Source organism: Pseudomonas sp. IT-P74 (assembly GCF_949768175.1).
In the GTDB taxonomy this organism is placed as follows: domain Bacteria; phylum Pseudomonadota; class Gammaproteobacteria; order Pseudomonadales; family Pseudomonadaceae; genus Aquipseudomonas.
Map to the genome: position 1 here is coordinate 171,823 of NZ_CATKQD010000005.1, position 46,473 is coordinate 218,295.

39 protein-coding genes and 1 pseudogene (1 of these 40 only partly in view) are annotated in these 46,473 nt (G+C 60.9%); 27 read left to right on the top strand and 13 right to left on the bottom strand.

Annotated features, from left to right (window positions below; all coding sequences use genetic code 11):
- The 7 genes in view from ACM6J5_RS05360 to ACM6J5_RS05390 are tightly spaced (at most 40 nt apart) and all read left to right on the top strand, a layout consistent with a single transcriptional unit that may run on beyond the window.
- Positions 1–1,281 carry the 3' portion of a polysaccharide biosynthesis tyrosine autokinase gene (locus tag ACM6J5_RS05360; RefSeq protein ID WP_414927965.1) on the top strand. 939 nt of this gene lie to the left of the window's left edge, so only the last 1,281 of its 2,220 coding nucleotides appear in the window; its start codon lies off the left edge, out of view; it ends in the stop codon at positions 1,279–1,281.
- Between the two features lie 40 nt (positions 1,282–1,321).
- Entirely contained in the window at positions 1,322–2,404 is a 1,083-nt protein-coding gene (locus ACM6J5_RS05365) for a glycosyltransferase family 4 protein (RefSeq protein ID WP_414927966.1), read from the top strand.
- Positions 2,405–2,419: 15 nt separating this feature from the next.
- Complete coding sequence (locus tag ACM6J5_RS05370; protein ID WP_095943326.1) at positions 2,420–3,532, top strand: polysaccharide pyruvyl transferase family protein; 1,113 nt, start codon at positions 2,420–2,422, stop codon at positions 3,530–3,532.
- Complete coding sequence (locus tag ACM6J5_RS05375; protein ID WP_095943327.1) at positions 3,529–4,758, top strand: polysaccharide biosynthesis C-terminal domain-containing protein; 1,230 nt, start codon at positions 3,529–3,531, stop codon at positions 4,756–4,758. Before ACM6J5_RS05370 ends, ACM6J5_RS05375 begins: the two co-directional genes overlap by 4 nt.
- Positions 4,749–5,852, top strand: coding sequence for a hypothetical protein (locus ACM6J5_RS05380; RefSeq protein WP_095943328.1), 1,104 nt, complete (start codon positions 4,749–4,751; stop codon positions 5,850–5,852). Before ACM6J5_RS05375 ends, ACM6J5_RS05380 begins: the two co-directional genes overlap by 10 nt.
- 12 nt (positions 5,853–5,864) lie before the next feature.
- A complete protein-coding gene (locus ACM6J5_RS05385) occupies positions 5,865–6,905 on the top strand; it encodes an acyltransferase family protein (protein ID WP_095943329.1) in 1,041 nt (346 codons plus the stop codon).
- A gap of 24 nt (positions 6,906–6,929) precedes the next feature.
- On the top strand, positions 6,930–8,096 hold the full coding sequence (locus ACM6J5_RS05390) for an SGNH/GDSL hydrolase family protein (RefSeq protein ID WP_414927967.1): 1,167 nt from the start codon (positions 6,930–6,932) through the stop codon (positions 8,094–8,096).
- Between the two features lie 69 nt (positions 8,097–8,165).
- Here the strand turns inward: ACM6J5_RS05390 and ACM6J5_RS05395 are convergent, their stop codons facing one another.
- Positions 8,166–8,582 (bottom strand): mannose-1-phosphate guanylyltransferase, encoded by a 417-nt coding sequence (locus ACM6J5_RS05395; RefSeq protein WP_414927968.1) that lies wholly within the window; start codon positions 8,580–8,582, stop codon positions 8,166–8,168.
- 47 nt (positions 8,583–8,629) lie between these two features.
- Entirely contained in the window at positions 8,630–9,463 is an 834-nt protein-coding gene (gene galU / locus ACM6J5_RS05400) for a UTP--glucose-1-phosphate uridylyltransferase GalU (protein WP_046038087.1), read from the bottom strand.
- A 390-nt stretch (positions 9,464–9,853) separates the two neighbouring features.
- Here galU and galE point away from each other — a divergent pair, with 390 nt between their 5' ends.
- From galE to ACM6J5_RS05430, 6 genes are all read left to right on the top strand, one after another.
- A complete protein-coding gene (gene galE, locus ACM6J5_RS05405) occupies positions 9,854–10,870 on the top strand; it encodes a UDP-glucose 4-epimerase GalE (protein ID WP_095943332.1) in 1,017 nt (338 codons plus the stop codon).
- A gap of 232 nt (positions 10,871–11,102) precedes the next feature.
- Entirely contained in the window at positions 11,103–11,339 is a 237-nt protein-coding gene (locus tag ACM6J5_RS05410; protein WP_046038091.1) for a hypothetical protein, read from the top strand.
- A 144-nt stretch (positions 11,340–11,483) separates the two neighbouring features.
- On the top strand, positions 11,484–12,545 hold the full coding sequence (locus ACM6J5_RS05415) for a polysaccharide biosynthesis/export family protein (RefSeq protein WP_150671797.1): 1,062 nt from the start codon (positions 11,484–11,486) through the stop codon (positions 12,543–12,545).
- Between the two features lie 14 nt (positions 12,546–12,559).
- Entirely contained in the window at positions 12,560–13,225 is a 666-nt protein-coding gene (locus tag ACM6J5_RS05420; RefSeq protein ID WP_095943334.1) for a YjbF family lipoprotein, read from the top strand.
- Positions 13,222–13,983, top strand: coding sequence for a capsule biosynthesis GfcC family protein (locus ACM6J5_RS05425; protein ID WP_095943335.1), 762 nt, complete (start codon positions 13,222–13,224; stop codon positions 13,981–13,983). Before ACM6J5_RS05420 ends, ACM6J5_RS05425 begins: the two co-directional genes overlap by 4 nt.
- Entirely contained in the window at positions 13,980–16,058 is a 2,079-nt protein-coding gene (locus ACM6J5_RS05430) for a YjbH domain-containing protein (protein ID WP_095943336.1), read from the top strand. Before ACM6J5_RS05425 ends, ACM6J5_RS05430 begins: the two co-directional genes overlap by 4 nt.
- Positions 16,059–16,115: 57 nt before the next feature.
- Here the strand turns inward: ACM6J5_RS05430 and phnX are convergent, their stop codons facing one another.
- Positions 16,116–16,943 carry a phosphonoacetaldehyde hydrolase gene (phnX, locus tag ACM6J5_RS05435; RefSeq protein WP_414927969.1) on the bottom strand — a complete coding sequence of 276 codons (828 nt, stop codon included), beginning with the start codon at positions 16,941–16,943 and terminating at the stop codon, positions 16,116–16,118.
- A gap of 151 nt (positions 16,944–17,094) precedes the next feature.
- The gene (locus ACM6J5_RS05440; protein WP_150671793.1) at positions 17,095–18,204 is read right to left on the bottom strand and encodes a 2-aminoethylphosphonate--pyruvate transaminase; all 1,110 of its coding nucleotides are present in this window, start codon (positions 18,202–18,204) and stop codon (positions 17,095–17,097) included.
- Positions 18,205–18,313: 109 nt separating this feature from the next.
- On the opposite strand from ACM6J5_RS05440, the gene ACM6J5_RS05445 reads away from it, so the two are divergent.
- Positions 18,314–19,177 (top strand): LysR substrate-binding domain-containing protein, encoded by an 864-nt coding sequence (locus tag ACM6J5_RS05445; protein ID WP_095943339.1) that lies wholly within the window; start codon positions 18,314–18,316, stop codon positions 19,175–19,177.
- A gap of 121 nt (positions 19,178–19,298) precedes the next feature.
- On the opposite strand, the gene ACM6J5_RS05450 is transcribed toward ACM6J5_RS05445, so the two are convergent.
- Positions 19,299–20,171 (bottom strand): LysR family transcriptional regulator, encoded by an 873-nt coding sequence (locus ACM6J5_RS05450; RefSeq protein ID WP_095943340.1) that lies wholly within the window; start codon positions 20,169–20,171, stop codon positions 19,299–19,301.
- A gap of 268 nt (positions 20,172–20,439) precedes the next feature.
- Between ACM6J5_RS05450 and ACM6J5_RS05455 the strand changes: the two genes are divergently transcribed.
- A complete protein-coding gene (locus ACM6J5_RS05455; protein ID WP_150671792.1) occupies positions 20,440–21,765 on the top strand; it encodes an MFS transporter in 1,326 nt (441 codons plus the stop codon).
- Positions 21,766–21,835: 70 nt separating this feature from the next.
- Entirely contained in the window at positions 21,836–23,227 is a 1,392-nt protein-coding gene (locus ACM6J5_RS05460; protein WP_414927970.1) for an FAD-dependent oxidoreductase, read from the top strand.
- 3 nt (positions 23,228–23,230) lie between these two features.
- Here the strand turns inward: ACM6J5_RS05460 and ACM6J5_RS05465 are convergent, their stop codons facing one another.
- Positions 23,231–24,643, bottom strand: a complete 1,413-nt coding sequence (locus ACM6J5_RS05465) for a type VI secretion system Vgr family protein (protein WP_414927971.1) — start codon at positions 24,641–24,643, stop codon at positions 23,231–23,233.
- A 225-nt stretch (positions 24,644–24,868) separates the two neighbouring features.
- On the opposite strand from ACM6J5_RS05465, the gene ACM6J5_RS05470 reads away from it, so the two are divergent.
- Positions 24,869–25,573 (top strand): YebC/PmpR family DNA-binding transcriptional regulator, encoded by a 705-nt coding sequence (locus ACM6J5_RS05470; protein ID WP_008051121.1) that lies wholly within the window; start codon positions 24,869–24,871, stop codon positions 25,571–25,573.
- A gap of 136 nt (positions 25,574–25,709) precedes the next feature.
- Here ACM6J5_RS05470 and ACM6J5_RS05475 read toward each other — a convergent pair whose 3' ends face one another.
- The 3 genes from ACM6J5_RS05475 to ACM6J5_RS05485 form a co-directional block, all read right to left on the bottom strand.
- Entirely contained in the window at positions 25,710–27,023 is a 1,314-nt protein-coding gene (locus ACM6J5_RS05475) for a leucine-rich repeat-containing protein kinase family protein (protein ID WP_414927972.1), read from the bottom strand.
- Positions 27,024–27,280: 257 nt separating this feature from the next.
- The gene (locus ACM6J5_RS05480; RefSeq protein ID WP_414927973.1) at positions 27,281–28,033 is read right to left on the bottom strand and encodes an anti-sigma factor family protein; all 753 of its coding nucleotides are present in this window, start codon (positions 28,031–28,033) and stop codon (positions 27,281–27,283) included.
- Positions 28,030–28,536 (bottom strand): sigma-70 family RNA polymerase sigma factor, encoded by a 507-nt coding sequence (locus ACM6J5_RS05485; RefSeq protein WP_414927974.1) that lies wholly within the window; start codon positions 28,534–28,536, stop codon positions 28,030–28,032. The genes ACM6J5_RS05480 and ACM6J5_RS05485 overlap by 4 nt, the downstream gene beginning before the upstream one ends.
- Before the next feature lie 163 nt (positions 28,537–28,699).
- Between ACM6J5_RS05485 and ACM6J5_RS05490 the strand changes: the two genes are divergently transcribed.
- Positions 28,700–29,785 carry a catalase family peroxidase gene (locus ACM6J5_RS05490; protein WP_150671787.1) on the top strand — a complete coding sequence of 362 codons (1,086 nt, stop codon included), beginning with the start codon at positions 28,700–28,702 and terminating at the stop codon, positions 29,783–29,785.
- Complete coding sequence (locus ACM6J5_RS05495; protein ID WP_095943348.1) at positions 29,782–30,327, top strand: cytochrome b; 546 nt, start codon at positions 29,782–29,784, stop codon at positions 30,325–30,327. The genes ACM6J5_RS05490 and ACM6J5_RS05495 overlap by 4 nt, the downstream gene beginning before the upstream one ends.
- Positions 30,328–30,389: 62 nt before the next feature.
- On the opposite strand, the gene ACM6J5_RS05500 is transcribed toward ACM6J5_RS05495, so the two are convergent.
- On the bottom strand, positions 30,390–31,535 hold the full coding sequence (locus ACM6J5_RS05500) for a M14-type cytosolic carboxypeptidase (RefSeq protein WP_414927975.1): 1,146 nt from the start codon (positions 31,533–31,535) through the stop codon (positions 30,390–30,392).
- Between the two features lie 366 nt (positions 31,536–31,901).
- Here ACM6J5_RS05500 and ACM6J5_RS05505 point away from each other — a divergent pair, with 366 nt between their 5' ends.
- From ACM6J5_RS05505 to ACM6J5_RS05525, 5 genes are all read left to right on the top strand, one after another.
- Positions 31,902–32,570: a GntR family transcriptional regulator gene (locus ACM6J5_RS05505; RefSeq protein WP_414927976.1), complete on the top strand. Its 669-nt coding sequence runs from the start codon at positions 31,902–31,904 to the stop codon at positions 32,568–32,570.
- 79 nt (positions 32,571–32,649) lie between these two features.
- Positions 32,650–33,456 (top strand): ABC transporter substrate-binding protein, encoded by an 807-nt coding sequence (locus tag ACM6J5_RS05510; RefSeq protein WP_150671785.1) that lies wholly within the window; start codon positions 32,650–32,652, stop codon positions 33,454–33,456.
- An 11-nt stretch (positions 33,457–33,467) separates the two neighbouring features.
- A complete protein-coding gene (locus ACM6J5_RS05515; protein WP_414927977.1) occupies positions 33,468–34,235 on the top strand; it encodes an amino acid ABC transporter permease in 768 nt (255 codons plus the stop codon).
- Between the two features lies 1 nt (position 34,236).
- Positions 34,237–35,016 carry an amino acid ABC transporter ATP-binding protein gene (locus ACM6J5_RS05520; RefSeq protein ID WP_150671783.1) on the top strand — a complete coding sequence of 260 codons (780 nt, stop codon included), beginning with the start codon at positions 34,237–34,239 and terminating at the stop codon, positions 35,014–35,016.
- A gap of 131 nt (positions 35,017–35,147) precedes the next feature.
- On the top strand, positions 35,148–36,758 hold the full coding sequence (locus ACM6J5_RS05525; protein ID WP_150671782.1) for a gamma-glutamyltransferase family protein: 1,611 nt from the start codon (positions 35,148–35,150) through the stop codon (positions 36,756–36,758).
- Between the two features lie 75 nt (positions 36,759–36,833).
- On the opposite strand, the gene ACM6J5_RS05530 is transcribed toward ACM6J5_RS05525, so the two are convergent.
- Positions 36,834–37,109 carry a hypothetical protein gene (locus ACM6J5_RS05530; RefSeq protein WP_414927978.1) on the bottom strand — a complete coding sequence of 92 codons (276 nt, stop codon included), beginning with the start codon at positions 37,107–37,109 and terminating at the stop codon, positions 36,834–36,836.
- A gap of 307 nt (positions 37,110–37,416) precedes the next feature.
- Between ACM6J5_RS05530 and ACM6J5_RS05535 the strand changes: the two genes are divergently transcribed.
- Genes ACM6J5_RS05535 through ACM6J5_RS05545 form a run of 3 tightly spaced genes read left to right on the top strand, consistent with a single transcriptional unit; the run spans position 37,417 to position 41,805 of the window.
- Complete coding sequence (locus ACM6J5_RS05535) at positions 37,417–39,138, top strand: type I secretion system permease/ATPase (RefSeq protein ID WP_150671781.1); 1,722 nt, start codon at positions 37,417–37,419, stop codon at positions 39,136–39,138.
- Between the two features lie 7 nt (positions 39,139–39,145).
- Positions 39,146–40,480 carry an HlyD family type I secretion periplasmic adaptor subunit gene (locus ACM6J5_RS05540; protein WP_414927979.1) on the top strand — a complete coding sequence of 445 codons (1,335 nt, stop codon included), beginning with the start codon at positions 39,146–39,148 and terminating at the stop codon, positions 40,478–40,480.
- Positions 40,477–41,805: a TolC family outer membrane protein gene (locus ACM6J5_RS05545; RefSeq protein WP_150671779.1), complete on the top strand. Its 1,329-nt coding sequence runs from the start codon at positions 40,477–40,479 to the stop codon at positions 41,803–41,805. Before ACM6J5_RS05540 ends, ACM6J5_RS05545 begins: the two co-directional genes overlap by 4 nt.
- Positions 41,806–41,968: 163 nt before the next feature.
- Here ACM6J5_RS05545 and ACM6J5_RS05550 read toward each other — a convergent pair whose 3' ends face one another.
- Together ACM6J5_RS05550 and ACM6J5_RS05555 are read right to left on the bottom strand one after the other, a co-directional pair.
- A complete protein-coding gene (locus tag ACM6J5_RS05550) occupies positions 41,969–43,804 on the bottom strand; it encodes a tetratricopeptide repeat protein (protein ID WP_150671778.1) in 1,836 nt (611 codons plus the stop codon).
- 82 nt (positions 43,805–43,886) lie between these two features.
- Positions 43,887–46,473, bottom strand: a pseudogene (locus ACM6J5_RS05555) (hypothetical protein); the annotation flags it as partial.

Consider the following 46,473-nt stretch of genomic DNA (forward strand, 5'->3'; position numbering starts at 1 on the left):
CGTGGCAAGACGGTCAACATTTCCCTCGAAACCCAATCGGTGCTCGAACAGGTCGTCAGTCTGGACACCCGTATCTCCGAACTGAAAATGCAACAGGCGGAGATGGATCGCAAGTTCACCAGGCAGCATCCGGCGTATCGCGCGCTGATGACCCAGATCGGCGAATTGACCCAGCAGCAGAAGGCGCTGGAGAGCAAGGCCCAGGACCTGCCTGCGACGCAACAGGAACTGCTGAACCTGACCCGCGACGTGGAAGTGGCATCGCAGATCTACACGCAACTGCTGAACAAATCCCAGGAACTGGACATCGTCCGGGCAGGGGCGGTTGGCAATGTGCGCTTGATCGACACCGCGGATGTCGACCTGACCAACCCGGTCAAGCCACGCAAGCCGCTGATCGTGCTGATCGCCACCTTCCTCGGTGCTTTTTTCGGGGTGGCGCTGGTGTTGCTGCGCAAGTCCCTGAGCCGGGGCCTGGAAGGTCCGGAGGCCATCGAGCAACTCGGTTTGCCGGTGTACGCGTCGATTCCATACAGCGCGCTGCAACAGGAAGAGGACAGTAAAAAAGTTCGTGCCAAGGACGGGACGGACAAGCCGGCGTATCTGTTGGCCTTGCGTAACCCGACGGACCTGTCCATCGAGTCGATCCGCAGTTTGCGCACGTGCCTGCACTTTGCGGGGCTGGATTCGACCAATAACCGGATCATGATTTCCGGCCCTAGCCCGCAGGTCGGCAAGACCTTTGTCTCTTCCAACCTCGCGGCAGTCATGGCGCTAAGCGGGCAGCGGGTCGTACTGATCGATGCCGACATGCGCAAAGGCCATCTGCACAAGACGCTGGACACACCGATCACCAATGGCTTGTCGGACCTCTTGGTCAAGCGCTGCAGCATCGAGCAGGCGATCAATAAAGTCGAAATCGACAACTTGCATTTCATCAGTCGCGGGCAGGTCCCGCCCAATCCTTCCGAGCTGCTGATGCACGCCAACTTTCGTGAGCTGCTGGCGCAACTCAGCGAGCGGTATGACGTGGTGATCATCGACACGCCACCGCTGCTGGCGGTGACGGATGCGGCGATTGTCGGTCGCGATGCGGGGATCAGCCTGATTGTCACGCGCTTCGGGGTCAACCCGGCCAAAGAGATCGAGCTGACGATTCGTCGATTCGCCCAGAACGGCATCGAGTTGAAGGGCGCGGTGTTCAACGGCGTCGAGAAGCGCGCGGCCAGTTACGGTACTGGCGGCTATTACAACTACGAATACGCGTCCGACAAATCCTGAGTGTCAGTGATTGTCCTTTCATGTTTGAAGTGGGTGAGTTGTGAAAAAAATACTGCACGTGGCAGAGACGATCAAAGGTGGCGTCGCGACGGTGATCCGCACGATTTCGGCATCGCCCGAAGGCGACGCGGCAAACTATGAGCTGGTCTATCTGGTCCCGCAGGATCAGGAAAAGGAATTGCACGGGATTGCCGGGCATCAGATCCGCACCTTCGCCCGGACCGGGCGCAATGTGCCGTCGTTGCTGCGCTTCGCCTGGCGACTGACCCAGGTGATGCTCAAGGAAAAACCCGATATCGTGCATTTGCACAGCACCTTTTCCGGCGTGATCGGACGTTGCGTGTGCGTAATGTTGCGACCCTGGCGCAAGCCGAAGATCGTCTACTGCCCCCATGCCTTTTCGTTCCTGATGGAAAGCTCGCCGATCAAGCAAAAAGCCTACGCGTGGATCGAGCGGGTATTGCAGAAGGTCACCGACGTGATCATCTGCGTCAGCCAGTACGAGCTCGACAAAGCCGCGCGGTTCGGCATTGAGCGCAAGCGCATGAAGCTGATCTACAACGGCATTCATCACAAGGATGACGCGCCGAAAGCCAGCAGTCCCGAGCCGATTCATCTGCTCTTCGTCGGCCGTCTCGATTATCAGAAAGGCTTCGACGTGTTGCTCAAGGCTTTCGCCAAAGTCCAGCGCAGTGACCTGAAACTGACGGTGGTGGGCAGTGCCGTGAACGAGGGTTCGGTCGAGTGCCCGCCGATGGAAGGGGTTGAATACCTGCCGTGGGTGACGCCGGACGAAGTCCAGGCGCTGTACCGCAAAGCCGATGCGCTAATCGTCCCGAGTCGCTGGGAAGGCTTTGCCATGGTGCCGCTCGAAGGCATGGCCATGGGCTTGCCGGTGATTGCCAGCAACTGCACGTCGCTGCCCGAACTGGTTTCCAACGAGGTGTCCGGCTACGTCTTCCCCAGCGGGGATCACCAGGCGCTGGCCGATGTGCTGACAAAAATCCAGAAGCCGCGGTTGCTCGACCTTGGCAGCGAAGGGCGCAGCATCGTCCGCGAGCGCTTCAGCGCCGCGTTGATGATCCGCCAGACCTATGACCTGTATCGCGCCCCCACTTTTTAAGTAGAACTCAAGCATATGAACGTAACGATTTTGCATGGCTACAGTGCGTCCAACTCCGGTGACGGTCTGCTCGTGGATCTGGCCATTGCCCTGGTGCAGCGAAACTTTGGTGACGACACCTCGATCAGTGTCGTGGCCTCCGATCCAGAGTCCTTCAGTTACTTGCCGCACCCGCGTTTTGACGCGCCGGTCATGGCGGCCAAGGGGCTGGGGCGGGTCAAGCAGGCGGTGTTCCTCAACCAGTCCTACGCCGGTCTCGCTGATCTGTTGAAGAAAACCGATTTGATCGTCGGCGTCGGTGGCGGCTACATGCGCTCCAAAAGCGCGTTTGAACACATCAAGTTGAAACTGGGGCACGCCAAGCAACTGGAAACGGCGATCCTCAGCAAAGTGCCGTCGGTGTACCTGCCGCAAAGCATCGGGCCGTTCCACGGTGAGAGCAGCAAGATCGTCGAGCATTACGCCAGCGCCGATGCGGTGTTCGTGCGTGACAATCGCTCATCGGCGATTTTCGATGCTTGTGAAAATGTTTACCGCGCGCCGGATCTGGCGGTGCAGTCATTGGCCAGCAAAATCCTCATGCAGCCCAAGTTCACCCGTTGCGCGTCATCGCCGGCAACGGTGTGCGTGGTGCTGCGCAAGCCGCCGGAGTGGAGCAAGGAAAAGAAGGTCGCCTACGTGGCCAACTTGAAGTTGCTGCTGCAGCGCTTGAAGAATAAAAGCAAAGTGGTTTGCGCGGTCCAGAGCGCCGTTCGCGGCAACGATGACGGTGCGTTCTATCGCGAATTGGGCATTACCGAAGACCTGCTGCCATTGAAAGCGACGTTGGCCAAGTATCAGCCGGACCTGGTGATTTCCGTGCGCCTGCACGGCGCCATCGAATCGCTGCTGTCCGGCGTTCCGGCGTATCACATCAGCTATGAGCGCAAAGGCTTCGGCGCCTATCAGGACATGGGCGTGGAAGACTGGGTGATCAACGGCGGCGATATCGATGTCGACACCATCATCAATACGGTCTACGCACCGAACGCCTTGTCCAGTTTCGGCAAACGCCTGACTGACACGTGCCGCGAGATCGAGGCAAAAACCGTGGCCATGGACGACATCATCAAAGGTATCGTTCGATGATATTTCGGCTACTGCTTCGCGGCGGGGCATTGGGCGCGAAGTTTTTGCTGGTGCTGGCGATCACCCATTTCCTCGGGTATGAGGCGCTGGGCTTTTACGGCGTGGTGGTCGCCGCCTCGTTGATTGCGTCGAAGTTCTACAGCGTTGGCTTCAGTTCCGAAATCAATCGGTTGATCAGCGTCGGTGGCAGTTCGCGACGGGTCGTCGACAAGGTCCTGCTGCTGTACCTGGCCGTGGGGCTGTTGTTGTCGGTGGCGACGGTGTTGGTTTATTCGCTGTTCCAGGCAGTCGAGGCAACGACCACGCTGATCCTCTGCGTGACCCTGGTTTTGCTCACCGAACACCTGTCGTTCGAAATCAACTCCTTCGTGTTTTCCGCGCAGAAAGCCACGGCCGGCGCGCTGTTGTTTTTCATCAAGACCGGCCTCTGGGCGCTGTTGGCGGTGGGCGGGATGATGCTCGGCTGGGTGTCCGGGATCGCCAGTGTGCTGTGGTTGTGGGTTGTGGCCAACGTGCTGGTGATCGTCGCCGGTTACCTGATTGTGGTGAACGTGCACAAGGGCCGGGTGAGCGGGACGCTGGCCACGGCAACCGTGTGGAAGGCCGGGTTGCCGTTCTATCTCGGCACAGGCTTGATCGCGTTGAGTCAGTACGTCGAGCGCTTTCTGATCATCGACATCGAACCCTACGCCAGCCTTGGTAAATACGTGTACGCCTGGTCGGCGGCCAATACCTTGCAGGCACTGTCCTATGCGGTGGTGGCGGTGGTCGGCATTCCAGTGCTCGCCAAGCGTTTTCAGGCTGATCAACAGCCGTTCACCGTCCGGCAATTGTTCGTGAACAAATGGGTCATGCGCTCGCTGGTGGTGTCCGCTGCGGTGGCGGTGCTGATTTATCTGTTCTTCAATGTCGTGCTCGATTACGTCGCCACGAGCGTTCCTCGCCCGGACAACGCGATCCTCGGCGTGCTGATTTTTTCCTTTGCCCTGCGTGCCATTGGCGACATCGTATGGGGCGGTCTGATTGCCTCGAAGAACAGCCGGGTGTCACTGGCCAGCGCGGCGATCTGCTTGCTGGTTTCGGTGCCCGTCAGCTACGTGCTGATCAAGCACTATTCGATTTATGGCGCTGCCTGGGGCAACGTCTTTGCGATCATCGTGCAGCTCGGCGTGATTGCCGTGTTGACCCGTGTGACCCGGCCGAAAGGGGCTTTGGCATGGGGTTGAAGCTGCCGTGCATCGAGTTTCGCGGCAAGAAACTCGATTCCTCGATTTCGTTCCTGATCCTGTTTACCGGGTTGTTCCTGTCGGTGGCCATGCCGCTGTTGATCCCCCGCGATCCAGGTCCGGATGCCATGACCTTGTGGTCGTCCTACGCCCGTGCCGACAACTGTAATTTCTGGAACCCGTTCTCGCCGGATCGCTCTTCCTATGAGTGTTCGGCGTTCCTGCTGCGGCCCACCGGGATCAATCTGACCAATGCCTGGGCCTACGGCATGTTCTGCAATTTTTTCCTCACGGCAATTCCGGTGGTGGTCTTCCGGCGCATGCCGCTGGCGATTTTCGGCACGCTGTGTCTGTGGGGCATCGTTCGCTCGTTTTTCCTTGAAAACCTGACCAAGGAAATCATTGTGTCGGTGGCGGTGTTGAGTATTTTGCTCAGCTCGTTGACGCGTAAATATCGCGGCGGATTTTTCTTCTCGGCGGTGATCTACGGCGTGCTGATCCGCCCCTACTGGATTCTGTTTTCGCTGTCCTGGGTCGGCGTCTGCGTGATGAAGAAGTATGTCTCGCGCTTCACCTTCTTCCTGATGCTGTTCCTGTTCTACCTGGCGGTCGCCATGGCGATCCAGGTGGCGCTCGGGTTTCCGGTGTCGTCGATTCGCGCGAGTAACAACGAACTGCGCACGGCGGGTGAGGAGGGTTCCAAGTCGCTGATCGTCTCGTGGCTCAGCGGCAGCGACTTTGTCTCGCAGGCGCTGGACTCGATGATCATTTTCTTTCGGCTGTCGTTCCCGGTGGAGCTGATTCTGCTGTCGGGGCCGGGCCAGGTGATCTTCGTGGCGTTGATGATCATGACCGCGTTGCTGCTGTTCAAGGTCATCACCTCGACCGATTACAAAGGCGCACCGATCCAGACCAAACCCAAGGAACTGATCGCGATTCCGCTGGCGTTCCTGCTGGTTCAAGGCCTGTTCGAGCCGGACTTCGGCTCCTTTGCCCGGCACTTTTCGATGGTGGTGCCGGTGTTGTTCGTCGGCCTGGGATTGATGTTGCGGGCCAACAAGCCGGCGCAGGTTGAATCAAGAATTCTGAATTGAGGCAGGTGCTTTATGTCGAGCAAGAAAAAGTCCCTGGAGATCGAAACCCTGCGTGGCCTGGCGTGCCTGCTGCTGGTGCTCTATCACGTGATCGGTCCGTTGGGCGGCGGCTTGAAAATAGACCTGGGCTCGCCGTTCCGGGTGATCGCCGACTCGATGGTGTATGTGCGCATGCCGCTGTTCACCTTTATCTCCGGCTACATCTACTCCATCTACAAAATCCGCGGCAATGACTTTTCGGCGTTCTTCTCTGGCAAGGTGCGACGGCTGATCGTGCCGCTGTTCTGCGTGGGTGTGCCGTTCTCGGTGTTGCAGGCGGTGGGGCCGGGTGTGAACAAGGACGTCGGCGTGATCGATGCGTTGTTGTCGTTCTGGGTGCCGGTCAACCACTTCTGGTTTTTGCAGGCGGTGTTCATCATTTTCATGTTCGTCGGCTTGCTCGAGTGGCGTGGTTTGCTGCGTTCGGCGACGCGCTTGTACCTGCTGTTTGCCTTTGCGGCAGGGGTGTTTCTGCTGCCGCCGTTCAAGCTCGATGCGTTCGGTATTAATGGCGCGATCTACCTGCTGCCGTTTTTTGTGGCGGGGATGATTGGCCAGGAAAATGTCGATGCGTTGAAGCAGCGGTTCAAGGTGATCGGGCCGTTGGTGTTTGTGCTGATCTCGCTGACGCTGCTGTACGTGGCGGCGATTGATCGCGAGTTGATCGTCGACCGCCGCAGCCTGATCGGTTTGATCGTGGGTTGCGTGTCCTGCATTGCGTTGCTGTCCAGTGACATGCGCTCGAAGTGGCTGACCTGGCTCGGTGGGTATTCCTATGGGATTTTCCTGTTCCATGTGTTGTTTGCCGCCACTTCGCGGTTTGTCCTGGGGCGTTTGGGCGTGAAGGACGAAAGCCTTCTGGTGCTCGGTGGCTTGGCGTGTGGCTTGCTGGGGCCGGTGGTTCTATCGATGGTTTTCAGTCGATTCAACTTCACCTCCGTGTTGTTCCTGGGGGAGCGCGCGGCGGCTAAAAAACAGCCGGCAAACGTCGGCCCGGTGCCACAAACCCGATGATTGTCCGAGTGAAGGAAGCGATGCATGTTGGCAGTCGATGACGTCCAGCCTGTTGCGGTGTCAGTGGTTGAGGTCGGTGACGCTCGCGAACGGTTTGGCCAGTGGCGCGAAGGGAAGGCGGGGAAGGTCCTGTCCATCTCGGTGATCGGCGACAGCTACAGCGCCGGACAGGATTTCTATCTGAACAAGCTGGTGCAGCGGCTGGCCGGGGAGGCGGGTTTCGCCGGCCCCGGCTATGTCGGCTTCAACCACGGCGCGGCACTGGGCGGCACGCACTTCAAATACACCCGCAGCAGCGAAAAGTACTTCGGCGGTGACTGGCAGGTGTCCGCCCTTGGCCAGGCCAGCCCCGACAGTCGCACCCTTACCGGTCGGCCCGGCGCCTGGCTGGAGATCGATGCCAGCCCGACACCGGCCATCAACACGGCTGTCACCCAAGCGAAATTGCTCTACCTCGGTAATGGCGAGCCCAATGAGGTTCGCTACCGCTTTGCGCCGTCAGACACCTGGCAGCCATTGACGCTCGCAGGCTCAGGGGTTCAGGAACTGCCACTGCCAGGCACATCGGCAGCGACAGACTGGGCGTTCCGGCTGGAAGTGGTGAAAGGCGCGCCAACGCTCTTCGGCCTGTGGATGAGCAACGAACAGGACGGCGTGCGGGTATCCAAACTCGCGGCGTCCGGTGCGGCGTCCGCAGATTTCTACCGCAGTGATGACCGTTGGCAGGCGCAGTGGAAGGCGGTGGTGTCGAAGATTCCCGCCGACATCTACCTGATCATGCTGGGTGGCAACGACCAGGGTTTTGGCGTGAAACCCGAGCAGTACCTGAAGAACATTCAAGGTTTGGTGGGGATGGTCCGCGAGATTCAGCCGGCGGCGAGCATCAACCTGATCGTGCGTCAGGACACGACGCGCTCCAGTGCTTACCCGATGTCGGCCTATGCGCAAGTCCTGGAGCCCTGGGCACGCAAGGAACACCTCGGTTACGCCAATCTGCAGTGCGCGTTTGGTACCGACTTCAAGCGTTATGCCGCCACCATGATCGGCCCGGACAAGATTCATCCTCTCCCGGAGTCGGGAGGGCGCGTGATCGCCGATTTCTTTTATCGTCTGATCGTCGGTGGCAATACCGGGGTATCAGCACAGGACACCTGTAGGAGCGAGCTTGCTCGCGATGGTCGTCAACGATAATGCGCGAATCCTGAAGACCTGCGGTGTCATTGAGTTTTTCGCGAGCAATCGAGCGTCGACCGGCTGCTCCTACAGGGCAGCTGATTCGAAGTGATCCAGTTGACTCAGCAGCTCTGCAGTTTTAAGCGGCATCAGTTGCGTAGCACAACGGGTCTCCACGTTGATGATGATGGCCGGGTCGTTGCAGCAAATGCGCACCCGGAATCGCCAGTCGCTGAAAATCACTTTCAGCCCATCGCGGTCATCGATTTCCAGCGCCTGCCCGCGGTAAAGCCTTTTCAGATGAGCGAGGAGGGGATAGGGGTCGAGCATCGGCCGGCGGATGTCTCCGGAAGAGGGAAACATACCGATCCGTTCCACCAGCAGAGTGGGGCCGAGCCAGGATTCGTTGGCGCTCGGCAACCGCTGATGTCGTGATAACGAGGCCATCACCCCGAGGTTGCCCACCTCCATTTCAATGTATGCCGAGAGTTTTTCAATGTTCATGGTTGGCCTGCCTGAATGAAGAGTGGGCGTCGGGTGTTGGAGCCGTCTTAGCGGCCCTTCAAGTACACGTTTTCGTAGCAGAAGTTGGTCGCCTGCAAGTAACCCTCGGCGTCGCCGCAATCGAAGCGCAAACCCTTGAACTTGTAGGCCAGCACACAGCCGTTCTGCGCCTGTTTCATCAACGCGTCGGTGATCTGGATTTCCCCGCCTTTACCCGGTTCGGTGTCGGCGATCAGGTCAAAGATATCCGGCGTCAGAATGTAGCGGCCGATGATCGCCAGGTTCGACGGGGCGTCCTGCGGGGCCGGTTTTTCCACCATGTTGTTGACCCGGTAGATCCCGTCGGAGATCGGCTCGCCGGCAATCACGCCGTACTTGTGGGTCTGGTCGCGGGGGACTTCCTGGATGGCCACGATCGAGCAGCGGAATTTCTTGTAGAGCTGGATCATTTGGGTGAGGACACCATCACCTTCCAGGTTCAGGCACAGGTCATCGGCCAGTACCACGGCGAAGGGTTCGTCGCCGATCAGCGGGCGGCCACTGAGAATGGCGTGGCCCAGGCCTTTCATTTCCACCTGGCGGGTGTAGGAGAAGGTGCAGGTGTCGATGAGCTCGCGGGTTCCGGCCAGGAACTTCTCTTTCTCGGTGCCGCGAATCTGGTGCTCCAGCTCATAGCTGATGTCGAAGTGGTCTTCCAGCGCGCGCTTGCCCCGCCCGGTGACGATCGCCATGTGTTGCAGGCCGGCGTCCCGTGCTTCTTCAACGGCGTACTCGATCAATGGCTTGTTGACGATCGGCAGCATTTCCTTGGGCATGGCTTTGGTCGCCGGCAGGAAACGAGTGCCATAGCCGGCAGCGGGGAACAAACATTTACGAATCATAAAAGTATCCTGGACAGTCATGGAACACAGCCAACGGGTGCGCGCAATAACGAGTGATTGCAAGTTTCAATGTTTATTGAAGGCTTACTTTAATACCTGAGTATGGCCACTAGTGGCAAATAGCAATGTGCGGATAACGCAACAATGTTATGAGATGTCGGGTTGATAGTTGTTGGTTATTTTTAGTCGGTATCTGTTGATAGTGGTGAGTGCGTCGGAATGCTAATAAGTATTCCGCAATACAGTTTGGCCTGAAAAAATATTTATTGCCAGTCGTTGAACTAATTTTGTTTTTGGTTGTTGTCGCTCTTGTTTGTGTGGTGCAGCACACACCTTTAACAAGAGGGGCTTGACACGCAACTTCGCACTTTTCCCACTATGGACCGCGCTATGAAAATTCTGGTAACGGGTGGAGCTGGATACATCGGTTCGCACACCACGCTCGCACTGCTTGAAGCAGGCTATGAAGTTGTTGTGCTGGATAATCTTTGCAACAGCAGCGACGCGGCCTTGCACGCGGTGGAAGCCATTTGCGGCAAGAGTGCGCTGATGATTCGCGGCGATGTGTGCGACCGGGCCTTGCTGGACCGGATTTTCCAGCAGCATGCCATCGATGCCGTCCTGCATTTTGCCGGTCTCAAGGCCGTGGGCGAGAGCGTGCGCAAGCCCCTTGAGTATTACGAGACCAACGTCAGCGGCAGCATCACGCTGTGTCAGGCGATGGCCGCTGCGGGGGTGTTTCGCCTGGTGTTCAGTTCGTCGGCCACGGTATACGGCGAGCCGGAGCAGATGCCGATCCGCGAGGATTTCCCCACGGGCATCCCGACCAATCCCTACGGTCAATCCAAGTTGATCGTCGAGAATGTGCTGCGCGACCTGGCCTTGGCCGAGCCGCGCTGGAGCATCGCGCTGTTGCGTTACTTCAACCCGATCGGCGCGCATGACAGCGGCCATCTGGGCGAAGACCCGAGTGGCATTCCGAATAACCTGGTGCCCTACATCAGCCAGGTGGCGGTTGGCAGCCTGCAAGAGTTGTCGATCTTCGGCAACGATTACCCCACGGTCGACGGCACCGGGGTACGCGACTACATCCACGTCGTGGACCTGGCGGACGGTCATCTCAAGGCCTTGCAGTCCATCGCCGGGCGCACCGGCATTCATACCTGGAACCTGGGCACGGGCGATGGTTACAGCGTGTTGCAAGTGCTGCGGGCGTTCGAGCAGGCGTGCGGTCAGGCGGTGCCCTATCGAATGATGCCGCGTCGCTCGGGCGATATCGCCGAGAGCTGGGCCGACCCTTCCAAGGCGGAGAAAGAGCTGGGCTGGAAGGCCACGCGCAACTTGCAGGACATGGTCACGGATACCTGGCGCTGGCAATCGAATCACCCCAAAGGCTATCTGGGATGATGGCGTTTTAGCCTAATGTTATTTCTGGTCAGGTTGTTAGATATCGTCGGGAAAATACACTGGCCATGCCTTTTGCAAGCCCGTAGATATAAACCTGCCGTTCGACTTTTATCAGTTGGGTAAGACTGTGAAAGAACAACGGATCTTGTTCGCACTTTTCGCGGACTTGAACTCTACCACCTCTAACGTAATGCCCGATTTCGATCAGGTTGAATGTTAGAAAGGAGTTGATATGAAGAAAGTGATGGCAATTGCCCTGTTGACGATGTTGAGCAACTGGGCGTCTGCGGTAGAAGCGCCGCTTACAACTGCGACCAATGTATTGGGTAACGTGGCGGCGACTCAAGCCACTGCAGCCAGTACTGCAATGGTCGCCAGTGCTGTAGCGGCGTCCAACAGTGGTGGAAGTGCAAACGGCGGTACGACGGGTACGACAGGTACCACGGGTACAACCGGTACGCACAACTAACTGAAACACCTGTTGGTGCAGTACAAGGTCGCCCGATGCAAATCGGGTGACTTTGTTTTTAGATTCGCCCTTGAATAGCGTAGTGCCATTATGACTCGTAGTTTTTCTCTTTTAATGTTGGCAAGCATCGCTTTACAAGGTTGCATGTTTTCCCCCGGCCAATACCTGAGCACCAGTGATATCACGCGCCAGGGCGCCAGCGAGAGCAGCCGGGTCGAGCTCATTCCGATCACGCCCAAGCTCATTTCCATGAACAGGGTCACGCAAAAGCGTGAGTCCGTGCCGGCAGAATTGTTGGCGGCCCCGGCCGAGTACCGCATCGGCAGTAACGATGTCCTGTACATCACGGTCTGGGATCACCCGGAGCTGACGGCACCCTCCGGCGCGCAACAGCAGATCGATGCCAACGGTCGTCTGGTCCGTGCCGATGGCACGCTCTACTACCCGTTTATCAAAGAGGTTCAGGCGGCCGGAAAAACCGTCCAGCAACTGCGATCGGACATCGAAACCAGGCTGTCGGCCTTCATCGCCGAACCGCAAGTGGATGTCGCCGTGTTGCGTTTTTCCAGTCAGAAAGTCGTGGTGACGGGCGCCGTTTCGAAGGCCGGTCCGCAACCGATTTCCACCAACCCGCTCAGTGTGGTCGAGGCCCTCGGTTCCGCCGGTATCGATACGGCGAGTGCCGATTTGTCCGGTCTGTTGCTGACACGAAACGGGCGGGTCTACACGCTCAATCTCGACACGCTCAACCAGCCGGATTCCGAGTTGCAGAACGTCTACCTCAAGGGTGGCGATCAGTTGTATCTGCCATACAACGACAAAAAGCGCATCTACGTCATGGGCGAGGTCAACCAGCCCCGCGCACTGAGCTTCAAGACCGCCACCATGAACCTGTCCGATGTGCTGGGCTCGGTCGGTGGATTGAGTCAGACCACCTCCAACGGTAACGCCGTGTACGTGATCAGGGGTGTTGAAAACCTCGATGTGGAACCGGCGAAGGTCTACCAGTTGCAAGCCCAATCCCCGACTGCCATGGCGCTGGCCACGCACTTTGAAGTACGTCCCCAGGACGTTGTCTACGTAGGTCCTGCCAACGTGACTCGCTGGAATCGCTTCATCAGCCAATTGGTGCCGTCGGCATCGATTGTCGGTACGGGTGCTTCCGCGGCGAAGAACATGAGTGAAGTCAGCAGCAACAGCAATTAAGGCCGGGTCCGATCGTGAGAACGTTGAATGTTGGCGTCTGCTTGATAGCGGCCTTGATGTTGTGTGGCTGTAACCCGCTGATGGTCGCTTCGATGACCAACCTCAAGTCAGCGGTGACGGGGCCGGATGAGCTGGACGTGACGGCGGCCCAGGTGGCGGATGTACGCTATCCCCAGCTCAAGCTGACCACGCCGTCCGGTTCCGGCGTGCTGGCGCTGGTGCGTGAGCGCGGCGACCTGCAGTTCTGGGTCGCGTCCGGCAAACAGGTTCTGCTGATGCGTGATGGCCTGGCGGTGCGCAGCATCGGCCTGGGCCTGGACGGCGATCTGGACGGAACGCGTCTTGCCGACGTCTCGCCCTTCAAGCAAGGCCTCCATCAAGTGCCCGATGGCTACACCAGCCAGCGCTGGATCGATCTCTATCAGGGCCAGGAAGTCGGGGTGATCTTGAACAGTCGCTTCTCCCGCCAGTCCATGGAAACCCTGGAAATCCTCAACAAGGAATACGCCGTGCTACGTGTCGACGAGCAGATTGACGCGCCGGCCATCGGCCTGCGTGCGACCAATCGTTACTGGGTCGATCCCGTTGACGGTTTCATTGTGCAGAGTGAGCAACAACTGACCTCGCAACTGCGGGTCAAGATCGTGCAACTGACCCCTGACCGCAGGCATGCCCGGTGAGGCGGCTCAGGGCTCTATCGGCGTGCCTGCTGTTGATCGCCAACGTCAGCCATGCAGCGGTCACCGTCACCGGTGACGTTGCCAACCCGGGGGTGGTCGACCTGCCGGCGGGCGGGCGATTGCTGGACGTGATCAGCGTGGCACAGCCCAATGCCGAGAGTTACTGGTTGGCGGGCGTATTGCTGCGTCAGTCCCTGGTCGAACAACAGACCCGGCTCAAGGCCGGGGTGTTGTTCGATCTGGACGTGTTGCAGCGCATGGCCGTGCTGTTCGACAGGCCGAGCCGGGCTGCCTTGGCGGTGCGGTTGGCCGAGCAAGTCAGGCGCATGCCGGTCACCGGGCGCCAGGTGGCTGTTCTGGACCCGGTCGCCGTGGAAGTCGGGTTTGCCCGCAACATTCGCCTGGACGACGGCGATCGCCTCATCTACCCGCTGCGGGTCGACGAAGTCGAGGTGCTCGGCGCTGTCGCCGAGCCGTGTCGGTTGCCCTATCAAGCGCTGCAAGAGGCCCGTGATTACCTGCAAGGTTGCACGCCGCTGGTCGATGCGGACGCCGATTACCTGTGGTTGATCCAGCCCAACGGCGTCACCCGGCGCGTCGGCATTGCCCACTGGAATCGCGAGAGCGGGCAGATACCGGCCGCCGGCAGCAAGATTCTGGTCCCGGTCAAAAACGATGATCTTGATCCGCCTATCCCTGAACTGAATCAGCAGTTGGCCGAATTTATTGCCACGCAGCTGGCTGAGGTGGTTCGTTGAATTTACGTTTTGCAGCCGTATTGTTATTGCCGTGTGGTCTGGCTCATGCAGAACCACGCATTACCCAGAATGATTTCGGTGGCGCGGGCTTATTGCAAACGCCGACGGCGCGCATGGCGCCGGCCGGTGAGTTGAGCCTGAATGCCAACCGCACCGAGCCCTATAGTCGCTACAGCGTTTCACTCCAGCCACTTGAGTGGCTGGAAGGCTCGTTTCGCTACACCGCGATCACCAACCGCCCCTATGGCCCCGAGTCGTTGAGCGGCAACCAGAGCTACAAGGACAAGGCGGTCGACCTCAAGGCCCGCCTGTGGGAAGAAACCCATTGGGCGCCCGAGGTGGCCTTGGGCTTCCGGGACATCGGTGGTACAGGCCTGTTCTCCAGTGAGTTCGTGGTGGCCAACAAGCGCTACGACAATTTCGATTTCAGCGCCGGCATTGCCTGGGGCTACCTGGGCAACCGCGGCGACTTCGAAAACCCGCTGGGCTACATCAGTGACCGCTTCAAGACCCGGCCCGACAGCGAAGGTACCGGTGATGTCAACGCCGGGGCCTATTTTCGCGGCAGCCCTTCCTTTTTCGGCGGAGTGAGCTACCAGACACCCTGGGATCGTCTCAGCCTGAAACTCGAATACGAGGGCAACGATTACAAGCACGAGCCGAAGGACAACCAGATCAAGCAGGACTCGCCGATCAACCTCGGCGCGGTGTTCAAAGTAACTGACTCGATCGACCTCAGCGCAGCCTGGGAGCGCGGTAATACGGCGATGTTCGGTGTCACCTTCCACACCAACTTCGCCAGCCGCAAGGCGCCGGCCAAGACGTTCGATCCGCCGGCTGAACCCTTGCCGGCGAAAGCGCCGAGCACCGGGATGGATCAGGTCGATTGGGCCGATGTGTCCCGGCGCCTGCAGCAAAATGCCGGGTACAAGGTCGAGCGCATCAGCCAGCGCGATTCCGAGTTGATCGTGTATGGCGAGCAGCAGCGTTACTTCCATTCGGCCAAGGCCGTAGGCCGGGCGAGCCGGATTCTGGACAACAGCGTCAACGACGACATCGACTGGTTCACCGTGGTGAACAAGCGCTACGACCTGCCGCTGGAAGAAACCAGCGTGCCGCGGCAAACTTTCCGCGAAGTGATCAACAACGAGGAGCCGTTGCAATCGCTGCACCGCACCACCGAAATCAATCCGGCGATGCCGCACAACGAGAAAACCCTCTACACCGAAGCGATGCAGCCATTCGCCTATGGCGTCGGGCTGGGCTTCAAGCAGAACGTCGGTGGCCCCGATGGCTTGCTCTATCAATTCAGTGCCGACGCGGACGCGGAGTACCGCTTCAACCGCAACACCTGGTGGAGCGGCTTGCTCAGTGCCAACCTGATCAACAACTTCGACAAGTTCACCTATGACGCACCCAGCGGCTTGCCCCGCGTGCGCACGGACTTGCGCCAGTACATGACCACGTCCGATGTCACCATGCCGTTGTTCCAGGTCAGCCATGTCGAGCAGTTGGACAAGGACCTGTATGGCATGGTGTACGGTGGCTACCTGGAGTCGATGTTTGCCGGCGTCGGGGGCGAGGTGCTGTTCCGTCCGACCGGTGAGCGCTGGTCGTTGGGCGCGGACCTGAACTACGTCCGCCAGCGTGAGTTCGACCAGGGTTTTGGCTTGCGTGATTACGATGTGTTGACCGGCCACATCACCGGCTACACCGACTTGCCCTACGATACGCTGGCAGCCGTCAGCGTCGGGCGTTACCTGGCAGGTGACTGGGGCGGCACGCTGGATATTTCACGGGAGTTTTCCAACGGCGTACGGTTTGGTGCCTGGGCAACGATCACCACCGCAACCGGCGCTGAATACGGCGAAGGTAGTTTCGACAAAGGCATCTACCTGTCCATTCCGTTCGACGAACTGATGAGCATGTCGACCATGCGCCGCGCCAATCTTGTCTGGTCGCCGCTGACCCGGGACGGTGGTGCACGGCTCAATCGCAGCTACCAGTTGCACTCGATGACCGACAGCCGCGACGACGACATGTTCTATCGCAACTTCGAGAAGATCACTGAGTAACCTCGGCACAAAGGCCCTTGTGGGAGCAGGCTCCCACAAGGGCAATGCGGGGATCTATCAACTGGACTGTGGCATTTCGCCGTTGGCCAGACGCTTGTTGATGTCGGCGATCACTTCCGGCAGATCAGTGATGGTGTCGATCATGTAGTGCGGGCGCGAGCCTTCGAACATCCCGTGGATGCGCTTGCGCTCGCTGTCCAGTTGGTCGCGGCCCAAGGCGCGATAACCTTCGTAGTCCAGGCCCAGGGCGTTGCCCGAGCAGATCAGCGCCACGGTCCACATACCGGCGCGGCGACCCTCGAGTATGCCCGGCACGGTGTCGTCGATCTTCACGCAGGCGGCGACGTCGTCGATGCCCAGGGCGATGACGTTGGCCAGTGCCTGGGCCGGCCATGGACGACCATTCGGGACTTCGTCGGTGGCAACCACGTGATCGGCCACGTAGCCGTTGGTGGCGGCCAGTTCAACGACCTTGTCCATGACCTGTTTCGGGTAACCGGAGCAGGAGCCGATCCTGATCCCTTGCTGGCGCAGGTTGGCGATGGTCTCCAGCGCCCCAGGGATCAGTGCCGAGTGTTCGGCGATTTTTTCGATCTGCAGCGGCATGAAGCGTTGGTAAATCGCGGTGACGTCATCGTCGCTCGGCGTGCGGCCGAACACTTTGCGATAACGCTCGGCTACCTCCGGCAGATTGCACAGGGTGCGGATGTGGTCCCACTTGCCCATGCCCATCGGGCCTCGGGCCTCTTCGATGGACACCTGGACATCGAACTCGGCGAAGGCCTCGACGAAAATCTGCGTCGGGGCGAAGGAGCCGAAGTCGACCACGGTGCCGGCCCAGTCGAGGATGGCGGCTTGCAGTGTGGTTGGGTTGGTGTAGTTCATGTCTGGAAATCCTTTGGCAACTGGCTAATGGGGGCTGCTTTTACTGTGGGAGCCAGCCTGCTGGCGATGAGTGCCTGACATTCAACGGATGTGTTGGCTGACAGTCCGCTATCGCGAGCAGGCTCGCTCCCACAGGGGAATGCGGTGTGGGTCAGATTTTCAGCACTTCCATCTCGCGCAACACTTCAGCAATTGCCGCCACGGCTTCGCGCATTTCGGCGGGTTGGACATGACCGATGCAGCCGACACGGAAGGTTTCGACCTGGGTCAGTTTGCCGGGGTAGAGGATGTAACCCTTGGCCTTGACCCGCTCGTAGAACTCCTTGAACGCGTAGCGCGGATCTTGCGGGGCGTGGAAGGTGGCGATGATCGGCGCCTGGATAGCCGTCGGCAGGAAGCTGCGCAGCCCCAGTTTGCCCATCTCCTCCATCAAGGCCTGGCAGTTGGCGGCGTAGCGTTCGTGTCGCGCCGGCAAGCCACCTTCCTCGTTGTATTGCAGAAGGGCTTCGTGCAGCGCGGCGACCACATGGGTCGGCGGGGTGAAGCGCCACTGACCGGTCTTGGCCATGTAGGCGTGCTGGTCCTGCAAGTCCATCGCCAGTGAGTGCGAGTTACCGGCGGCGCTGGCCAGGGATTCTTTGCGAGCGAAGACAAAACCCATGCCCGGCACGCCTTCCAGGCATTTGCCCGAGGCGGCGATCAGTGCGTCGAATGGCACTTGCTGCGCATCCACCGGCAGGGCGCCGAAGGAGCTCATGGCGTCGATGATCAGGCGCTTGCCGTGTTCTGCGACGACCTGGGCGATCTGCGGCAGCGGATTGAGGATCCCGGTACTGGTTTCGCAGTGAATCAGGGCGACGTGGGTGATGCCGCTATCGGCGCGCAGCAGGCGGTCGACATCGGCGGCGGTGGTCGGCTCGTCTTCTGCGGTTTCGAACGTGCTGAAGGAGCGGCCCAGCACTTCGCAGATTTTCGCCAGGCGTTTGCCGTAGGCGCCGTTGATCAGTACCAGAATCTTGCCGTCCCGAGGCACCAGCGTGCCGATCGCCGCTTCGACCGCGAAAGTGCCGCTGCCTTGTAAAGGCACGCAGTGGTGGGTGGCGGCGCCGTTGATGATCGCCAGCAGTTGCTCGCAGAGGCTGGCGGTCAGTTGATTGAAGCGGTCATCCCATGAACCCCAGTCAACCATCATTGCCTGACGGGTGCGGGCCGACGTGGTCAACGGGCCGGGGGTGAGCAGGATGGGTTCGGCAGTACTCATTCTCGTGTCCTCGCAATCGATGGGATGAAGCGTTGGTGCCTAAATTGCAATTTGCCGTGTTATCAATCAAATTGTTTATTGTTATGCCAGCCATCAGTGAGGGTTATTCATGAACCTGTTTCAGCTGCGCGCCTTCGATGCCGTGGCCCGGGAAGGCAGCTTTACCCGGGCGGCGGCGCGGCTGTTCATCAGCCAGCCGGCGGTTACCGGGCACATCAAGGCCCTGGAGGAGCACTACCAGATCACCCTGCTGCGCCGCACCGCCCGCCGGGTGGAACTGACGGAGGAGGGCACCAAACTGGCGGCAATCACCCGGGCGATGTTCGGTCTGGCCGAGGAGGCGCAGGTGATGCTCGAAGCCAACCGGCAATTGCTCACCGGGCGCCTGGAGGTAGCGGCGGACGGCCCGCACATGGTCATGCCGATGCTCGCCAGCCTGCGGGCGCGCTATCCGGGGATCACCGTGAACCTGCGCCTGGGCAACGCGCAGGAAACCCTGGCGGCGTTGTTGTCCGAACATGCCGACGTGGCGGTGCTGACCGAGGTCGAGCCGCGCAAGGGACTGCATCTGCAAGCGCTGAGCGAATCACGGATTTGCGCGCTGGTGCCCGACGGGCATCCTTGGGCGCAGAAGAGCAAAGGCGTGCAACTCAAGGAGCTGGATCAGGTGATCATGGTGCTGCGCGAACCGAGTTCGATAACCCGGCGCACTTTCGATGAGGCTTGTGCCCAGGCCAGGGTCAATCCGCGGGTGTTGCTGGAACTGGACAGCCGCGAAGCGGTGACCGAGGCGGTGGCCGCCGAACTGGGGGTGGGAGTGGTGTCGTCAGTAGAGGTCAGTCACGACCCGCGGGTGGCGGCGGTGCCGATCATTGGCGAGGGGTTGGTGAATCGGCACATGATTGGCTGTATGGAGCGGCGGCGGAATTTGCGCTTGATCCAGGCGTTTTTCGGGTTGGCGCCAGTCAGGTAGACCGAGTTGCCTGCATCGCTAGCAGGCTGGCTCCCACAGTGGTCCTGTGTTGTCTGCATAATCTGTGGTCAACGCAAATCTCCTGTGGGAGCTAGCCTGCTAGCGATGGGGCCGGACCTGCTTACACAAGACTTTCGCGAACCATCTCGAGAAAAGTCGCCACCACCCGCCGCGAACTCTGCTCGCGCAAGCACACCAGGGTTTCAGTCAGCCTGCGTTTGCAATCGGTAATCGGCAACGCACACACCCGTGAATCCGCACCAAATTCGGCAGCCGACACCACGCCCACCCCAATCCCGACCACCACCGCTTCCCGCGCCGCTTCCCGACCTTCAACCTGAATTGCCGGGCGAATGCGAAACCCGGCCCCGGCCATTTCCTCTTCCAGGGTCTGCCGGGTCACCGAACCGATTTCCCGCAACACCAGCGGCGTGTCGTCGAGGTCGGCGAGAGTGATGGATTCGCGTTCTGCCCACGGATGATTGCGCGACACAAACGCCACCATCGGGTCGTTACGCAGGGGCAGGGAAATCAGGCGTTCATCGCTGACGTCACGGCCCAGCAACGCCAGGTCGGCCTGATAGTTGAACAGTCGGAACAGCGATTCATCGGTGTTGCCGGTTTCGATCTTCACGCTGATCCCGGGGTAGCGTTCGCAGAAACGGGCAATCTGCGGCAGCACATGCACCGGCGCATCCACCGCCAGAATCAGGCTGCCGGTCTGCAAGGCCTGGGAGTCCTGCAACAGCTCCTGAGCTTCGGCTTCGATGACAAACAATTTCTGCGTCACGCCGAGCAGGCGCTCGCCCAGGTCGGTCAGGCGCACGGAACGCTTGTTGCGGTGAAACAGCAAAACCCCGTAGCGCTCTTCGAGTTTGCGCACCTGGTCGGAAATCGCCGGTTGCGTCAGAAACAGGCGCTCGGCGGCCTTGGTAAAGCTTCCATGCACCGCCACGGCATGGAAAGCTTTGAGCTGGGCGTGGGACACCGACATGGGAATCTCCAGTAACAAGCTGACCTTATATTTGAAATACGATAAATCGATTTCACTTATTAATCAGTAATTGTTTTTATCCACCTCAGCCCCGGTGACTGGTCAGTCGAACAGCAGCGGGAGCCATGAGCCTGTGCGTGCAACTACAGGACTCATCTGACCGGTATCCGCCGTAGGGACAGGGCGATATCGCAGTGCTCAACAATAAAAACACAGGCGTTTTCTTCCAATTCTGCCGGCACACTCACACCCTGAGGTCAGAACCACAATGAACAAGCACATCGGCACCATCAAGCGTTGGCGCGTGCAGATCTTCGCGATCACCTGGCTCGCCTACGCCGCGTTCTACTTCACCCGCAAAGCCTTCTCGGTCGCCAAGCTCGGTATTGGCGAAGACCCGACCTTCATGCTCGACAAAATGGCCATGGCCAACCTCGACGCCATCTACCTGACGGCCTACGCCGTCGGTCAGTTCACCTGGGGCATCCTCGCAGACCGTTTTGGCCCGCGTGTGGTGGTGCTCGGCGGATTGCTGATTTCCGCCGGCGCGGCGCTGGTGATGGGCAACTTCGCAACCTTACCGATTTTCGCTACCTGCATGCTGATACAAGGCCTGGCGCAGTCCACCGGTTGGTCGGGGCTGTGCAAGAACCTCGGCAGCTTCTTTCCCTCCGAGCAACGCGGGCGGGTATTGGGCTTGTGGAGTTCCTGCTACGCCTTTGGCGGTCTGGTAGCCTCGCCGTTTGCCGGTTGGTGGGCGTACACGCTCATCGGCAGCTGGCATGCGGCGTTCATTTCCAGTGCGGCGGTGGTTGGGCTGGTCGCCGTGCTGTTTTTTATTTTCCAACGCAACAAACCGGAAGACGTCGGCTTGCCGGCGGTGGAGCCGGAACCCGAGCTGACCGCTGAACAGGCCGACGCGCAAAGCAAAATCAGCATGTGGGAGCCGTTGAAGGAAATCCTGCGCAACCGCACCGTGCTGGTGCTGGGGTTGGCGTACTTCATGCTCAAGCCGGCGCGCTACGCGATTCTGCTGTGGGGGCCGGTGATCGTTTTCGAACAGATGCCCTCGGTGGGCAAGGTCGGCGCGGCGATCATACCGACCGCGTTTGAACTGGCCGGGTTGCTCGGGCCGATCCTGATTGGCCTGGCCTCGGACAAACTGTTCGGCGCCCGGCGCATGCCGGCCTGTGTGATCAGCCTGTTGGCGCTGACTGTGTCCCTGGCGTTTTTCATGGGCGCCCTGCATACCGGCAGCGTGCTGCTGGTGGTGGCGCTGCTGTTCGTCATGGGCCTGACCCTCTACGGACCGGACTCGATGATCAGCGGCGCGGCCGCCATCGACTTCGGCACCGCCAAGGCCGGCGCCACGGCAGCCGGTTTCGTCAACGGCTGCGGCTCGGTCGGGGCGATTCTTGGCGGACTGCTGCCGGGCTACTTCGACACCGTTACCGTGTTCATTGTCTTCGCCGGTTGCGCCATGTTTTCGGCGCTGGTGTTGATCCCGCACTGGAACAGCCGCCCCGGTGGCCTGGGTACTCACTTCGCCTATGTACCCAATAAAGCGATGACCATCAAACCCCTGCGTACCTGAATCCTGTCCCTCGTCGCCTGCTGCACCTGCGGCAGGCCGGCGTGTGGGCAACTGACCGGAGATTGACCCCATGAGACCCTTTTGGCTGGACCAGGCCTTGAAGGCTGATGCATCCGAAACCTGTCCGCCACTGGAAGGCGACACCCGCGCCGATGTCTGTATCGTCGGCGGTGGTTACACCGGGTTGTGGACCGCGATCATGCTCAAGGAGCAGAACCCCGAGCTGGACGTGGTGCTGATCGAAGCGGACATCTGCGGTGCCGGGGCCAGTGGACGCAATGGCGGATGTGCGTTGTCGTGGTCGGCCAAGTATTTCACCCTTGAGCGCTTGTTTGGCGTCGAAGAAGCCGTGCGCCTGGTCAAGGAGTCCGAGCGCAGCATCCATGCCATCGGCGCCTTCTGCCAGCAGTATGGGGTGGACGCCGATTACCGCCTCGACGGTACGCTCTACACCGCGACCAATCGTGCTCAGGTCGGCTCGACCGATGCGGTGATCGCGGCGCTGGAGCGCAACGGCATCAACTCGTTCACCCAGCGGCCGGTGGCCGATGTGCAGCGCATGGCCGGTTCCGACAAACACCTGGAAGGCTGGTTTTCCCCGGCCGCGGCCAGCGTGCAGCCGGGAAAACTGGTGCGAGGCTTACGCCGGGTAGCCCTGCAACTGGGGGTGAAGATTCATGAAAAGACCGCCATGACCGGGCTTGAGGAGGGCAGGCCGGCAGGCATTCAAACCCCCAACGGCACCATTCGCGCCGACCGTGTGGTGCTGGCGATGAACGCCTGGATGGCCCGGGCATTCCCGCAGTTCGAACGCAGCGTGGCGATCGTTTCCAGCGACATGCTGATCACCGAGCCTCGGCCGGACTTGCTCGACGAAATCGGCTTGACCAGCGGCGTCACGGTGCTCGATTCGCGGATTTTCGTGCACTACTACCACAACACTCCGGACGGCCGGATCATGCTCGGCAAGGGCGGCAATACCTTCGCTTATGGCGGGCGCATGCTGCCGGTGTTCGATCAACCTTCGCCTTACGCCGGTTTGTTGCAGAGCAGCCTGGCGGATTTCTTCCCGGCGTTCGCCGACGTCAAGGTCGAAGCGACCTGGAACGGTCCATCCGACCGCTCGGTGACCGGGTTGCCGTTCTTCGGGCAGATGAGCGCCAGTGGCAATGTGTTCTACGGTTTTGGCTATTCAGGCAGCGGTGTCGGTCCCTGCCATATGGGCGGGCAGATTCTGGCGTCGATGGTCCAGAGCCTGGACAACCCCTGGACCCGTTCGCCGCTGGTCAATGGACCGCTGGGTTTTTTCCCGCCGGAGCCGATTCGCTACATCGGCTCGCTGATGGTGCGCAACGCCATCCGCCGCAAGGAGCGCGCGGAGGATCATGGGCGTCGGCCACGGCATCTGGACGTGCGTCTGGCGAAGTTCGCTGCGGCGGCCGGCAAGGCTGACAAGGGCTGAGCGTCAGTGCGCAAGGTCCGAGCGGTTGAGCAGCCAGTCGAACAGCAGGCGGGTATCGCCACGGGGCTCACGCGGGCGAGGGCGGTGAGCTTGTGGCCGAGGGCCCATGGCCGTACAAAGCACCGGGCGATCCGGGTCACTGTCGAGGAAAATCACCAGCACCTCGCTGCCAGCCACGGGCAAGCGGGCCGGATCGATCCAGTCCTCGGCGGTGGTCAGCGCCAGCGGTAGCCACAGGCCGTCGGACGCCTCCGCGGCTGATGGTGTGGCGGGCCAGAGGTTCACCTGAACCCGGCCATCCTCGTCCACTGCCGCCGGTTGCCCGATCGGGCCGCACACCTGACCAGGCTGATACCCGGGGATACTCGGCCTGGGTTGTTTGAGCGCCGGCCTGAACACCGTAGACCAGGGGATGGCGCTGAATTGATTGCGGTAACCCTGGGCCATGTCGGGTGTGTCATCGAGCAGAATGGATGAATGACGGCCCTGATGACGGATTTCGGTAACCAGCCATTGATCATTGAAATTCGCCAGCGGGTGCTCGGCCACCTGCAGGATCCCGCCACTGCGTAATGTCCCCTGGTTGCTTTGACCGTGGATCTGCAGGTGTCGGCAGCGCAGGCGTTCCAGTTGTCGACGACTGAGCTGGTCGCGATGTTGTTGTTCGCCAGCGGGACAGTGCCTCGCCGTGGCGAACGAGTGATTGGCTGCGCCTTCGCTGATGTCCGCTGTACCCGGATTCCTGGCGTCTGGGCGCACAGGGGAGAGCGGAGCATCATGGCGCTGGAACAGTTCGCTGATCACAGGTTCCTGGTGTTCGCTGCTGCTCATCGACATGAGCAGCGGTTCCTGGGGGAAACTCAGGCTGTCATCGGCCAGCACCAGCACATGGCCGTCGCGTTGATGCTCGAAGTGATAGTGGATGCCTTCTTCCTCGCACAGCCGTTGCAGCAGCGCCAGGTCGGTTTCTTCGTACTGAATGCAAAAAGGTCGCAGGGGGTAGTGCCCGGTTGCCAGTTCAAAACGATAGCTGCCGGCGGGCAACCCATGTTCCTCCAGCAACTGGCGCAGGATCATGGGTACGCTGGCACGCTGGAAAATACGTCGGCACCGTTGCTGATCCAGCGCCAGGACACGGGGTACCAGCGCCAGTTTGTAAGCGACCCGGTGTCCGCTTCGATGTTCACAACTGGCGCTGTGCATTACGCCATGAATGCCTTGGTCGTGGCCGAATTCGAGGAACGCCGGTTGATGCAGCAATCGCTCAAGGTTCAGGGCCGGTGCCAGCCCGATCACCTCGATGTCGAATCGATAGGGCTGGTTGAGAGCTTCATGACCACTGAACCGGACCACCTGGAAGCTCAGGTCGTCGTCGAGAAGCGTCAGGGTGGTGGGACTTTCCTTGTCGTTGTGCATCGAACTCGCTACCGCTGTGGAGTAGGGTGCAAAGCGTACGAAACCCCGGCGCATTGCGGGCACGCTAAAGCGACATTTCCGAATCGCCCTACAACCGCTGGTGAAGATGTCGATGCAAGTCGGGATTTTTTGGTCGATTGCCAACTTTAGGCCGTATAAACTTGCGCAAAGCGTCGGCCAATAGAAGTCTCGGCGCCACAGTTGCCACAGATAAGAGAGTGAGAAATGGGCGCACAGTGGAAGGTTAAACACAAAGAAGCGGCAGCTAATGCCAAGGGCAAGATCTTCGGCAAACTGGTGAAGGAAATCACCATTGCTGCGCGCAACGGCGCTGATATTGCTACCAACGCGCACTTGCGCCTGGTGGTTGAACAGGCCAAGAAAGCTTCGATGCCCAAGGAAACACTGGATCGCGCCATCAAGAAGGGTGCGGGCCTGTTGGGCGAGACCGTGCAATACCATCGCGTGACCTATGAAGGGTTCGCTCCGCATCAGGTACCGTTGATCGTTGAGTGCGTGACCGACAACATCAACCGCACCGTCGCCGAGATCCGCGTGGCGTTCCGCAAGGGCCAGCTGGGGGCTTCCGGTTCGGTGGCCTGGGACTTCAACCATGTCGGCATGATCGAAGCGTCGCCGGACACCCCGGACGCCGATCCGGAAATGGCCGCCATCGAAGCCGGTGCACAGGATTTCGAACCGGGTGAAGAAGGTGCGACCCTGTTCCTGACCGAGCCGACCGACCTCGATGCGGTACAGAAAGCCCTGCCGGAACAAGGCTTCACCGTGCTGTCGGCCAAACTGGGCTACCAGCCGAAAAACCCGGTCAGCGGCCTGAGCGATGAGCAGATGGCGGAAGTCGAAGCGTTCCTCGAAGGCCTCGATAACCATGACGACGTGCAGGATATGTTCGTCGGGTTGGCGGGTTAAGTCTTTGTGTCAATGACGGCTCTGTTGTCTGGCAGGCCGTCATCGCGAGCAGGCTCGCTCCCACAGTTGACCGAGTTGTCTGGTCGGGCGCGATCTAATGTGGGAGCGAGCCTGCTCGCGATTGACCGCGCAGCGGTCACAGGCTTTCCAATTGCCGCACGACTTCGCTGAACCCAGGCCGCGCCAGTACCTGCGGCTGACAGCAACGCCGCTCCAGATCCTCCAGCGCCCCACGCTGTTCAGCGCTGAACCCCGAATCAACCCGCTCCAGCAACTCCCCCAGCAATACCCCGAACGCCCGCACCTCGATCCGTTGCAAGGCACGGCTTTCAAGGCTGTCGGAAATCTCGTGGAACGACGCCGCGCCAAAATCCCCCAGCAAGCAATCACCCTGCTCATTCCACAGAATATTGTGCCCGTAGAGGTCGCCGTGGGTGATGCCATGGCCGTGCAGGTGCTCGGCCACCGAGGCAATGCCCGAGGCAATGCGCAGCGCCACCGCCGCACTGAAGCGCAGGTCGTCGGGGTAAATGTCGCGGCTGCACGACGCCAGGCTCGGCAGGCTGGCGAGGTTGAGAAAACTCGGCGGGATCAACTGCATGACCAGCCCGGCGGTGTGTTGCGGGTGATCGACAATCCGCCCTTCGACGCGAATCAGGTTCGGGTGCAACCCGGCGGTAATGCAGGCGTTCATCTCGTGCATCGGCGAGCCATCGCTGGTCATTTCGCCCTTGTAGAGCTTTACCGCAACGGCCATGGGCGGTTGGTCGGCCGATTGCCAGACGGCCTGATGAATCACCCCGGACGCCCCTTCGCCGAGTTTTTTCTCCAGGTGCAATGTCGACCAGTCAATGCGCGGTGTGGCGTCGAGGGCGGCCGCATCGGCTTCGGTTTCCAGTGGGTTACCGGCATAGGCCAGCCAGGTCAGGCTCGGCAGCGTCAGTAGCCATTGCGGCAAGTCGGTGAACTGGTTGGCGGCGATGCGGATCAGCTCCAGCCGATGACAATTGCGCATCGACTCCGGCAACGCCTGCAGGCGGTTACCGGCCAGCATGAGCTTTTGCAGGTAGGGCCGCTCTCCCAACTCGCTCGGCAGCGTCTCGATGCAGTTGTCGGTCAGGATCAGCCAGCGCAGCAGCGGTGGCAGTGCCGCTGCGGGCACGTGGGCGATGCAGTTGGCCTTGAAGCCGATCATCGTCAGTGCGGCGCATTGGCCAACACAGGCCGGCAACTCGGTGAAGCGGTTATCGGAGCAGAACAGCACGCGTAAACGGGTCAGGCGATGCAAGTCCTCCGGCAGTGCGCTCAAGGCATTGCCGCTGAGGTTGAGCACTTCCAGCGAATCCGCCAGATCGAAGATCTCCCGGGGAAACTCGGTCAGGCCTTCGGCCAGATCCAGCCGCGTGATGCCCGACAACTCGCCGGCGCGCAATTGAGCAAGGGTATGCATGAACAGATTCGCCATTTACCAAGGGGAGGGCGCGGGGCCCTGGAAATGGGCGACATGATAGCGGGAAAGATGTGGCGACTGTCAGGTCGCCTTCGCGAGCAGGCTCTCCCACATTTGATCGGTGTAGATCACAAATTCTGTATCCGACACAAATCCAGTGTGGGAGCGAGCCTGCTCGCGATAGCGGTCTGTCAGGCACCATCTCAGTGATTGTCAGGCCGTCATCGCGAGCAAGCTTGCACCCACAGGGGGTGTGATCAGAACTGAGTGGTCTGTTTGAGCATCCGCGCCGCCGGTGTATCCGCCGGGCTGACCATCGCATAGTTGTAGCCACTTCCCGACCAGTACTCGGCCTGTAACTCGCCATCGCTGCGACTGCCCCTGGGCAGCAGGAAGTTTTTCGGCCCTGGCGGGCGCACATAGAAACTGATTTTCTGCCCGCCCTGGTTCTCGTAGACCACCATCGCCGCAGGGCCTTGCTCGGTACTCAGCAAACGCCCGCTGGCCGGCTTGAAGCCGGCACCCGAGAGGTCGGGCAGGCGATTGGCCCGGGTGAAGTAGCGGTCGAGCCAACCCTGCATGTCACCGTCGTCGCCGACTTTGTAATCTGCCGGCAGGAGACCTTGCTGGGCAATCAGGCGATACGCCTGCAGGGCATCGGTCATCGGCAGTTGGGGGCTCGCCAGTGTCATCTCCCGCGCTTGCCAACCGCTGAATCCGCCGACGCTGACGGCGATGAGCAGCGCCGCGGCACTGGCCAGGTGTCGACGGGATTGGCGTTTGAGGCGCTGGCGTATCACGACTGGATCAAGGTCCGGGTTCGAGGGGTGTTGCAAGGCCCCCCCCAAGGCTGCGCGCAGTGCCTGGGCATCCCGCTGCCAGGCGCGCACTTGCGCGGCCGCCTGCGGGTCAGTGGCCAGAAAAGTCTCCACCAGGCGTCGGTCGGCGTCGCTGAGTTGGTGGTCGACGTAGGCGTGCAGGTCTCGCTCGCTGGGGGGCATGCTGATCATTTGAGTCTCCGCAGGGAAGGGCGGTTGATTTCGCCCTCGCTGAGTTGGCGCAGGGCCTGGCGAGCCCGGGACAGGCGGGACATCACGGTGCCGGTGGGTACGTCGAGAATCTCGGCGACCTCTTTGTAACTCAAGCCTTCCACCGACACCCAGAGCAGCAGCGCGCGTTGCTCGGTGGGCAGTCGGTCGAAGGCGTTGAGGGTCGATTGTGCAATCACGGTGCGCTCCACCGAAGGCTGTGCATCATTACGCCCGGTGAAGAATTCGAGCATGCGCGCATAGCGCCGGGAGCGGCGGTGCGCATCGAGAAACTGCCGATAGAGAATCGAGAACAGCCAGGCGCGCAAGTCGCCCTCGGCGCGTTTGCTGGCCCAACTCGAGAGTGCCCGCTCCAGGCTCGCCTGCACCAGATCGTCAGCGCTGCTGGCATTGCGCGTCAACGACACGGCAAACCGCCGCATTCCGGGAATGATTTCTCTGAGTTGTTCGTCGATATCGTTCATGAAGTTCTGGCTAGTCACTACGCTTGACTGTGGACCAGGAAGACGCCCGGCATTCGAGGTTATTCCACGTCAGAAAAAATAAAAACCGCGCGTGGGAATAAACCTGCGAGCGGTTCGTCTGCTTGATTCTTCTCACTTGTGGCCGATGGCCCTGGAGTCTTTCATGGTAGATCGATCATCACCGCCAACCCGGCCACCCTTGAGTGCGGCGAGCCTGACGTTGCGCCTGGCTGGCATTGCCGTGGTCGTTGCCGCCGTGGCAGGGGCGTTTGCCTACGTCAACGGCACCCTCGACCCACAGCGGCTGACCCCGAAGAAACTGATCAACGTGCTGGAAACCAACAACGGTGTGCATCCGGGTTTCCGTCGCAACCACTCCAAAGGTGTGTGCGTGATCGGGCATTTCGAGAGCAGCGGCGAGGCTCGCAGTTACTCCACCGCCCAGGTGTTCAACGAAACGCAGACCCCGGTGGTGGGGCGTTTCGCCTTGGGGTCCGGCAACCCTTACGCGCCGGACAGTGCCGCGCCGATCCGCAGCATGGCCTTGCGCTTCACTCAGGCCAACGGCCAGCAGTGGCGTACCGGGATGAACAGCATGCCGGTGTTCCCGGTGGGCACGCCGGAGGCGTTCTATCAATTGCAGCAGGCGCAGTCGCCGCTACCCGCTACCGGCAAACCGGACCCCGCCGCAGTGCCGGCGTTTTTCGGTGCACATCCGGAAGCCGCCCCGTTTCTGGCCTGGATCAAGACCGCCAAGCCTTCAGCCAGTTACGTCACGGAGACCTATAACAGCGTCAACGCTTTCTATCTGGTGAGCGCCACCGGACAACGCCAGGCCGTGCGCTGGAGCATGGTGCCGGTGACTCAGGATGCGCCGGGTGCTGCGGTGCCGCAGGGGAGCGACTTTCTGGAGAAAGACCTGGTTCAGCGCATTGCCGCAGGGCCGTTGCGTTGGCAGTTGAACATCATCCTGGCCAATCCTGGCGATCCAGTGAACGACGCCAGCAAAGCCTGGCCCGAAGGGCGCAAGGTGCTGAACGCGGGCACGCTGGTGCTGGAAAAAACCCAGCCGCAGCTCAATGGCGAATGCCGTGACATCAACTACGACCCATTGGTATTGCCCGCCGGCATCGAAGGTTCCGACGACCCGTTGCTCGCCACTCGCTCAGCCGGTTACGCCAATTCCTACCTGCGTCGCACCAGCGAAGTCAGCCAGTTGCCCGCCGCCAAACAGGAAGCCCAGCAATGAGCACTCAACCCAACCACTTCGCACCCTTGGCGCGTCTGCTGCACTGGCTGATGGCGCTGATGATCATCGCCATGCTGTTTATCGGTGCCGGCATGGTCGCCTCGGTCTCCGAGCGGCATGAATGGCTGATTCATCTGCACAAACCCTTGGGCGTTGCGATCTTGCTGTTGGTGATCGTGCGTCTGGTCGTGCGTTTCTCTACCACGCAACCACCGCTGCCGGCGGATCTGCCAGGTTGGCAAGCGCTGGCGGCCAAGGCCTCGCATGTGTTGCTGTACGCCTTGATGCTGGTCTTGCCGCTGCTGGGCTGGGCGATGATTTCGGCGTCGGGTGAGCCCGTGATGCTCAGTAGTTCGTTGCAGTTGCCATCGATTGTGCCGGCCAATGCGCAAGTGTTTGCGTTCCTGCGCAAGGCTCACGGGTATCTGGCGTACCTGCTGTTTCTGACGGTGTTGCTACATTTGGCAGCCGCGTTGTTTCACGGCTGGGTGCGTCGCGATGATGTGCTGGACAGCATGCTGCGGGGCAAGGATCGCGGCTAGCAGCCATGGAGAAAAAGATCGCCGCCTGCGGCAGGCGGTGATCTTTTGATCTTGAAGGGTGATCAGCGCAGGGTATCGACCATATCCGCAAGGGTGGTGAGTACATCCTTGCCCAACTGCTTCGAGCGCTTGCCCGACCAGCCCGTCAACGGGTTCGGATGATCGTCGTGATCCTTGAACGGCATTTCCAGGGTCAATGACAGGCAATCGTACTTCTGACCCACGCTGTTGCAGGCCAGCGTCATGTTGGCCTGACCCGGTTCATCGCGCACATAGCCATACCTGGTCTGGAAATCTTTGGTGGTGCGTTTCAGATGACTGCGGAAGTGCTCCTCGAGCTTTTCGATCCGCGGCGTGTAACCGGGGTTGCCTTCGCAGCCGGCGGTGAAGACGTGAGGGATTTCCTCGTCACCATGGACGTCGAGGAAAAGGTCGACGCCGTACTTTTCCATCTGCTGCTGTACGAAAAAGACTTCCGGGCTGATCTCCTGACTGGCGTTCTGCCAGGCGCGGTTCAGGTCTTGGCCCATGGCGTTGGTGCGCAGGTGACCGTGGAAGGCGCCGTCCGGGTTCATGTTCGGCACCAGGTACAGGTCGGCGCCGGCCAGCAGTTTGTTCAAAACCGGGTCGTCGTGTCTTTCCAGGCGCTCAATCACGCCTTCCATGAACCACTCGGCCATGTGTTCACCCGGATGTTGCTGGGCAATGATCCACACTTTGCGCTGGCCTTCGGCGCCGGTGCCTTTGCGCAATAGCTGGATGTCGCGACCTTCGACACTCTTGCCGGTGGCCAGCAGTTCGGTGCCGGCCTTGGTCAGCGCCTGCTCGATCAGCCAGTCGTGGCGACCACGGCTGTAGGGTTCGAAGTAGGCGAACCAGGCGTGGGTCTGCTCGGCTTCGAGGCTGAAGCGCAGGCAGTCGCCCTCGAAAATGGTGGGTACGCGGAACCAGTTGACGTGATCGTAGGACGCTACCGCCTGATAGCCGGTCCAGGCCTTGTTATAGGAGGATTGACTGGCATTGTTCAAGCGAAACCAGTGGTCCTGGCCGACATGCAGGCCGCTGGCCTTGAAGTGGAACCATTGGAAATGGTTGCTTTTGGTATCGGGACGGATCGCCAGCAGGGGCTTGAGCGGGTCGCTGAGGTCGATCACCTGGATGTTGCCGCTGTCGAAGTTGGCACTGATGTCGAGGGAGGATTTAGCCACGGTTGGGTTCCTGATCAAGATTTTTATGGCGGCTACTTTACACGCAAGCGCAGGGCCTTAGGAGCGCAGAAAAACCGCCTCGCCCCCAAGGCGCCTGTTCACTTTGCGACTCAAGGTTTGCCGCGAAGTCTTCCAACCAAGCGTAGCGATCATCCGTGTTACCACCAGCACCGTTTTAAGGCTGCCCTGTAACAGGATGGGGCATTTCAACTCGTTCCTGCTCGACGTCCCCGTAAGTATCCCGTCGTCGTGATGGCTGTTATCTCAATCCAATCAACTACCTGCAAGCGATGTGCTGAGTCTGGCACGCAATGTGCTGTTTTGGCTTTGTGGATAATTGGATACAAAAATACAAAAGGTGCACTGATGAAATTCGCCCCTGCCTATACCGAGCGCCAGCCTGTCACTGCCGAGGAGGAGGCTTACAACTTTCTCCTGGAGGCCATTTGCAAAGGACGTTACCGCACCGGCGAGCGGCTGATTGCCGAGGACATCGCCGGTGAAATCGGCATGAGCCGCATGCCGGTGCGCGAAGCGTTTCGCCGTCTGGATGCCGACGGCCTGGTGACGTTGCGGCCCAATCGCGGCGCCATCGTTCGGGGCCTGAACATCGATGAAATGCGTGAAGTGTTCGAGATGCGCAGTGCCCTTGAGGGGCTCGCCATCCGGGTGGCGGTCGGCAAAATGACCGAGCGCCATTTCAGCCATCTGGAGCGTCTGCTCGACGAGATGGACGACTACCGCGAGGATGGTGCCGAGTGGGTCAGCCGTCATCGGGCCTTCCATGAATATCTGTGCAGCCTGAGTGAACGCCCGCGCCTGATGCGGCAAATTTCGGCGCTGTATTCGGTGATTGAGCCGCACATGCGCCTGTGGCTGCAACACGCCGACAAGCCCCGCAGTGCCCGGGACGAACACGCCTCGATCGTGGCTGCGTTGCGTTCCGGCGATCCGGATAAAGCGGCGGCGGTGGTGTGCGAGCACATCGAAGGAACGATTCCGCGCCTGATTCAGTTTCTTGAGGCTCATCAGTAACAGGAGCCGTCCTGCCTAGCGATTTGCGGTTGTTGTGATTTTGCGTAACCCCGTTACCTCACCTGACTGGAGTATTGCCATGCACAAGCCTTGCGCGTTAGCTGCTGTCCTTTCCTTGAGCCTTTGCTCGCAATGGGCGCTGGCGGCTCCTGAACTTCCCGAGCGATTAAGCAAGAGCGAGAAGATCGTCTATTGCTCCGGCATGGATTCGCCGCCGCTGGTGTCGTTTGACCTGAAGCAAAAACCGGTCGGGCTCCAGGTGGATATGGGCGAGGCGATTGCCCAGCGCCTGGGTGGCAAAAAAGTTGAATGGCGGATCTCTCCGTTCGCCGGGCTGATCCCGGCGCTGCTGGCGCAACAGTGCGACATGATCGTCGATCAACTGTTCGACAAACCCGAGCGCCGTGAAGTGATCGACATCGTCAACTTCATGTATTCCAGCCAGTCCATCGTGGTGCCCAAAGGCAATCCGAAATCGGTGAGCACGCTGGAAGATTTATCGGGGCTCAAGGTCGCGGTCAGTAACGGTTCGACCATCCGCGTGCTGCTGGGCAAAGAGAACGAAAAACTCGAAGCGGCCGGCAAGGCACCGATGAAACTGGTGGTCTACAACGTCGACGCCGATGCGTTCCAGGCCTTGCGCATCAACCAGGTGGACGCTTTCGGCACCACGGTCGAGTCTGCCGGCCATTACCAGCAACTGGCCCCTGACCTGTTTCAATCAGCGGTGCCTGCTTTCAACCGCATCCTGACCGGTTTCGGTGTGCGCAAAAGTGATCCGCAATTGACGGTCGCGTTGACCGAAGTCTTGCAAGGCATGCGCGCCGACGGCAGTTACGAAGCGCTCCTCAGTAAATGGCATGTCGGCAGCGACAAACTGGACTGAGGACGAACCTGATGAACTTCAATTGGGATGTGTTCTGGCAGTACCTGTTACAGCCCAGTGATGTCTACCTGACGGGGCTGTGGCTGACGTGCCTGATCAGTGTGTCAGCGATGTTGCTCGGCTGTGTGCTGGGGTTGATCGCGGCGTTGATGAAGCTGTCGAGTAACCCGCTGTTGCAATACCCGGTGCGCTTTTATGTGTGGCTGATGCGCGGCACGCCGCTGTTGGTGCAGATCGTGTTTCTGTACACGGCGTTGGCGGCGGGCGGGATTTTCCGCTTTGAAGACCTGGACCTTGGCTGGCTCATCGTGCCCGGCAATATCCAGGCGGCGATCATTGCTCTGGGCCTCAACGAAGGCGCGTACATGGCCGAGATCATTCGGGCCGGCATCGGCGCGGTGGACAAGGGCCAATACGAAGCCGGACGCTCGTTGGGCATGACGTTCTCCAGGCTGATGCGCCGTATCGTCCTGCCGCAGGCCTTCCGGGTCATCGTTCCGCCGCTGGGCAACGAGTTCAACGTGATGTTGAAAAACACCACGCTGGTCAGCGTGATCGGCGTGCAGGAGTTGTTGCTCAGCACGCAAATGGTGACCTCGGCGACCTTCCGGGTGTTCGAGTTGTATCTGGTGGTTGCCATTTACTTCCTGGCCTTGACCACGCTCTGGGGCTTTTTCCAGCGCTGGCTCGAGGCGCGTTTCGGCCAATCCGATCGTCCGACTCCGGCCGCCAGCCGAATGTTCGGTCGCAACACCATGAAACTGTTGAGAGGGCGTTGAGATGGCGCACATGAGTGAAGAGCTGGTCATCGAAGCGCTGGATATTCACAAGTCGTTTGGTGACCTGGAAATTCTCAAGGGCATTTCGCTGCAAGTGAAACGGGGTGAAGTCGTGGTGCTGATCGGCGCCTCCGGTTCGGGCAAAACCACGTTTATTCGCTGCATCAATTTGCTTGAGGACATTCAGTCCGGGCAAATCCGTGTCAGTGGCCGGCCCATGGGTTATCGCTCCCGTGCCGATGGCAGCCTGGTCCGGGACTCGGAGCGCAACATTGCGCGTCAGCGCCGGGACATCGGCATGGTGTTTCAGCGCTTCAATCTGTTCCCGCACATGACCGCCCTGGAAAACATCATCGAGGCGCCCATCCACGTGCTCGGCGTGGCGCGCGCGGCAGCGGTGGAGCAGGCGCGGGCGCTGCTCAAACGGGTCGGGCTGGCCGAGAAGGCGGATCACTACCCTTCGATGCTGTCCGGTGGGCAGCAGCAGCGGGTGGCCATCGCACGGGCGCTGGCCATGAAACCCCAGGCGATGTTGTTCGACGAGCCCACCAGCGCCCTTGACCCGGAGACGGTGGGTGAAGTGCTGCAAGTCATGAAGGAACTGGCCGAGGAGGGCATGACCATGGTCGTGGTCACCCATGAAATGGGCTTTGCCCGCGAAGTGGCCGATCGGGTGGTGGTCCTCGATCAAGGCGAACTGATCGAGCAGGGCCCGCCCGAACAGATCTTCAGTCAGCCCAAGCACGCCCGTACCCGCGCCTTTCTCAGTCGTGTGTTGTAGGAGCGAGCCTGCTCGCGATGGACTCAAGAGCACCGTGTTTTTCCAGGAAACCCGCGTCATCGTTAACGTCCATCGCGAGCAGGCTCGCTCCTACAGGTTTTTATGAACATTACTTTTGTGTGAGTCCTGCCATGTTCAAGTTTTCTGCCCATGAGTATCCCTACACCTCACAACGTCAAAGCGTTTTCGCCAAGCGCGGCATGGTCGCGGCCTCTCAGCCACTGGCCGCCGAAGCCGGGATTGAAGTGATGCGTCGCGGCGGCAATGCCATCGATGCGGCCATCGCCACGGCAGCAGCATTGACGGTGGTCGAGCCCACCGGTTGTGGTATCGGTGGTGACGCTTTTGCCTTGGTCTGGACCCAGGACAAACTGCATGGCCTGGCTGCCAACGGCGCCGCCCCGCAAGCCCTGAGCATTGAGGCCGTGAAAGCGGCCGGTCATGAAAAAATGCCGCTGCATGGCTGGACGCCTGTCACTGTTCCTGGCTGCCCGTCGGCCTGGGCGCAATTGTCCCGGCGTTTCGGTCGTCTGCCCTTTGCGGACTTGCTGCAGCCGGCGATCAGTCTGGCGCGGGACGGATTTCCCGTTTCGCCAGTGGTCGCCTTGCAGTGGCAAACCGCGCTGGAGGATTTCACTCCCGACCGTAGCGACGTGCTTGAGAGCTGGTTCGAGACCTTCCTGATCGAAGGCCGCGCCCCCCGCGCCGGCGAGTTGTTCCGTAACCCGGCCCAGGCACGGACCTTGAGCGAATTGGCCGCCACCGAGTGTGAAAGTATTTATCGTGGCGCGCTGGCGCAGAGGCTGGATGCGCATTCGCGAGCCACGGGCGGCTATCTGCGCGCCAGTGATTTGCAGGACTACCGCGCACAGTGGGTCGAGCCGATCAAGGTTAACTATCGTGGTGTCGACGTCTGGGAGATTCCTCCCAGCGGTCAGGGACTCGTGGCGTTGATGGCGTTGAAGATTCTCGAGGGCTTTGACTTCGATCATCGCGACAGCCAGAGGACCTGGCATCGTCAACTTGAGGCCATGAAACTCGCCTACAGCGATGGTTTGCACTACATCACCGATCCGGAGCACATGCGGGTGGCGGTGCACGATCTGCTCAGCGACCACTATTGCGCTCATCGCCGGGCACAGATCGGTGAGCAGGCCGTGGCGCCCCAGCCGGGTGATCCCCATGCCAGTGGCACGGTCTATCTGGCCACCGCCGATGCGGAGGGCAACATGGTTTCGTTCATCCAGAGCAACTATCACGGTTTTGGCTCTGGCGTGGTATTGCCCGACAGCGGTATCGCCCTGCAAAACCGTGGTGAAGAGTTCAGCCTTGATCCCGGCCATTCCAATTGCCTGGCGCCTGGCAAAAAGACCTTCCACACCATCATTCCAGGGTTCCTTACAAAAGACGGCGAAGCGATGGGCCCCTTCGGTGTCATGGGCGGCTACATGCAACCGCAAGGACATGTGCAGATGGTCATGAATCTGGTGGATTTCGGACTCAACCCTCAAGCCGCGCTGGACGCACCGCGTTGGCAATGGTTGGGGGACATGAAGGTGGGCATTGAGCAGGACGCTTCGCGGGATATGGTTGCGGCACTGGCGCGTCGCGGGCACGAGGTTCGGGTGGCGTGCGATCTCACCAGTTACGGGCGTGGGCAAATTATCTTGCGCGATCCTGAAACCGGCGTGTTGTGCGGCGGGACAGAGCCACGAACGGACTCACATATTGCGGTGTATTGAAGAACACGAGAGAGGGCGAGGAGTGGGGGCGTCCTCCTTGACGCCGCCGCAGCTTAGAGACTGTGCGACTGATTCTCAAGTGCTATCTGTCGCTGGTTTGAACCAATGATGCCGGGCTTCTCTTGCCTGCTGGAATTCTTTTGACATCATCCGCGCCATCGAATTTGCGACACACAAAGACTTCATTAGCCTGAAGCAAATGCCAGAAAAACCGGCAAATAAAGGACCCGGCGAAAAGCCGTAATGCTGTTCAGTTAAGGAAGTTGTAGGAGCGAGCTTGCTCGCGATGGACTCAAGAACGCCGCGTTTAGCCAGTAAATACGCGTTATCGTTAACGACCATCGCGAGCAAGCTCGCTCCTACAGAGGACCACATTCGCTTAAGTGAACAGCATTACGGCCAAAAGCCGGGTCTTTTATTTGGTAATGCATTTATATTTTTTGATTTCATTTCTTAAAGCCTTTCTATTCCCCCGTTTGTCCCTCCGTCGAAAAACCACTCAAGATCGCCTCCTTCAAGCCGATGGAGTAGAGGTGCCAACTGGCTTCAAGCTGTTCATTAATAGAGGGCAAAGTGCTAGCATCGCCGCCGCGCAATGCAGCCCGGGCATCAACATAACCGTTGTCTTTCCCAATGCTTTTTTCATCTTTCGGACTTTATGCGATTTTTCCTAGATCCCCAGCGAGATATCGATGCAGCGCTGCTACGTTATCGTCGGCTGTTCGGCGTGTTGGCACTGTTCAGCGGGGTGATCAACCTGCTGATGCTGGTCCCGTCCATCTACATGATGCAGGTTTTCGACCGCGTCCTGACCAGTCGCAATGAAACCACGCTGTTGATGCTGAGCCTGATCTTGCTCGGGTTCTTTGCCCTTGGCTGTCTGCTGGAGTGGGTGCGCGGCCAGGTGATGATCAAGATGAGCGCCGGCCTGGATACTCAGTTGGGCGAGCGGGTATTCGATGCGGCGTTCGAGCGTAGCCTGAAGGAGCACAGCTCCAACCCGGCGCAGGTGCTGAGCGATTTGAACAGCATCCGGCAGTTCGTCACCGGTCCGGCATTGATTGCCATCTTCGATGCGCCGTGGCTGCCGATCTATGTCATCGCGACGTTCCTGTTCCATCCCTGGCTTGGGGTATTCACTGTCATCGGCTCGCTGATCCTTGCCGGGCTGGGAGTCTGGAACGAGCTGACCACCCGCAAAAGCATGAGCGAAGCCAACCGTTTGTCCGTGGCGTCTTCCAGCTACGTGAACAGTACCTTGCAGAACGCCGAGGTGATTCAGGCGATGGGCATGCTCGCGCCCTTGCGCCAACGCTGGTTCAACGTGCAGCAGAGGGTCATTACCGAGCAGGGCGAGGCCAGTGACCGCAGTTCGCGGATCGCCGCGCTGTCACGCTTTGTGCGCATGACCTGGCAATCGCTGGCCCTTGGCCTGGGAGCCATCCTGGTGATCGAGAATCAGATTTCCGCCGGGGTGATGATTGCCGTGTCGGTATTGCTGGGACGGGCCATGGCGCCGGCCGAAGCGCTGATCGGTTCGTGGAAGCAGATGGGTAACGCCAAAAGCAGTTACGAACGTTTGAACCGCCTGCTCGGCGAGTTCCCCAAGGTCGCGCCAGGCATGCCCCTGCCAGCGCCGACCGGGGCCCTTAGCATCGACCGCCTGGTAATCATCCCGCCGGGCATGCACAAGCCCGCCGTCAATGGCGTGACCATCAGCCTGGCCAAGGGCGAAGTACTGGCGATCATCGGTCCGAGCGCGTCGGGCAAGTCTTCCCTGGCGCGTGCCATGGTCGGCATCTGGACCGCCAGGCAGGGCTCGGTACGCCTGGACAGCGCCGAGGTCGGCCAGTGGTCGCGTGCAGCCCTCGGCCCGCACCTCGGTTACCTGCCCCAGGACATCGAGTTGTTCGATGGAAGCATCGCCGAAAACATCGCGCGCTTCGGCGAGGTGGATGCAGACAAGGTCATCGCAGCGGCGCAACTGGCCGGTATCAACGAGATGATCCTGCACTTCCCCAAAGGCTATGACACCTTGCTCGGGACTGGCGGGCTGGGGTTGTCCGGCGGCCAGAAGCAGCGCATCGGCCTGGCCCGCGCGTTGTATGGCCAGCCGGCGCTGGTGGTGCTCGACGAACCCAACTCCAACCTCGACGATGCCGGTGAAGCGGCGCTGGTGCAGGCCGTGCGCAAGCTCAAGGCCGAAGGCTGCACCGTGGTGCTGGTCACCCACAGGCCGAGCATTCTCGGCGCGGTCGACAAGCTGTTGTTCCTCAAGGACGGCGTACAAACCCTGTTCGGCCCGCGTGACCAGGTGCTCAAGACCCTGGTGCCAGCGGCCCCGGCAAAAGCTGTCGAACCCCGCAATCAAGAAGCCTGAGGCGTCAATGCAAGCCAGTTCGAGCGACATTTCGACCCCCGAGAACAAGCCCGATGCGGATGCCGCGGGCATTGCCAGGATCGGTGTGTGGTTTTTGCTCCTGGGCCTCGGCGGGTTTCTGCTCTGGGCCTGCCTGGCGCCGCTTGACCGCGGCGTGGTCGGTAGCGGCACAGTGGTGGTTTCCGGCGAGCGCAAGACCGTGCAGTCGCGCACCGGCGGCACGATCGACAACATCCTGGTCCGTGAAGGCGACCGGGTGCAGCAGGGGCAGGTGGTGATGCAGCTCAACACCGTCCAGGCCAAGTCGCAACTGGATGTCGCCCTGGGCCAGTGGCTCGGCGCCCGCGCCGTCGAGGATCGGCTGATGGCCGAACGCCTGAACCGCGACGCTGTGCAATGGTCCGCGGCATTGCTGGCCCGCGCCGGCGACCCGCGCGCCGTCGCGGCGATGGAGCTGCAAGGCTATCTGTTCGCCACCCGCCGTGCCGAACTGGCCAGCCGCATGCAAATCAGCCGGCACGAAATAGCCTCGCTCAAAGAACAGCTCCAGGGTTTCGAAGAGATCAAGCGCAACCACGCCGTACAGCTGCAATTCCAGCAGCAGGCGCTCAAGGGGCTGCGGGAACTGGCCAGTGAAGGTTATCTGCCACGTAACCGGCTGTTCGAAGCGGAAAGCAGTGCGGCGCAGCTGGGTGCCCAATTGGCTTCGAGCGTTTCCGATATCGGCCGCACGCGCCAGGCGATCAATGAAAGCGAGCTCAAGGCGCTGCAACAGGGGCAGGTCTTTCGCAGCGACGCCGAGTCGCAATTGACCCAGGTCGTAGCGCAGACATCGAGCCTGATCGACCAGATCAAGTCACTGGAGTTCGAAGTCAACAGCGCCGCCATCGTCGCGCCCGTCGCCGGCCAGGTGATGGGCATGACCGTGCACACCGTCGGCGGCGTCGCACCAGCGGGCCAGCGCCTGATGGACATTGTCCCGCAAGGCTCCATCTGGGTGGTCAAGGCGCAATTCCCGCCGATGATGGCCGACCGGCTCAAGCCGCAGCTGCCGGTCGATCTGCGTTTCGGTTCGTTGCAACGGGTCCACACCCCGGTGATCGTCGGCCAGGTGCTCACGGTGTCGGCCGACCAGTTGATCGACGAACACAGCGGTTCGCCCTACTTTTCGGTGGAGGTCTCGGTCAGCCCCGAGGCGATCATCCATCTGCGCGAGCTGGGCCTGGATGTCAAGCCAGGCATGCAGGCCGAAGTACTGGTCAAGACCGGCGAACGCACCCTTGCCAACTACTTGATGCAGCCGGTGACCGAGCGTATGGCCGGCGCGTTCAAGGAAGAATGACCGTGTCCGTACGTATCGCCTTGCTACTCTCCGTGTTCTGCTCGTGCCGGCTGCTGGCGGCTGAAGCGCCGTTGTCACTGGTCGCCCTCTACGACGCTTCGCGACTCAACGATGCGACCTACCAGGTTGCCAACCATGACTACGAGGCATCGCGCCAGGAAGAGGCTATCGGCCGCAGCGGCTTGCTGCCGCAGGTCGCCATCAACTCACGCTACGGCCATGGTGGCCTGTTCGAAAGCCAGTCCTCCGCCAGCAGCCAGGAGGATCAGTACGCTTCCGACAGCATTGCCCTGTCGGTTATCCAGCCGCTGTTCGACAAAGGCCGCTGGGCCTCCTACGAACAGGCCAAGGCGCGTGGGCAACTGGGTGGAGTCCAGCACGAAGGCGCCGATCAGGAGCTGTTCGATCGCGTGGTGCAGGCCTATTTCGATCTCGCCCAGGTGGAAAACGAACTCAAGCTGACAACCCAGCAGAAAGCCTCGGTCGAAGAACTGGCCAAGCAATCGCGGCGACTGTTCGAAGCCGGTGAAGGCAGCATCACCGACCTTGAAGAGGCGCAGGCCCGGCTCGATTCGATCCGCGCCCTGGAAATTCAGTTGCAGGCCCAGCATCGCGCGGCCCTGCGCAAGCTGGCGGGCCGCGCCGGGATTGCCGTCAGTGAGATCCCGCAGATGCAGGAGCAGGCACCGGCCGCCGCCTTGCTTGCCCCCGAGCAGGACCTCGACTACTGGCTGATCAAGGCCGACCAGGCCGCGTCTGCACTGGGTATCAGCCGTGCTTCGATCAAAGTGGCCGAAGCCAACCTCAAGCAGCAGAAGGCCGGGCATTACCCGACGGTGGCGCTGAGCGGCCGGCTGGCCCGGGTCGGCCAGAGCGACCTCAACGAAACGTCCCAGCGCCAGTCGACCTACTACGTGGGTGTCGTCATCGATATCCCGCTGTACCAGGGCGGCGGGGTCAGCGCTTCTTCCGAAAAGGCCCGTGCTGCCCTGGAGAGTGCCCGGTCCGGCTATGAGGTCCAGCTCCAGCAAATGAACGAGGACCTCGAGCTCAACTACCTGGGGGTGGTGGCGGGCTTCGAGAAGATCAAGGCCCTGGTGACCGCCGTGCGCTCCAGCCAGACCGCCCTGAAATCCGCGGAAAAAGGCTATGAGGCCGGCGTGCGCTCAACGGTCGACATCCTCGATGCCCAACAGCGCCTGTTCTCTTCCAAGCGTGACCTGCTCGATACCAAGCTGGCGATGCTGCAAAGCTATGTCAACCTGCACACCCACACCGGCCAGATGACCCGCAACGAGCTGGAAAAGGTCCAGGGGTTGTTCTGACAACCTGATCCTCTGCAGGAGCGAGCTTGCTCGCGATGGAGGCCAACGATGACGCGGCAAGCCTGACGCCCCGCAGCGCTCTCGGGTTTTTCGCGAGCAAGCTCGCTCCTACAGAAGCAGTCCATCGTCGGAACGCCGCCCGGACCAGGAACCAGCAATACGGCTACACCCGGCCGGGCGCCACACTGCTGATCGCGTCCTCGAAATCCCTGACGAAGCGTGGTGTGTCGAACAGCGCCGAGTGCTCTCGTCCCCGGTGCAGACGCTCACGCAAGCCGGGCAACAGATCGGCCTGGGTCGCCAGTTCGACGGCACGCTCTTCGTACTCGGCCAGGGTGGTGGTGATCAGCTCCGGCAGGTCCAGCGCAGTCAGCAGGCTGCCGGCCATGCGCGAGGCAAAAGTGCGTCCTGAGCGGGTCAGCACCGGCAGGCCCATCCACAGGGCATCGTTGGCCGTGGTCCCGGCGTTGAACGGATACGCGTCGAGGAATAGATCCGCGGCACTGTAGCGGGCCAGGTATTGCGCCGGTGCGACCCGCGGGGCGAACAGCAGGCGTGCCGGGTTCACGCCATGTGACTGGGCTCTGGCGCAGAGGTTTTCCTGGGCCCAGGGGTTGTCGGCCAGCAGCCACAGCACACTGTCGGGAGCGCGCTGCAGGATACGCATCCAGCAATCGAACACTTCTTCGTTGAACTTGTAGTTGTTGTTGAACGAGCAAAACACGAAACGGTCTTGCGGCAAGCCGCACTCGGCGCGGGTCGGCAACGCCGCAACGGGTCGCTGGCGGTCGCTGCACTGGTAGATCTGCGCCAGGTACAGCGGTGTTTCGCTGTAGTACGCCTTCTCGCTGTCGGGGATCAGATAGCGATCGGCGATCACATAATCGATGCCCGGCAGCCCGGTCGACCCGGGAAAGCCCAGGTAGGTCATCTGCACCGTAGCCGGGCGGAAGGCCGGAATGTCCGGACGGGCCCCGGACGTCAGCCCGTGCAGGTCGATGAGGATGTCGATCTCATGGTTGCGGATGCATTGCGCGGCAGCGGCATCATCCATGGCGTCGATGCGCACGAAGTGATCCATGGCCTGCCTGACCCGTTCGCGCAGGGCCGAGCCGTCTTCGCGGGTCCAGCAAAAACCGTACACCTCGAAGCGCTGCCGATCGATCAGCTCGAACAGCTCCACTGTCAGCAACGACACCGCATGCAGGCAGAAGTCCGAAGACAGGAAGCCGATGCGCAACTTCCGGTGGCCATAGCCCTGGGCCGGAGCCAGGGCGGGGACCCGGACATTGACCCGCTCCTTGACGAAGTGCACCGCGGCGGCCAGTTGCAGGCCGGGGTCATCGCTGCCGGCGAGCAGTGCCAGGGGCGAGGAGGCCTTGAACAGGTCGCCACGGGTCAAGCCTGCCGGCGGCTCATAGACCGGCCAGACGCATTGTTTCTGGCGCAGGTGCACCCAGTGCTGAATCACCTTGGGTTGATGGGGGTCGGTTTCCAGGCTGGTGCGCAGGATGGCTTCGGATTTCTGCAACTGCCGGGTTTCCTCGAGCAGGCGACCCAGGTTGTTGCAGGTCATCAGGTACAGCTCGCGGCTTTGCGTGGCGTCGACCAGCCGGTCATCGAGCATCGACTGCCAGATGGCCAGGGCCTCCTGCGGTTTGTGCTGACGCTCCAGCAGCGTCCCCAGGTTGAACCACGCCTGGGCGAACTCCGGGTTCTGGGCAATGGCGGCGCGATAGGCTGCCTCTGCGGCCTCGATCTGCCCCAGTTGCGACAGCGTGGTCCCCAAGTTGAACTGGATAATGTAATTGACCGACGAATGGCAGTGCTGCAGCCAGCGCTGGTAGAGCGCAGCGACATCGGTGATGCGCTGTGCGCCATTGAGCCGGTCTGCGGTTTCGAGCAACTTCATCGGTTCCAGAGCGACGCCCTCGGCCAGCTGCAGGGCTGCGGCCAGCACGATATCGAGGTTCGGGCTCTCAAGATTCTGTCTAGGCATTTGCGCGACGGTCTCTTCCAATAAAAAAATACCGAGCTCTTTCGAGCCCGGTATCGGATCAGTCAAGGTTTACCACTGAAACTCAGTGAATCCAAGTCTGCACGTCGGTTGCGACCAACAGCTGGACGTCGCCGTCGTTGAACACGTTGTAGCTGGCGCCATCGACCGTGGTGCTCCCGGCCGCCTGCCACTCGCCACTGTCGCCAGTGATGTTGACCGTGTCGTTGTGGTCACCGTCGATGATCATCTGCACCGGTGCCGCGGCACCGTTGTCCACATCCACCTGGCCGGCCTGGCCGAGCTTGGCAACTGCCTCGGCATTGACGGTCAGTACGCTGGCCTTGCCGCCATCGGTCGACAGATCGATGGCACCCAGGGAGTGGGCATCGACTGTCGACGAATCCAGCTTGGTCAGGTCCAGGGACTGATTGCCATTGGCGTCGGTGCGGAACCAGACGTCGGCGATCGTATGGCTCTGGCCATCGCTGGTTTCGTAGCTGCTGTCGAGGCCGATCAGGTTGCCGTGGTTGAGCTCGGCGGTCTTGGCCACATCCAGGTTGAACTGGGTGATGCCCAGCTCCTTGAGGGTGTGCATCTCACCCTTGTCACTGACGCCATCGTTGTTGGCATCGACCCAGACTTGCAGCGCCGCGAACAACTGGTCAGCGCCGTTGACCGCACCGTCATGGTTGCTGTCCAGGCTGACGAGTGCCTCGAAACCGTCTTTGGCCAACGAACCGTCGGGCAGGCGGAACGAGGAACCGAACAGCTCGGAGCCATTGTTGACCTGGCCATCGCCATTGAGGTCGAGCGCCAGCAGGCCGTCACCGCCAGCGGTCCAGCCAGTTGCCTCCTTGTGGCCATCGGCATTGAGGTCGAACTTGACGCCGCTGCTCAGGTGCGTGGTCTGCACGCCATCACCGTTGAGGTCCAGGACCAGCGGCGTGGACAGGGCCAGCGCGTCGATCTGGGTGGCGGTCATCGCCTGCAGTTGCGCGGTGGTGAACGAATCAACCTGGGTCATCGACAGGTGCGACAGTTGCGCCGTGGTCAGGACTGCGGCTTGCGCCGTGGTCAGGGCCGCGACTTGCGCCGTGGTCAACGCCGCCATGTCGGCGGTTTCGATCGCTACGATCTGCGCGGTGGTCAGGGCCGCTACATCGGCGGTTTCCAGGGCGCTGATCTGGGTCGGCTTGAGGGCCGCGATCTGCGCGGTGGTCAGGGCCGCGACCTGGGCAGTGGTCAACGCTACCAGTTGGGCAGAAGTCAGCGCGCCGATATCGGCGGTTTCCATGGCCGCCACTTGCGTGGTGGTCAGGGCTGCGATCTGGGTCACCTTCAGCGCCGCCACCTGGGCGGTGGTCAGGGCAACCACCTGGGCGGTGGTCAGGGCAGCAGTCTGCGCGGTGGTCAGGCTTGCAGTGTTGGTCACTGTCAGCGCGGCGATGTCCGCGGTTTCAAGGGCCGCCACTTGCGTGGTGGTCAATGCCGCCGCTTGGGCGGTGGTCAAGGCCGCCACCTGAGCAGTGGTCAGGGCCACGACCTGGGCGGTGGTCAGCGCCGCGACATCGGCGGTTTCCAGGGCACTGATCTGGGTCGGTTTCAGTGCCGCCACTTGTGCCGTGGTCAGTGCCGCGGCCTGGGCGGTGGTCAAGGCTACCAGTTGAGCGGCAGTCAGGACGCCGACATCGGCAGTTTCCATGGCCGCCACTTGCGTGGTGGTCAGGGCAGCCACCTGGGCAGCGGTCAGTGCCGTCACTTGGGCGGTGCTCAGGGCCACGACCTGAGCGGTGGTCAAGGCGGCCACATCGGCGGTTTCCAGGGCGCTGATCTGGGTCGGCTTCAGGGCAGCCACCTGGGCGGTGGTCAGCGCCGCCACCTGGGCAGTGGTCAGGGCCACGACGCTGGCGGTGGTCAGCGCGCCGACATCGGCAGTTTCCATGGCCGCCACTTGCGTGGTGGTCAGTGCAGCCACTTGGGCCGGTTTCAGCGCGGCCACCTGGGCAGTGGTGAGGGCCACGACCTGGGCGGTGGTCAGGGCCGCGGTCTGCGCGGTGGTCAGGGCCGCAACGCTGGTCGCTGGCAAGGCAGCGATGTCAGCGGTTTCGATGGCCGCCACTTGCGTGGTGGTCAGCGCAGCCACTTGTGCGGTGGTCAGTGCCGCCACCTGGGCGGTGGTCAGGGCCACCACCTGAGCGGTAGTCAGTGCCGCCACATCAGCGGTTTCCAGGACGCTGATCTGGGTCGGTTTCAGTGCCGCCACTTGTGCCGTGGTCAGTGCCGCGACCTGGGCAGTGGTCAACGCTACCAGTTGGGCAGAAGTCAGCGCGCCGACATCGGCAGTTTCCATGGCCGCCACTTGCGTGGTGGTCAGTGCAGCCACCTGGGCCGGTTTCAGCGCGGCCACCTGGGCAGTGGTCAATGCCACGACCTGGGCGGTGGTCAGGGCAGCGGTCTGCGCGGTGGTCAGCGCGGCGACGCTGGCCACTGGCAAGGCAGCGATGTCAGCGGTTTCGATGGCCGCCACTTGGGTGGTGGTCAAAGCAGCCACTTGCGCGGTGGTCAGTGCAGCCACCTGGGCGGTGGTGAGGGCCACGACCTGGGCGGTGGTCAGCGCCGCGACATCGACAGTTTGCAGGGCGCTGATCTGGGTCGGTTTCAGCGCCGCC

Coding starts and splice junctions, on each gene's coding strand:
- ACM6J5_RS05445 (WP_095943339.1), top strand. CDS start 18,314: ATGAACCTGTTTCAGCTGCGCGCCTTCGATGCCGTGGCCCGGGAAGGC.
- ACM6J5_RS05510 (WP_150671785.1), top strand. CDS start 32,650: ATGCACAAGCCTTGCGCGTTAGCTGCTGTCCTTTCCTTGAGCCTTTGC.
- ACM6J5_RS05450 (WP_095943340.1), bottom strand. CDS start 20,171: ATGTCGGTGTCCCACGCCCAGCTCAAAGCTTTCCATGCCGTGGCGGTG.
- ACM6J5_RS05535 (WP_150671781.1), top strand. CDS start 37,417: ATGCGATTTTTCCTAGATCCCCAGCGAGATATCGATGCAGCGCTGCTA.
- ACM6J5_RS05460 (WP_414927970.1), top strand. CDS start 21,836: ATGAGACCCTTTTGGCTGGACCAGGCCTTGAAGGCTGATGCATCCGAA.
- phnX (WP_414927969.1), bottom strand. CDS start 16,943: ATGAACTACACCAACCCAACCACACTGCAAGCCGCCATCCTCGACTGG.
- ACM6J5_RS05550 (WP_150671778.1), bottom strand. CDS start 43,804: ATGCCTAGACAGAATCTTGAGAGCCCGAACCTCGATATCGTGCTGGCC.
- ACM6J5_RS05505 (WP_414927976.1), top strand. CDS start 31,902: ATGAAATTCGCCCCTGCCTATACCGAGCGCCAGCCTGTCACTGCCGAG.
- ACM6J5_RS05545 (WP_150671779.1), top strand. CDS start 40,477: ATGACCGTGTCCGTACGTATCGCCTTGCTACTCTCCGTGTTCTGCTCG.
- ACM6J5_RS05470 (WP_008051121.1), top strand. CDS start 24,869: ATGGGCGCACAGTGGAAGGTTAAACACAAAGAAGCGGCAGCTAATGCC.
- ACM6J5_RS05385 (WP_095943329.1), top strand. CDS start 5,865: ATGTCGAGCAAGAAAAAGTCCCTGGAGATCGAAACCCTGCGTGGCCTG.
- ACM6J5_RS05480 (WP_414927973.1), bottom strand. CDS start 28,033: ATGATCAGCATGCCCCCCAGCGAGCGAGACCTGCACGCCTACGTCGAC.
- ACM6J5_RS05495 (WP_095943348.1), top strand. CDS start 29,782: ATGAGCACTCAACCCAACCACTTCGCACCCTTGGCGCGTCTGCTGCAC.
- ACM6J5_RS05515 (WP_414927977.1), top strand. CDS start 33,468: ATGAACTTCAATTGGGATGTGTTCTGGCAGTACCTGTTACAGCCCAGT.
- ACM6J5_RS05380 (WP_095943328.1), top strand. CDS start 4,749: ATGGGGTTGAAGCTGCCGTGCATCGAGTTTCGCGGCAAGAAACTCGAT.
- ACM6J5_RS05440 (WP_150671793.1), bottom strand. CDS start 18,204: ATGAGTACTGCCGAACCCATCCTGCTCACCCCCGGCCCGTTGACCACG.
- ACM6J5_RS05455 (WP_150671792.1), top strand. CDS start 20,440: ATGAACAAGCACATCGGCACCATCAAGCGTTGGCGCGTGCAGATCTTC.
- ACM6J5_RS05485 (WP_414927974.1), bottom strand. CDS start 28,536: ATGAACGATATCGACGAACAACTCAGAGAAATCATTCCCGGAATGCGG.
- ACM6J5_RS05525 (WP_150671782.1), top strand. CDS start 35,148: ATGTTCAAGTTTTCTGCCCATGAGTATCCCTACACCTCACAACGTCAA.
- ACM6J5_RS05390 (WP_414927967.1), top strand. CDS start 6,930: ATGTTGGCAGTCGATGACGTCCAGCCTGTTGCGGTGTCAGTGGTTGAG.
- ACM6J5_RS05415 (WP_150671797.1), top strand. CDS start 11,484: ATGTTTTCCCCCGGCCAATACCTGAGCACCAGTGATATCACGCGCCAG.
- ACM6J5_RS05395 (WP_414927968.1), bottom strand. CDS start 8,582: ATGAACATTGAAAAACTCTCGGCATACATTGAAATGGAGGTGGGCAAC.
- galU (WP_046038087.1), bottom strand. CDS start 9,463: ATGATTCGTAAATGTTTGTTCCCCGCTGCCGGCTATGGCACTCGTTTC.
- ACM6J5_RS05465 (WP_414927971.1), bottom strand. CDS start 24,643: ATGCACAACGACAAGGAAAGTCCCACCACCCTGACGCTTCTCGACGAC.
- ACM6J5_RS05375 (WP_095943327.1), top strand. CDS start 3,529: ATGATATTTCGGCTACTGCTTCGCGGCGGGGCATTGGGCGCGAAGTTT.
- ACM6J5_RS05540 (WP_414927979.1), top strand. CDS start 39,146: ATGCAAGCCAGTTCGAGCGACATTTCGACCCCCGAGAACAAGCCCGAT.
- ACM6J5_RS05475 (WP_414927972.1), bottom strand. CDS start 27,023: ATGCATACCCTTGCTCAATTGCGCGCCGGCGAGTTGTCGGGCATCACG.
- galE (WP_095943332.1), top strand. CDS start 9,854: ATGAAAATTCTGGTAACGGGTGGAGCTGGATACATCGGTTCGCACACC.
- ACM6J5_RS05520 (WP_150671783.1), top strand. CDS start 34,237: ATGGCGCACATGAGTGAAGAGCTGGTCATCGAAGCGCTGGATATTCAC.
- ACM6J5_RS05370 (WP_095943326.1), top strand. CDS start 2,420: ATGAACGTAACGATTTTGCATGGCTACAGTGCGTCCAACTCCGGTGAC.
- ACM6J5_RS05490 (WP_150671787.1), top strand. CDS start 28,700: ATGGTAGATCGATCATCACCGCCAACCCGGCCACCCTTGAGTGCGGCG.
- ACM6J5_RS05410 (WP_046038091.1), top strand. CDS start 11,103: ATGAAGAAAGTGATGGCAATTGCCCTGTTGACGATGTTGAGCAACTGG.